The 56,079-nt window shown below is 45.8% G+C and carries 66 protein-coding genes, 3 tRNA genes, 1 pseudogene and 1 other annotated feature (1 of these 71 only partly in view); of the genes and pseudogenes, 60 read left to right on the forward strand and 10 right to left on the reverse strand.

What is annotated here, in order from left to right; genetic code table 11:
* A partial coding sequence (locus A7D23_RS03275; protein ID WP_242871490.1) for a glycosyltransferase occupies positions 1-743 on the forward strand: 743 nt, incomplete at its 5' end.
* Between the two features lie 23 nt (positions 744-766).
* Here A7D23_RS03275 and A7D23_RS03280 read toward each other — a convergent pair.
* Both A7D23_RS03280 and A7D23_RS03285 read right to left on the reverse strand, forming a co-directional pair.
* On the reverse strand, positions 767-1,396 hold the full coding sequence (locus tag A7D23_RS03280) for a class I SAM-dependent methyltransferase (RefSeq protein WP_025205099.1): 630 nt from the start codon (positions 1,394-1,396) through the stop codon (positions 767-769).
* Positions 1,397-1,548: 152 nt separating this feature from the next.
* Positions 1,549-2,094 carry a sigma 54-interacting transcriptional regulator gene (locus tag A7D23_RS03285; protein WP_025205101.1) on the reverse strand — a complete coding sequence of 182 codons (546 nt, stop codon included), beginning with the start codon at positions 2,092-2,094 and terminating at the stop codon, positions 1,549-1,551.
* 370 nt (positions 2,095-2,464) lie between these two features.
* On the opposite strand from A7D23_RS03285, the pseudogene A7D23_RS03295 reads away from it, so the two are divergent.
* The 5 genes and pseudogenes from A7D23_RS03295 to A7D23_RS03305 all read left to right on the forward strand — a co-directional run.
* A pseudogene (locus A7D23_RS03295) lies at positions 2,465-2,890 on the forward strand (hypothetical protein); the annotation flags it as partial.
* Between the two features lie 9 nt (positions 2,891-2,899).
* On the forward strand, positions 2,900-3,022 hold the full coding sequence (locus A7D23_RS16540) for a hypothetical protein (RefSeq protein WP_282432009.1): 123 nt from the start codon (positions 2,900-2,902) through the stop codon (positions 3,020-3,022).
* A gap of 139 nt (positions 3,023-3,161) precedes the next feature.
* Positions 3,162-3,665 carry a CarD family transcriptional regulator gene (locus tag A7D23_RS03300; RefSeq protein ID WP_025205105.1) on the forward strand — a complete coding sequence of 168 codons (504 nt, stop codon included), beginning with the start codon at positions 3,162-3,164 and terminating at the stop codon, positions 3,663-3,665.
* A gap of 170 nt (positions 3,666-3,835) precedes the next feature.
* Positions 3,836-3,997: a DUF255 domain-containing protein gene (locus A7D23_RS16545; RefSeq protein ID WP_038603480.1), complete on the forward strand. Its 162-nt coding sequence runs from the start codon at positions 3,836-3,838 to the stop codon at positions 3,995-3,997.
* A gap of 31 nt (positions 3,998-4,028) precedes the next feature.
* Positions 4,029-6,068, forward strand: coding sequence for a thioredoxin domain-containing protein (locus A7D23_RS03305; protein ID WP_038603066.1), 2,040 nt, complete (start codon positions 4,029-4,031; stop codon positions 6,066-6,068).
* Between the two features lie 43 nt (positions 6,069-6,111).
* Here A7D23_RS03305 and A7D23_RS03310 read toward each other — a convergent pair whose 3' ends face one another.
* On the reverse strand, positions 6,112-6,534 hold the full coding sequence (locus tag A7D23_RS03310) for a hypothetical protein (protein ID WP_025205195.1): 423 nt from the start codon (positions 6,532-6,534) through the stop codon (positions 6,112-6,114).
* Positions 6,535-6,625: 91 nt separating this feature from the next.
* Positions 6,626-7,228: an NUDIX hydrolase gene (locus tag A7D23_RS03315; RefSeq protein WP_019225182.1), complete on the reverse strand. Its 603-nt coding sequence runs from the start codon at positions 7,226-7,228 to the stop codon at positions 6,626-6,628.
* Positions 7,229-7,402: 174 nt separating this feature from the next.
* On the opposite strand from A7D23_RS03315, the gene A7D23_RS03320 reads away from it, so the two are divergent.
* The 6 genes from A7D23_RS03320 (at position 7,403) to radA (ending at position 14,298) form a co-directional block, all read left to right on the forward strand.
* A complete protein-coding gene (locus A7D23_RS03320) occupies positions 7,403-8,167 on the forward strand; it encodes a hypothetical protein (RefSeq protein WP_019225183.1) in 765 nt (254 codons plus the stop codon).
* A gap of 185 nt (positions 8,168-8,352) precedes the next feature.
* Positions 8,353-8,826 carry a CtsR family transcriptional regulator gene (locus tag A7D23_RS03325; protein WP_019225184.1) on the forward strand — a complete coding sequence of 158 codons (474 nt, stop codon included), beginning with the start codon at positions 8,353-8,355 and terminating at the stop codon, positions 8,824-8,826.
* 14 nt (positions 8,827-8,840) lie between these two features.
* Positions 8,841-9,365 carry a UvrB/UvrC motif-containing protein gene (locus tag A7D23_RS03330; RefSeq protein ID WP_019225185.1) on the forward strand — a complete coding sequence of 175 codons (525 nt, stop codon included), beginning with the start codon at positions 8,841-8,843 and terminating at the stop codon, positions 9,363-9,365.
* Positions 9,362-10,429 (forward strand): protein arginine kinase, encoded by a 1,068-nt coding sequence (locus tag A7D23_RS03335; RefSeq protein ID WP_019225186.1) that lies wholly within the window; start codon positions 9,362-9,364, stop codon positions 10,427-10,429. The genes A7D23_RS03330 and A7D23_RS03335 overlap by 4 nt, the downstream gene beginning before the upstream one ends.
* A 31-nt stretch (positions 10,430-10,460) precedes the next feature.
* On the forward strand, positions 10,461-12,944 hold the full coding sequence (locus tag A7D23_RS03340; RefSeq protein ID WP_019225187.1) for an ATP-dependent Clp protease ATP-binding subunit: 2,484 nt from the start codon (positions 10,461-10,463) through the stop codon (positions 12,942-12,944).
* Between the two features lie 13 nt (positions 12,945-12,957).
* Positions 12,958-14,298, forward strand: a complete 1,341-nt coding sequence (gene radA / locus A7D23_RS03345; protein WP_019225188.1) for a DNA repair protein RadA — start codon at positions 12,958-12,960, stop codon at positions 14,296-14,298.
* A gap of 153 nt (positions 14,299-14,451) precedes the next feature.
* Here radA and A7D23_RS03350 read toward each other — a convergent pair whose 3' ends face one another.
* Positions 14,452-14,844, reverse strand: a complete 393-nt coding sequence (locus A7D23_RS03350) for a DUF1573 domain-containing protein (RefSeq protein WP_068883191.1) — start codon at positions 14,842-14,844, stop codon at positions 14,452-14,454.
* A 270-nt stretch (positions 14,845-15,114) separates the two neighbouring features.
* Here A7D23_RS03350 and A7D23_RS03355 point away from each other — a divergent pair, with 270 nt between their 5' ends.
* The 12 genes from A7D23_RS03355 (at position 15,115) to A7D23_RS03410 (ending at position 24,917) form a co-directional block, all read left to right on the forward strand.
* Complete coding sequence (locus A7D23_RS03355) at positions 15,115-16,281, forward strand: PIN/TRAM domain-containing protein (RefSeq protein ID WP_019225190.1); 1,167 nt, start codon at positions 15,115-15,117, stop codon at positions 16,279-16,281.
* Positions 16,259-17,446, forward strand: a complete 1,188-nt coding sequence (ispD, locus tag A7D23_RS16550) for a 2-C-methyl-D-erythritol 4-phosphate cytidylyltransferase (RefSeq protein WP_019225191.1) — start codon at positions 16,259-16,261, stop codon at positions 17,444-17,446. Before A7D23_RS03355 ends, ispD begins: the two co-directional genes overlap by 23 nt.
* A gap of 107 nt (positions 17,447-17,553) precedes the next feature.
* The gene (gene gltX, locus A7D23_RS03365; protein ID WP_019225192.1) at positions 17,554-19,011 is read left to right on the forward strand and encodes a glutamate--tRNA ligase; all 1,458 of its coding nucleotides are present in this window, start codon (positions 17,554-17,556) and stop codon (positions 19,009-19,011) included.
* 19 nt (positions 19,012-19,030) lie between these two features.
* Positions 19,031-20,494 carry a cysteine--tRNA ligase gene (gene cysS / locus A7D23_RS03370; protein WP_019225193.1) on the forward strand — a complete coding sequence of 488 codons (1,464 nt, stop codon included), beginning with the start codon at positions 19,031-19,033 and terminating at the stop codon, positions 20,492-20,494.
* 17 nt (positions 20,495-20,511) lie between these two features.
* A complete protein-coding gene (locus tag A7D23_RS03375) occupies positions 20,512-21,030 on the forward strand; it encodes a ribonuclease III domain-containing protein (RefSeq protein WP_019225194.1) in 519 nt (172 codons plus the stop codon).
* Positions 21,027-22,361 carry an FAD-dependent thymidylate synthase gene (locus tag A7D23_RS03380; RefSeq protein ID WP_019225195.1) on the forward strand — a complete coding sequence of 445 codons (1,335 nt, stop codon included), beginning with the start codon at positions 21,027-21,029 and terminating at the stop codon, positions 22,359-22,361. The genes A7D23_RS03375 and A7D23_RS03380 overlap by 4 nt, the downstream gene beginning before the upstream one ends.
* An 81-nt stretch (positions 22,362-22,442) precedes the next feature.
* The gene (locus tag A7D23_RS03385; protein WP_019225196.1) at positions 22,443-22,931 is read left to right on the forward strand and encodes a dihydrofolate reductase; all 489 of its coding nucleotides are present in this window, start codon (positions 22,443-22,445) and stop codon (positions 22,929-22,931) included.
* Between the two features lie 67 nt (positions 22,932-22,998).
* Positions 22,999-23,736, forward strand: a complete 738-nt coding sequence (gene rlmB / locus A7D23_RS03390) for a 23S rRNA (guanosine(2251)-2'-O)-methyltransferase RlmB (RefSeq protein ID WP_019225197.1) — start codon at positions 22,999-23,001, stop codon at positions 23,734-23,736.
* A 125-nt stretch (positions 23,737-23,861) separates the two neighbouring features.
* Positions 23,862-24,515 carry an RNA polymerase sporulation sigma factor SigH gene (sigH, locus tag A7D23_RS03395; protein WP_025205203.1) on the forward strand — a complete coding sequence of 218 codons (654 nt, stop codon included), beginning with the start codon at positions 23,862-23,864 and terminating at the stop codon, positions 24,513-24,515.
* 118 nt (positions 24,516-24,633) lie between these two features.
* Positions 24,634-24,709: transfer RNA gene (locus A7D23_RS03400), tRNA-Thr, on the forward strand.
* Between the two features lie 8 nt (positions 24,710-24,717).
* Positions 24,718-24,801 (forward strand) — tRNA-Tyr (locus tag A7D23_RS03405).
* Positions 24,802-24,842: 41 nt separating this feature from the next.
* Positions 24,843-24,917, forward strand: a tRNA-Met gene (locus tag A7D23_RS03410).
* A gap of 107 nt (positions 24,918-25,024) precedes the next feature.
* On the opposite strand, the gene A7D23_RS03415 is transcribed toward A7D23_RS03410, so the two are convergent.
* The 4 genes from A7D23_RS03415 to A7D23_RS03430 all read right to left on the reverse strand — a co-directional run bounded on the left by A7D23_RS03415 (position 25,025) and on the right by A7D23_RS03430 (position 28,124).
* On the reverse strand, positions 25,025-25,492 hold the full coding sequence (locus tag A7D23_RS03415; protein ID WP_015043963.1) for a chemotaxis protein CheX: 468 nt from the start codon (positions 25,490-25,492) through the stop codon (positions 25,025-25,027).
* Positions 25,483-26,346, reverse strand: coding sequence for a response regulator (locus A7D23_RS03420; RefSeq protein ID WP_025205206.1), 864 nt, complete (start codon positions 26,344-26,346; stop codon positions 25,483-25,485). Before A7D23_RS03420 ends, A7D23_RS03415 begins: the two co-directional genes overlap by 10 nt.
* A gap of 181 nt (positions 26,347-26,527) precedes the next feature.
* Complete coding sequence (tlp, locus tag A7D23_RS03425; protein WP_019225200.1) at positions 26,528-26,755, reverse strand: small acid-soluble spore protein Tlp; 228 nt, start codon at positions 26,753-26,755, stop codon at positions 26,528-26,530.
* Positions 26,756-26,843: 88 nt separating this feature from the next.
* Positions 26,844-28,124 carry a LysM peptidoglycan-binding domain-containing protein gene (locus A7D23_RS03430; protein WP_019225201.1) on the reverse strand — a complete coding sequence of 427 codons (1,281 nt, stop codon included), beginning with the start codon at positions 28,122-28,124 and terminating at the stop codon, positions 26,844-26,846.
* Positions 28,125-28,256: 132 nt separating this feature from the next.
* On the opposite strand from A7D23_RS03430, the gene A7D23_RS03435 reads away from it, so the two are divergent.
* Entirely contained in the window at positions 28,257-29,342 is a 1,086-nt protein-coding gene (locus A7D23_RS03435; protein WP_019225202.1) for an aromatic acid exporter family protein, read from the forward strand.
* Between the two features lie 40 nt (positions 29,343-29,382).
* Here A7D23_RS03435 and A7D23_RS03440 read toward each other — a convergent pair whose 3' ends face one another.
* Positions 29,383-30,198, reverse strand: a complete 816-nt coding sequence (locus tag A7D23_RS03440; RefSeq protein WP_019225203.1) for an amidohydrolase family protein — start codon at positions 30,196-30,198, stop codon at positions 29,383-29,385.
* A 233-nt stretch (positions 30,199-30,431) separates the two neighbouring features.
* Between A7D23_RS03440 and rpmG the strand changes: the two genes are divergently transcribed.
* From rpmG to secY, 35 genes are all read left to right on the forward strand, one after another.
* Positions 30,432-30,581 carry a 50S ribosomal protein L33 gene (gene rpmG, locus A7D23_RS03445; protein WP_015043957.1) on the forward strand — a complete coding sequence of 50 codons (150 nt, stop codon included), beginning with the start codon at positions 30,432-30,434 and terminating at the stop codon, positions 30,579-30,581.
* A 38-nt stretch (positions 30,582-30,619) separates the two neighbouring features.
* Positions 30,620-30,871 carry a preprotein translocase subunit SecE gene (secE, locus tag A7D23_RS03450; protein WP_015043956.1) on the forward strand — a complete coding sequence of 84 codons (252 nt, stop codon included), beginning with the start codon at positions 30,620-30,622 and terminating at the stop codon, positions 30,869-30,871.
* 48 nt (positions 30,872-30,919) lie between these two features.
* Entirely contained in the window at positions 30,920-31,447 is a 528-nt protein-coding gene (gene nusG, locus A7D23_RS03455; RefSeq protein WP_019225204.1) for a transcription termination/antitermination protein NusG, read from the forward strand.
* Between the two features lie 30 nt (positions 31,448-31,477).
* Positions 31,478-31,900: a 50S ribosomal protein L11 gene (rplK, locus tag A7D23_RS03460; RefSeq protein WP_068883193.1), complete on the forward strand. Its 423-nt coding sequence runs from the start codon at positions 31,478-31,480 to the stop codon at positions 31,898-31,900.
* A 57-nt stretch (positions 31,901-31,957) separates the two neighbouring features.
* Positions 31,958-32,650, forward strand: a complete 693-nt coding sequence (gene rplA, locus A7D23_RS03465; RefSeq protein ID WP_015043953.1) for a 50S ribosomal protein L1 — start codon at positions 31,958-31,960, stop codon at positions 32,648-32,650.
* A 41-nt stretch (positions 32,651-32,691) separates the two neighbouring features.
* Positions 32,692-32,836 (forward strand) — a sequence feature (ribosomal protein L10 leader region).
* Positions 32,837-32,890: 54 nt separating this feature from the next.
* Positions 32,891-33,415 (forward strand): 50S ribosomal protein L10, encoded by a 525-nt coding sequence (gene rplJ / locus A7D23_RS03470; protein ID WP_068883195.1) that lies wholly within the window; start codon positions 32,891-32,893, stop codon positions 33,413-33,415.
* Between the two features lie 169 nt (positions 33,416-33,584).
* A complete protein-coding gene (rplL, locus tag A7D23_RS03475; RefSeq protein WP_019225206.1) occupies positions 33,585-33,962 on the forward strand; it encodes a 50S ribosomal protein L7/L12 in 378 nt (125 codons plus the stop codon).
* Between the two features lie 554 nt (positions 33,963-34,516).
* Positions 34,517-37,957, forward strand: coding sequence for a DNA-directed RNA polymerase subunit beta (rpoB, locus tag A7D23_RS03480; RefSeq protein WP_015043950.1), 3,441 nt, complete (start codon positions 34,517-34,519; stop codon positions 37,955-37,957).
* A 49-nt stretch (positions 37,958-38,006) separates the two neighbouring features.
* Positions 38,007-41,459, forward strand: a complete 3,453-nt coding sequence (gene rpoC, locus A7D23_RS03485; protein WP_068883197.1) for a DNA-directed RNA polymerase subunit beta' — start codon at positions 38,007-38,009, stop codon at positions 41,457-41,459.
* 83 nt (positions 41,460-41,542) lie between these two features.
* Complete coding sequence (locus A7D23_RS03490) at positions 41,543-41,794, forward strand: ribosomal L7Ae/L30e/S12e/Gadd45 family protein (RefSeq protein ID WP_015043948.1); 252 nt, start codon at positions 41,543-41,545, stop codon at positions 41,792-41,794.
* Positions 41,795-41,874: 80 nt separating this feature from the next.
* Positions 41,875-42,294, forward strand: a complete 420-nt coding sequence (gene rpsL, locus A7D23_RS03495; protein WP_015043947.1) for a 30S ribosomal protein S12 — start codon at positions 41,875-41,877, stop codon at positions 42,292-42,294.
* An 84-nt stretch (positions 42,295-42,378) separates the two neighbouring features.
* Positions 42,379-42,849: a 30S ribosomal protein S7 gene (rpsG, locus tag A7D23_RS03500; protein ID WP_015043946.1), complete on the forward strand. Its 471-nt coding sequence runs from the start codon at positions 42,379-42,381 to the stop codon at positions 42,847-42,849.
* A 63-nt stretch (positions 42,850-42,912) separates the two neighbouring features.
* Complete coding sequence (gene fusA / locus A7D23_RS03505) at positions 42,913-44,991, forward strand: elongation factor G (protein WP_068883199.1); 2,079 nt, start codon at positions 42,913-42,915, stop codon at positions 44,989-44,991.
* Positions 44,992-45,049: 58 nt separating this feature from the next.
* Positions 45,050-46,252, forward strand: a complete 1,203-nt coding sequence (gene tuf, locus A7D23_RS03510) for an elongation factor Tu (RefSeq protein ID WP_015043944.1) — start codon at positions 45,050-45,052, stop codon at positions 46,250-46,252.
* Between the two features lie 160 nt (positions 46,253-46,412).
* A complete protein-coding gene (gene rpsJ / locus A7D23_RS03515; RefSeq protein ID WP_015043943.1) occupies positions 46,413-46,718 on the forward strand; it encodes a 30S ribosomal protein S10 in 306 nt (101 codons plus the stop codon).
* A 179-nt stretch (positions 46,719-46,897) separates the two neighbouring features.
* Positions 46,898-47,527 (forward strand): 50S ribosomal protein L3, encoded by a 630-nt coding sequence (gene rplC / locus A7D23_RS03520; protein ID WP_015043942.1) that lies wholly within the window; start codon positions 46,898-46,900, stop codon positions 47,525-47,527.
* 25 nt (positions 47,528-47,552) lie between these two features.
* Positions 47,553-48,185, forward strand: a complete 633-nt coding sequence (rplD, locus tag A7D23_RS03525; RefSeq protein WP_015043941.1) for a 50S ribosomal protein L4 — start codon at positions 47,553-47,555, stop codon at positions 48,183-48,185.
* Positions 48,178-48,465 carry a 50S ribosomal protein L23 gene (gene rplW, locus A7D23_RS03530; RefSeq protein ID WP_015043940.1) on the forward strand — a complete coding sequence of 96 codons (288 nt, stop codon included), beginning with the start codon at positions 48,178-48,180 and terminating at the stop codon, positions 48,463-48,465. Before rplD ends, rplW begins: the two co-directional genes overlap by 8 nt.
* 26 nt (positions 48,466-48,491) lie before the next feature.
* Positions 48,492-49,322, forward strand: a complete 831-nt coding sequence (rplB, locus tag A7D23_RS03535) for a 50S ribosomal protein L2 (RefSeq protein WP_019225210.1) — start codon at positions 48,492-48,494, stop codon at positions 49,320-49,322.
* An 18-nt stretch (positions 49,323-49,340) separates the two neighbouring features.
* Positions 49,341-49,622, forward strand: a complete 282-nt coding sequence (gene rpsS / locus A7D23_RS03540; protein ID WP_015043938.1) for a 30S ribosomal protein S19 — start codon at positions 49,341-49,343, stop codon at positions 49,620-49,622.
* A gap of 20 nt (positions 49,623-49,642) precedes the next feature.
* Positions 49,643-49,984, forward strand: a complete 342-nt coding sequence (rplV, locus tag A7D23_RS03545) for a 50S ribosomal protein L22 (protein ID WP_019225211.1) — start codon at positions 49,643-49,645, stop codon at positions 49,982-49,984.
* Positions 49,985-49,991: 7 nt separating this feature from the next.
* Positions 49,992-50,651 (forward strand): 30S ribosomal protein S3, encoded by a 660-nt coding sequence (rpsC, locus tag A7D23_RS03550; protein ID WP_015043936.1) that lies wholly within the window; start codon positions 49,992-49,994, stop codon positions 50,649-50,651.
* 1 nt (position 50,652) lies between these two features.
* Positions 50,653-51,105, forward strand: coding sequence for a 50S ribosomal protein L16 (gene rplP, locus A7D23_RS03555; RefSeq protein ID WP_019225212.1), 453 nt, complete (start codon positions 50,653-50,655; stop codon positions 51,103-51,105).
* Positions 51,092-51,292 (forward strand): 50S ribosomal protein L29, encoded by a 201-nt coding sequence (gene rpmC, locus A7D23_RS03560; protein WP_015043934.1) that lies wholly within the window; start codon positions 51,092-51,094, stop codon positions 51,290-51,292. Before rplP ends, rpmC begins: the two co-directional genes overlap by 14 nt.
* Before the next feature lie 22 nt (positions 51,293-51,314).
* Entirely contained in the window at positions 51,315-51,575 is a 261-nt protein-coding gene (gene rpsQ / locus A7D23_RS03565; RefSeq protein ID WP_015043933.1) for a 30S ribosomal protein S17, read from the forward strand.
* A gap of 42 nt (positions 51,576-51,617) precedes the next feature.
* Positions 51,618-51,986 carry a 50S ribosomal protein L14 gene (gene rplN, locus A7D23_RS03570; protein WP_015043932.1) on the forward strand — a complete coding sequence of 123 codons (369 nt, stop codon included), beginning with the start codon at positions 51,618-51,620 and terminating at the stop codon, positions 51,984-51,986.
* 27 nt (positions 51,987-52,013) lie between these two features.
* Positions 52,014-52,358 carry a 50S ribosomal protein L24 gene (gene rplX / locus A7D23_RS03575; protein WP_015043931.1) on the forward strand — a complete coding sequence of 115 codons (345 nt, stop codon included), beginning with the start codon at positions 52,014-52,016 and terminating at the stop codon, positions 52,356-52,358.
* A gap of 21 nt (positions 52,359-52,379) precedes the next feature.
* Positions 52,380-52,919 carry a 50S ribosomal protein L5 gene (gene rplE / locus A7D23_RS03580; RefSeq protein WP_015043930.1) on the forward strand — a complete coding sequence of 180 codons (540 nt, stop codon included), beginning with the start codon at positions 52,380-52,382 and terminating at the stop codon, positions 52,917-52,919.
* 20 nt (positions 52,920-52,939) lie between these two features.
* Positions 52,940-53,119: a type Z 30S ribosomal protein S14 gene (locus tag A7D23_RS03585; RefSeq protein WP_015043929.1), complete on the forward strand. Its 180-nt coding sequence runs from the start codon at positions 52,940-52,942 to the stop codon at positions 53,117-53,119.
* 28 nt (positions 53,120-53,147) lie between these two features.
* Entirely contained in the window at positions 53,148-53,549 is a 402-nt protein-coding gene (gene rpsH / locus A7D23_RS03590; RefSeq protein WP_015043928.1) for a 30S ribosomal protein S8, read from the forward strand.
* Between the two features lie 18 nt (positions 53,550-53,567).
* Entirely contained in the window at positions 53,568-54,110 is a 543-nt protein-coding gene (gene rplF / locus A7D23_RS03595) for a 50S ribosomal protein L6 (protein WP_019225213.1), read from the forward strand.
* Positions 54,111-54,153: 43 nt separating this feature from the next.
* Complete coding sequence (rplR, locus tag A7D23_RS03600) at positions 54,154-54,522, forward strand: 50S ribosomal protein L18 (RefSeq protein WP_019225214.1); 369 nt, start codon at positions 54,154-54,156, stop codon at positions 54,520-54,522.
* Between the two features lie 24 nt (positions 54,523-54,546).
* Positions 54,547-55,044, forward strand: coding sequence for a 30S ribosomal protein S5 (gene rpsE, locus A7D23_RS03605; protein ID WP_015043925.1), 498 nt, complete (start codon positions 54,547-54,549; stop codon positions 55,042-55,044).
* Positions 55,045-55,082: 38 nt separating this feature from the next.
* A complete protein-coding gene (gene rplO / locus A7D23_RS03610; RefSeq protein WP_015043924.1) occupies positions 55,083-55,526 on the forward strand; it encodes a 50S ribosomal protein L15 in 444 nt (147 codons plus the stop codon).
* 1 nt (position 55,527) lies between these two features.
* A protein-coding gene (secY, locus tag A7D23_RS03615) for a preprotein translocase subunit SecY (protein ID WP_015043923.1) crosses the window boundary here: on the forward strand, positions 55,528-56,079 show its start. Its footprint extends 738 nt past the window's final position; the window shows 552 of its 1,290 coding nt (coding positions 1-552); it begins with the start codon at positions 55,528-55,530; its stop codon lies beyond the right edge, outside the window.

Here is a 56,079-nt window from a genome sequence, read left to right on the forward strand (position 1 = left end):
AGTATGGCTGTGGGTTCATTTACTGGAGTATTGAAGATCCGGTGGGTTTTGCTAGAACACTGCCTATAGCAAAAATGGCCGATATTGTATTTACGACCGCTTTGGAGTGTATCCGTGAATACCGGAATCAAGGAATTCAGGCCCATCTTCTTATGTTTGGCTGCAATCCTGAATTCCACCAAAGCGGGGTATATAGGCCCCAGTATGACCTGGATTTTGCTGTGCAGGCTAGTTGGTACAATTTTGCTTCCAGAATAGAGGGCTTTAACATTTTGTTAAAGCCTTTGCTGGGATTAGGTCATAAGTATCGCATTTGGGGATACAATTGGGACAGTGATCCACAGGCCCGCGCTTTTCTAGGAGATAATGGGGACCATTTCGCCGGGATTCTTCCCAATGAGAAGCTGCCGGATCTATGTGCTTCTGCCAGAATCATTCTAGGATTTCAGTGTGACTCCTCCAGTATTACGCAGACCAGTATGCGGAATTATGAGGTGCTTTCTTGCGGGGGATTCTATCTTTGTCAATATACCAAGGCCAGTGCCTATATTTTCCGTGAGGGAGCCCACCTTGAACTTGCCAGGGATAAAGAAGAGGCCGTGAGTAAAGTGTTATTTTACTTGGCCCATGACCAGGAACGTATCAGGGTTGCCCGGCTGGGGCAGGAGTATGTGCATAGAAGGCACTCATATGAGGTCAGGGTTAGTGAGGATGTTCTTCCTCACATTGAACGGAGAGCATAAGGGAAACCGCTAAGATCAGAGAACTACGGGTCTGAATTGTTTTGTGCGGCTGAAAGCCTTTTATAGATCATTAACATTTGCTGGCCGCACCAGCATCCTTTGTTTTGGGAATTTATGATTTTCAAAAAGCATCTCCCAAAGCCATTGATTTCTGAGGGAAAACTGTTTTCTGAAAGAATAATCTGATGTTCAGGACAAATCGGAGGCTTTTCATTATAAGGAACTAGAAGTATATAATATTGGCCGGTACTTAAGAGATGTTGAGCAAATACTTCAGCCGGGTTCGGAAAGTGCTCAAGACAGTTGCTGGAGATAATAACATTAAAGCGATCTTTTTGAGGATCGAGGATTTCTGAACGGAAGTTGCCGGACGGGTAATCAGCTTTGCATTTTTTGACAGCAGTCTCTGAAAAGTCCAGACCGGTTACATGAGCGTTTGAAAATCTTTTGCTAATCTCCTCAACTCCTTGTCCCAGAGCGCAGCCCCAATCCAGGATAAAGGGACTCCCATCCTTAATGTATTTACACACTTCTTCGGGCAGATTCTCCAACAGCATCCTCATGAAAAATCTTGTCTGATTCTTTCCTCCTGCCGTTTCCCAATTAACATCAAACCGGCTGTCCCAATACTCTTTAGAGTTTATCGTCGTCATATTTTTGTCTCCTCCTCATTCGTGTAATAACAGCATATTCATCGTACAAAGCATTGTTCACCAAAGGCCTATTATCATAGATTCTCAAGTATCCGGCAAAGAGGAGATGGAATTAAAGCGGGTCCATTTATTAAAATACGATATTAAAAAGTCTAAGGTTCTTGGGATTGCTCCACAATTGACGGCAATAAAAGGGCCATTTGGTCTGCTTTGATTATGGATAGCTTGGCAAACACTTCTTTACCCGTACCGTTTTCTCCTTGAAGGAGAAAATGAGCATCGAATTTGGCAAATTTTTGAGCCAGTTTGACGGAATTCACCATCGGCTCAGAACTGCCGATAATTTTATCAAACATAAATTTGGTTTCCGACATCACCGTATGGGATACATTTCTTCCGCTATGTTTTCGTATGGCTAATAGACATCCGAAATTTTGTCCAAACTTATTTGACATTGAATAAATAGAAGTCAGTTTCAATTTTTGATGTGCATAGGTAATGTCGATATCAACATCGTCTAAAGATTCTCCTGATTGAAGTACAGACTGGATCAGAGGCTGCTGCCCGAATACGGATTCAATTTGCTGACCGATTATTTCCTGACCCAGATTACTGACAATCTTTTCAGCATTTCCATTAACCTGAGTAATAATCCCTTTATTATTTATTTTACATAAATATTTGGGAAATTGGTCCATCACAGAATAGACTTGATCGCAGTCGTACCGTTGTTATCAAAATCAAAAATTAGTAAGAGTTAGAATTGTGTATCTGTTCCAAATACTTTACCAAGCCCCCGGAGGCTTGAATAATATTTTTCGAAATTTGCGCTTACATCAAAAAAAAATTTTATGATAAACTTAAACTACAGCGTGCGATTTGGTAAACGTAAGTCCATTTGCCATCACCGGGGCTGTATTTTTTACGGTTGGAGCCGAATATTTGATAGGGGCGGAGCATGGATAATTATATCAGCATCACAGGTGCAAGAGAAAATAATCTAAAAAATATAAGTCTAAAAATCCCCCGCAATAAGCTGACAGTATTTTCGGGTGTTAGCGGCTCGGGATCCCACGGTTGAAACGGAAAATAGGCGCTTTATGTCAGGTTGGCCTCGGCTATATTAAACTCGGTCAGGCGTCAACAACTTTATCAGGCGGTGAAGCGCAGCGTGTAAAGCTGGCAACCGAGCTGCTTAAACCAGCTACGGGATCGACCGTATATATATTTGACGAGCCGACGACGGGATTGCATATGGCTGATATTCAAATACTTATCGATATGATCCATAGACTTGTTGACGCCGGGAATACCGCAGTTATTATAGAACATAATCTCGATTTAATAAAGAATGCGGATTTTATTATCGACCTTGGGCCAGAAGGAGGGGTTGACGGAGGAAACGTCATATGCAGCGGCACACCCGAACAGGTTGCCGGGTGCGGCGAAAGCTATACAGGTCAGTACTTGAAAAAGTATTTAGGTATAGAATGAGGCAAATAAATGACATATACACGCTACTCAAATCTTGAATTGTTGAAACTGCCCGATTGTGACGGGCTTCTTGAAAACGGCAAATGCAAATATCTGGATGTTCCTGCTTGTCTGGGGGAAAACTGTTCGTAATATCATAACAGCCGGGAAAAGGTATTTGCGCGCCTGCGTTCGTTAGATAAAGAAAAGCAGGAGCATATCTCCCGGAAATATTATAGCAGTAAACGCCCTTGGGCGAAAACCGAAGTAAAACCAAGGAGGGAACATAGGTATGTACAAGATAAACGATCTTATAGTATATGGAAAAACGGGTGTTTGCAAAATCATGGATGTCACGATCCCCAAAGATAACAGCTTTGAAAGAGACCAGCTTTATTACGTCCTGCAACCGTTGTATGAGAATAGCGTAGTCTATACGTTGGTCAATACGAATGTATTCATGCGTCCTATCATATCCGCGGAGGAAGCCGAACGCCTTATTGATATGATCCCCAAAATTCAAGCCGAGCCGTATTACAACGATCGTATGCAGGAGCTTACGCAACACTATGAAGCTGCTATAAAAGCTTATAATTGCGCGGATTTAATTGAGCTTGTCATGTCTATCTATGCTAAAAAGCAGATTGTCAAACAGCAAAACCACAAATTCGGACAGATAGACCAGAAATTTATGAAACAGGCGGAAGAACTTCTATTCGGCGAGATTTCAGTCGCGCTCGGTATTCCACTAGACAAGGTGCAGAAGTATATTGCATCAAGAGTTGAAGAACAATAAATACTGTTAATTTTGTACAAAATCCCATGGCAGTTGATTGGTTGAAGGTAAAAAGTACCTGATTGGTTAAAAATAAATAGAAATTTTGTGAAGTACTGCCAAACGCAGTGCTTACTTATTTCCCAAAATGGTGATAATAAAACAAAGTTGAATAATGGGAGGTGATTGCCATGATGACGACAAAGATACCCAATAGGTTGGCTCAAGAAAAGTCTCCGTATCTCCTCCAGCATGCCTACAACTCGGTTGATTGGTTTCCTTGGGGTGAGGAAGCTTTTCAGAAAGCCAAAACGGAAGATAAGCCTATCTTCCTATCTATTGGGTATTCTTAAAGAAAAAGCTTGTTGTCATTGGTGTCATGTCATGGAACGGGAATCTTTTGAGGATGAAGAAGTCGCCGCAATACTGAACCGCAGTTATATTCCGATTAAGGTGGATCGCGAAGAAAGACCGGATATTGATCAGTTGTATATGACCTATTGTCAGATGATGACCGGAGCAGGCGGCTGGCCACTGACTGTGCTGATGACGCCGGATAAACAGCCTTTCTTTGCCGGAACGTATTTCCCGAAACACAGCCATTACGGACGTCCCGGCCTCATGGATATTCTGAGTCAGGTAGGTGAGCTGTGGCAGACAGAGAAAGATAAAGTCATCCAAACGGCAGCGGAACTTTACGAAACAGTTACCAGGCATTATCGTGGGGATAAAAACGCCACGTCTGCCGTGCCAAAGAACAAGCAGACCCTGCCATTTACAGAGAAAGAAAAAGACAGCGGTGATATAGCTGTCTGGGGTAAAAACGTACTGGACAAAGGATATGCACTGCAGGAAGACAAGTTTGATTCACGATACGGGGGATTCGGTAGTGCTCCGAAATTCCCGGCTCCCCATAACCTGGGTTTTTTATTGCGGTATTCAATGGAAGAGCCACAGAGCAAAGCACTGGTAATGGTTGAAAAAACATTGGACAGCATGGCTGACGGAGGGATCTTCGATCATATCGGGTTTGGCTTTGCACGCTATAGCACAGACCGTTACTGGCTGGTTCCCCATTTTGAAAAAATGCTTTATGACAACGCCGGTCTGGCCCTTGTGTATTTGGAAGCTTATCAGAAAACCAAAAAGGAAAAATACCGCCGGGTTGCACAAAATATATTTGGGTATGTTCTGCGCGATATGACTTCTCCGGAAGGAGGCTTTTATTGTGCAGAAGATGCAGACTCCGAGGGTGAAGAGGGCAAATACTATCTTTGGTCTAATGATGAAATCAGAAAAACGCTGCAGGAAGGGATCGAACTTCTTCAAAAAGCAAAAGATGCAAAAAATAAATTTGAACCTTTTCTAAATCAACCGGAAGAAATTGTGGAAATCTACTGTGATGCTTATGGAATTACGGAAGAAGGCAATTATGAAGGGAAAAACATTCCTTCACAAATCTTCAGTGGCAGAGACGATCTGGCTTTTCGCTGCAGTTTGACCGGAGATGAACTCGACGAATTGCTGAACCTCTGCAATGCTATTCTGTTTAAGGCGAGAGAAAAAAGGGCCCGTCCAGCAAAAGATGATAAGATCCTGGTTTCCTGGAACGGTTTGATGATCAGTGCTCTAGCCAAAGGAGTGCAGGTGCTCGCAGGCGATCTCTCCTGGAGAAGCGACAGAGTGAGCCTACTTCTGGCTGCAGAAAATGCCGCAGGCTTTATCATGGCCAGGATGTTTGATTCACGCGGCAGACTGCTCGCCCGGTACAGGAATGGTGAGGCAGGTATACCTGGTTATCTTGACGATTATGCTTTTCTGGTTGATGGGCTGCTGGAACTCTATATGGCGTGTGGAAAAACAGTATATCTGGAGCAGGCTATACATCTGCAGGAAGAACAGGAAAAACTATTCCGGGATGAAACAAACGGCGGATATTATTTTACCGGAAGAGATGCTGAAGAACTGCTATTCAGGCCCAAGGAGATCTATGACGGTGCGATGCCTTCCGGGAACTCGATGAGCGCCTGCAATCTAGTGAGGCTGTGGAGACTTACCGGCCTATCCAAATGGCAGGAACTGGCCGAAAGACAACTTAATTCGTTCCGAAACGCTGTTGAGGACTACCCTCCTGGATACACCGCTTTCCTTCAGGCAATCCAATACGCCTTAAGTCAGGGCGAGGAACTGGTATTGTCCGGATCGGCCGGTAATGAAGAATTAGAAAAAATGCAGGCCGTCATTTTTAAAGACTTTCATCCGCATGCTGTCGTGGCCTATAATGACGGTTCATTAGCGCAGGTGATCCCGAGAATGCAAGATTACCCTGTCAGTGAGACTCTTTGTGTTTATGTCTGCAGGGATTTTGCCTGCAGGGAGCCTGTAAATACCCCCGAAGAATTAGCAAAAATCTTGACGGAATAGTACTGCCTTGATGCGTCGTCGTACTTTATCTTTCCGATGCTTGTTACCTTTCCGTGTATCTATTTGTGAGTACGACAAAAGCATCAAGTTTCCGATGGACTCGCTCAAAGAGAAGACCGCCGGCAAACCACACCGGCGCAAAGCTCAGCGTAATAAGTCCGTTTATCGCCAGCGGATCCGTATACCGCCACGGATAGACCCCCAGAATTTTAAGCAGAAACAGACCGCTTGTATATTCTATCCCCCAGATTGCTGTGAGCCAAACGAGTCCCCTCAGCGGCCACCTCCACTCTGAAATCAAATCGTGCAAAGGTTCAAGAATAACAGCGGAACCATATATAAAGAACATCCAAAGGTTGGTAAAGCCCATCAGCCGGAAATCCCCGTGGACAAAAGAATCAAGTCCTGTCCAGATTATTTCGAGGCTCCAGCCCATCAGCCCGTAAAATAAATATCGTTTTAGCATGATCATAGTTTGTGACAGGGAGGGATATTTTACTTATTGTAAAATATCCCTTAATAATTAGTACCATGGTTAACCCTAATCTTAACTATTCTTAGATAAAAGTGAATAGTTCGGAAAGCGCACCGAATACGGGGACTCCTTCTTTGTGAATTAGTCCTGGGAAAGGATTCTCTTTTCCAGTGTGTTCGATTGCTTTTGTGATCACTTCAAGACTCATCGGGGCGATAGGTAAATTACGACAATCTTCGAGCGAGTAGAAACCGGCCTGGATTACCTCGACCGGATCATGTTTTAATTGACCGCCCAGACCGCGAAGAAAGAAGACAATATAAATATTGTGTTTCACGTTCGGGATATCTTCAGGGTAATCGCGGACTGCCAGAATGCTTACAGGCTTCGACAGGATGCCGGTTTCCTCGCGGACTTCCCTGACAACCGCTTGGGCAATTTTTTCATTCTGTTCTACATAGCCGCCGGGAATAGTCCATCTTCCTTTACCGGGGTTATGCGCTCTTTGGACGAGGAGTACTTTGTCGTCTTGAAGCAAAAGACCGCCTACGCCCAGGGAGTATTCCCCCCAGTGGATATAGTCACAGGCCGGGCAGCTTTGCCTCTTTTTGTCTTCAATTAGTTTATACTCCAGGGCGGCAGAACACACGGGACAAAACTTAAATTCCGGATAAAGAGACGGCATATGATTCCTTCTTTCTCTAATCAAAGTTATTAATCCTATTTTATCCTGAAAAAGAGAAGATGCAAATTTTATCTAAATTGGGAAATACGGCACGAAGGATAAATAATTTCTTTGTAGAACTACTAAATAATACTTTAATCGACTGAATTTTCAACCTGTGGGGGAAATATAAGAATGAAAAATGATAAGAAAAAAGAGATTTGGCTCGATCCTGAGGAACTCCGGCAGTTGTTGGAGGGAGGCTTGTATTGGAAAGATATAGAGCCCAAACTGTCCGAGGAAAATGCGGAAAGCATCAGAAGGCAGCTTAGTCTTGAAGATGAGGCTGATATTAATGACGGTGCTATTGACGAGTATGACCAGAACACCGGGGAATTTGACCAGACCAACGGAGAATATGGCCGGACGGCCGGGAAGTCTCCGGAAGAGGATCAAGCGGAAGCAGGGCCTGTTTTTGCCGGAGATTCGGATGAAGACAATGAGGAGATCAGAACGATTTTGCTTGGTGATCAAAATTCGGGGCAGGATGAACTGCAAAGACTGTTTATCTCCCAAGCGGCTTCCCTGGAAGATGACTTTAATGAAATGAAAAATCCGGCGGAAACAAGTCCGGACAGCTTCAGCCCGCTTGCTGATACTGAGGCAGCGGATGATTTGAATAAAGCTGATGAAGCCTACAACGCAGAAGATACCGCTATGAACCCGACAGATCTGGGTACTCTGGAGGAAACAGAAGTAGGGGCGGAAGAAAGAAGCCGCTTTTCTGATTTAAATAGTTATATCATGAACAGTAAAAATGACCCGAGTGCGGACGATGACGATGACTTAGATTTTGAGTTCGAACAGAAACGCGGCTTTGGTGGACTAAAGCTTGTTATTCTGGTTGTGATTGTTGCAGCGGTCACCTTCGGTTTGTGGTATTTCTTTATCAGCGATTGAGGACTTTTCGCTAAGTACAGCAATGTTGAATTTTTTATAGTCAGCGAGCAAAAAAACCTATCTTCGGATAGGTTTTTTTTAATAAAATAGTTTTCAAAATGATCAAAAAGGGTTAAAATAGTTACGAAGGTCAAAAAAGGTCATAAAGTCAGCAAAGGTCAACATTGAAATAAGGATGGATGACGATGAGTAATTTGGCGGACAGAATCGAGGAGTACCTCAAGAAGATTATAGAGCAGGCCGAAGTTGGGTATATTGTCCTGCAAAGAGGTTATCTTGCTGATTTCTTTTCATGTGCTCCTTCCCAGATTAACTATGTTCTTACAACGAGGTTTACTGCAGAACGCGGCTATCTTGTTGAAAGCAGAAGAGGCGGCGGCGGATATTTAAGGATTGTTAGGCTGGGACTTGATCCTGAGGGTAAATTCCAGAGACTCATGTCGGAACTCATTGGGGATGACCTTTCCCAGGATCGGGCTAACAATCTTGTGGACAGACTCAGAGAAGAAGAGCTGTTCACCAAAAGAGAAGCAATCCTGGTAAAAACGATTTTTTCCGACCGGCTTTTGGCTGGAGTGACGAATTTGCCTTCTACGCTTAGGGCCCGTATGATGAAAGAAATACTGGCGAATATGTGCCGGGACGATGTTAATGATTGATCGGGGGAATAGCAATGCTTTGTCAGAACTGTCAACAACGGGAGGCTGTGGTTCATCTGACCAAAATCATTAATGGACAGGCGGCGCAGCTTCATCTTTGCCAGGAATGTGCTCAGAAAGCGCCTGGTACCGGCTTCAATCTCTACCCTGGAATGGTATCGGATTTTTTACAGGCATTATTTGGGGTAAATCCGGCAGGACAGTATGATCAGACGATCGTAGACAGTCAGCCCGGAAAATGTCCCGGGTGCGGAAGAACTTTTTCCCAGATACAGCAAGCCGGGAAAATGGGCTGTAGCAAATGTTACGATGAATTTGAGCCCCAAATGGAAATGCTCCTGCGCCGGATCCATGGAAGAGGGATGCATGTCGGGAAAGTGCCGGTAAGACGAGGCGCTTCGTTCCGAAACAAACAGGAAATAGTCAAATCGAAAGAACAACTCTTGGAGCTAGTAAAAGCAGAAAAGTTTGAAGAGGCAGCTATATTAAGAGACCGGATTAAAGAAATGGAGAATACTGTCGGAGGTGAAAGCAAATGACTTATCGGGAACTGCTTGCCAAAGACAGCTTCTGGATGAAGGATACCCTGGACATTCCGATTGTACTGAGTTCCAGGATCAGACTGGCCAGAAATATCGCGGACAATCCTTTCCCTCACGTCATGTCCCATGATGATGCCGAAAAAATTGAAGCACAGATTTCCGGCGTCCTGGACGGTTTTACCGCTGAAGGGGAAAAGCTTGTTTATATTCCATTGAAAATGCTTATTCCGGTGGAGAAGAAGGTATTGATTGAAAAGCATCTGGTCAGCCCGGGTTTTAACGAGACTGAATATGCACGCGGTCTGGCCTTGTCCGAAAGCCATAAAATTGCAGTCATGGTCAATGAAGAAGATCACCTGAGAATTCAGGTGCTGATGCCGGGGAACAGCCTCAGGGAAGCTTGGCATCTTGCAGGATTGGTCGATGATCATCTGGAAGCGCATCTGGATATTGCTTATAAAGAAAAGCTTGGCTATTTGACGACTTGCCCCACCAATGTTGGAACCGGCCTGAGAGTATCCGTGATGGTTCACTTGCCAGCCCTGGTGCTGACCAATCAGGTCCAGCAGGTTCTGGGTGCCCTGACTTCGCTTGGGTTGGCAGTACGCGGTCTGTACGGTGAAGGCTCCAGGCCCTTCGGAAATATCTTTCAGATATCCAACCAGGTTACTTTAGGCAAGAGTGAAGAGGACACCTTAACGCATCTTGATGCGGTGACGCGGCAGCTGATGGAACGGGAAGTCCAGATGCGGGAAGTTATTCGCAAAGAATCTCCGCTTATCGTCGAAGACAAAGTATGGAGGGCCCGGGGGACTTTGGAAAATGTCAGGATCCTTGAAACGGAAGAGATCTATTCACTTCTATCGGAGGACCGGCTGGGCATTGATATGGGCATTTTATCTAGAGTTTCTGCAGGTTTCGTGTCTGTCTTGATTAACTCAATGCAGGGATGTCTGCAATATAATCTCAATAAGCAGCTGGATGCTTATCATATTAACGCAGAAAGAGCTAATTTTGTGCGTGGAATCTATCATCACAAAATGAGTGAGAATGTAAATTAAACGCCGATAGATTTGGAAAGGAAGGATCAAAATGTCAAGAAAATTTACGCAAAAGGCAGAAAAAGTATTTATGCTTGCTGAGGCGATTGCCAAACGCATGGGCCATAAGATTATAGGGACTGAGCATATTCTTTTGGCTTTGATTGAAGAAGGAGAAGGAGTTGCCGCGAAGGCGCTGACCGGGATTGGATTGGATCCTGACAAGGTAAGCGCAAAGATTACCCAGATCATTGGCGTAGGAACCCCTATCAGCGGAGAGGTCGGATTGTCTCCGCGAGTGAAGCGCGTGATTCAGCTTGCCACCGAAGAGGCTCAACGCCAGGGGGTCAATTATATCGGAACCGAGCACATTCTGCTTGGCATGATCATTGAGGGAGAAGGAATTGCTGCGAGAGTCCTGGCGGATCTTAAGATCAGCCCGGAAAAAATATGGGAGCAGGTTGTAGAGCTCCTGGGAGGAGAAACCGAAGGCACATCAATGCCCGGAAGTTCCGCCGCGAATAACAGCAAACCCGGACAGGCAGGTGGAACACCGACTTTAAACGAGTTCGGACGGGACTTGACGGTTATGGCCGCTGAAGGGAAGCTTGACCCCGTCGTCGGCCGGGGAAATGAGATTGAAAGAGTCATTCAGGTGCTGAGCCGCCGGACGAAGAATAACCCTGTATTGATTGGAGAACCCGGGGTCGGAAAAACGGCCATCGCCGAGGGTTTGGCCCAAAGGATTGTTAACAACCAAGTGCCGGAGATCCTTGTCGATAAACGGGTTGTAACACTCGATCTTTCTTCGATGGTAGCAGGGACAAAATATCGCGGTGAATTTGAAGAGAGAATGAAAAAAGTCATGGAAGAAATCCGGCTGGCGGGCAACGTGGTCGTCTTCATCGACGAACTCCATACCCTGATCGGAGCGGGGGCTGCCGAAGGAGCCATTGACGCAGCCAATATTCTGAAACCGGCTCTGGCCAGAGGAGAAATGCAATGTATCGGAGCAACGACACTCGATGAATACCGTAAGCATATTGAACGTGATCCAGCCTTGGAAAGACGTTTTCAACCGATTAAGGTAGGAGAGCCTACAGTTGAGGAAACCGTGGCCATTCTGAAGGGCTTAAGGGACAAGTATGAAGCCCATCACAGGGTGAAGATATCCGATGAGGCAATTGATATGGCAGCGCGCTTGTCCGACAGGTATATTTCCGACAGATTTTTGCCCGATAAAGCCATCGATTTAATTGATGAGGCTGCATCCAGAGTTCGCATTCACAGTTTTACGGCACCGTCGGATTTGAAAGAGCTGGAGGAAGAAATCGAAAATCTGAAGAAAGAAAAAGAAGCAGCCGTAAAAAGGCAGGAATTCGAAAAGGCTGCCGAAATCAGAGACGAAGAGCAAAAGAAACGCGAAAAGCTCAGCGAGATTCGTAAGAACTGGGAGGAAAGCCGAGAAAAGGACCGGATGGTCGTGGGGCCAGAGGATATCTCCAGAATCGTATCAAGTTGGACAGGAGTCCCACTGAATAAACTGGAAGAAGGAGAAAGCTTCAGACTCTTGAAATTGGAATCCCTTCTGCATGACAGCGTGATCGGACAGGACGAGGCAGTCACGGCTGTTGCCCGTTCGATCAGACGGGCCAGGGCGGGACTCAAAGACCCTAAGCGGCCCATTGGTTCGTTTATCTTCCTCGGACCGACAGGAGTCGGAAAAACCCAGCTGGCGAGGTCTTTGGCTGAATCTCTGTTTGGGGATGAAAATTCGTTGATCAGAGTTGATATGTCCGAATATATGGAAAAGCATGCCGTATCCAGGATGGTAGGTTCGCCTCCGGGATATGTCGGTCATGATGAAGGTGGTCAGCTTACGGAGGCGGTCCGCAGGAAACCATACAGCGTCATTCTGTTTGACGAAATAGAGAAGGCCCATCCTGAAGTGTTTAATATTCTGTTGCAGGTACTGGAAGACGGCAGGCTCACGGATTCTAAGGGAAGGCTTGTGGATTTCCGCAACTGCGTATTGATTATGACGTCCAACGTCGGAGCTTCTTTCCTCAAAAAAGAATCTCTGGGTTTTGTCTCCGGAAGAAACGAAGAAAGCGAATATAAATCCATGAGTTCCAGGATCATGGAGGAACTTAAGAAGACTTTTCGTCCGGAATTTTTGAACAGAGTGGATGAAATGGTGGTATTCCATCCGCTCAAGCAAGACGATCTTGTGAAGATTACCAAAATCCTGATCAAGGATGTCAGCAAACGACTAAAAGAGCAGGAACTTGAACTGGTCCTGGATGATGAGGTTCTGGAGCATCTGGCAGAAGAGGGTAATGATCCGACTTATGGGGCGCGTCCTTTACGGAGGGCTATCCAAAAAATGATTGAGGATCCTCTGTCTGAAAAGATTCTTGAAGGAACTTATAACGCAGGCGATATGATTAAGGTCGAACTTTCCGACAAAGAAGTCGTTTTTGTGAAACCCGCTGCCGTCAAGAAAAAGGGCGGAAAGAAACTGGAAAAGGTCTAAGGGGGAAGGGATTTTGGCAGGTCCGAAGACGAAGTTCTATTGCCGGGAATGCGGGCAGGAAAGCGCGAGATGGCTTGGAAGGTGTCCCGGATGCGGTGAATGGAATACACTGATTGAGGAGCGCGTAGAAAAATCCAAACCTACAGAACACAGAGGGATCGTTCAGGCGATCCCTCTGACTGAAATCCAAACGATGGAAGGGCAGAGACTTGATACCGGAAGTCCGGAACTTAACCGGGTTTTCGGGGGAGGGGTTGTCGAAGGGTCCTTTGTTCTATTAAGCGGGGAGCCCGGGATTGGCAAATCCACTTTGTTTCTGCAAATGGCAGAATATCTTTCCCGGAAGGAAAATGTGCTTTATGTGTCGGGAGAGGAATCTGCCCGGCAAATCAAACTCAGGGCTGACAGAATGGAGCTTTCTTCTTCCCGGGTACATATACTCGCCGATAATTCCCTGGAAGCAGTACGTTCGGAGGTGCTGAACAAAGGCTATAAAGTCGTTTTTATTGATTCGATCCAGACAATGCTGCTCGAAGACGTTCAGTCTGCACCCGGAAGCGTCAGCCAGGTAAGGGAAGGGGCTTCTTTTTTGCTGAAACTGGCCAAAGAAAATGAGATTACGGTTTTCCTGGCCGGCCATATTACAAAGGAGGGTGCGATTGCCGGACCCAGGGTTCTGGAGCACATGGTCGATACGGTCCTGTATTTTGAAGGAGATCAGCACCATATTTTCCGTCTGCTGCGGGCAGTTAAAAACCGTTTTGGTCCGGCCAACGAAATTGGGGTATTTGAGATGAGAGGCTGCGGTCTAGCTGATGTTACAAATCCCTCCATGTTTTTTATGGGCGATCATACACAGGTATCTGCTGGTTCCGGGGTGGCTGTCGTGATGGAAGGAACAAGGCCGCTCTTAGTGGAAGTCCAGGCTTTGGTAACATCGTCCATCTTTGCGCCGCCGAGAAGAACCGTAAACGGGATGGATTACCACCGCCTGCTGATGCTTCTGGCAGTCCTGGACAAACGAGCCGGGTACGCTTTTGGCACCCGGGATGTTTTTGTCAATATTGCCGGGGGTCTCGATGTGGATGAACCGGCAGCGGATCTTGCCGTTATTGCCTCTGTGATGTCGGGAATTAAAGATCAGCCGCTTGGAAATATGGCTTTAATCGGGGAACTCGGTTTGACCGGAGAAATTAGAGGGGTTTCTCATATTGAGCAGCGGATCAGAGAAGCGGAAAAATTTGGTTTCCAAAATTGCCTGGTACCAAAAGTCAATGCAGACAGTATCGGGAAGACCGATTGCCGAATCATTCCGGTTAAGAACATTGAGGAAGTACTGGATTTTCTTTTTTAGATGATTTTGATACCAAAATAAAAAAGGATGTCAAAAGACATCCGCGGCAGTCATTCCAAGGCATCACTGATTTGTAAACATTAGTAACTGATATACAAATATACAAAATGACAGAAAATATCTCCGCATCCTTTAATCTTCTTTTAAGCTCAGCTATCTAAAATTAAAAACAGTAAGTGTTTTGAGTCTGTTTTCTTCTTTTTCCAGGATTTCGTTTACAGACAAGCCCAGAATATTGGCAAGAGCTGAGATATAAAAAAGCTGATTTCCCAGTTCGGTTTCGACAACTTCACGGCAGTTGGAACAAAGGTTTCCTACCAGATGACTGTTCAGGAGAAACTTAAGATCTGAGATAGTAGCATTTTCTGGAATTGGGCTCTTGTGGGCATCCACTGAGACACAGCCGCAAGAAGTCACAGCCTTCGTGATAGCCCTGTTTACCCGGGAAGAAGCCTCTTGTCCTTTTGATAAAATATCCAAGATGCTTTGGTGTCGAATTAGCATAGCATCAACCGTTTCTTGAAAATCATTATTGATTGGACTCATAGAACATACACTTCCTTTCTGCCAATTTCATTATAGACAGCATCTGAAGCTGTTGTCAATTTCATCAAATCGGGAAATATTTCTTGAATTAAGATATATTGAAATAATTTGTCGTTTACTTTGAAAGAGAAATACAACCTGATATAATGATGAGATACAGGGGAAAATACCGCTAAACAATTTCATAGGGGACAGATCAGGGAAATTTCAGACTCCTGGTATAAACAAAATAGTTTTTAGCCAAAATATAGAAAAAGGGAGGTGAATTTGATGCTTAGCAAAATTGTTCGCGGCATCATTACGCTGCTGTTTGGTGCAGCAGGAATTTACGTAGATTACTTGATATTAAAGGTTGTTGATATTCGTCAACTTAGTCAGACATTAGGTTTCGAGATTCACTTATACTGGACTTATATTATTATTTTTATTGTGTTATCTGCTTTTGGTTTCTTTCTTGCCCCTGTATGCATGAAAGTTTTCATTGGCCTTGTCAAATGGCTGGAAAGCAGACTTATCCGCATGCCGATTCACGATTTGGTCGGAGGTTCACTTGGGGGTATTGTCGGTTTGCTGATTGCCCGTCTGGTTTGCATTACTTTTGTGGGTATTCCGTTTCTCGGTCCGATTCTGTCGGTCATCATCAGTTTGTTACTTGGCTACGTCGGCCTGATTATTGGGATCAATCGCAAGGATGATATTCTTGGATTTTTCAACTTTTTACCCAAGCTGAAAGGGGAACGTGCTGAAAAAGAAAAGAATAAGGATAAAGGACACGGGAAACAATCCGCTGCTGCAGGCTATAAAGTGCTTGATACCAGTGTGATTATTGACGGCAGAATTGCGGATATTGTCAAAACGAGCTTTTTAGATGGGGTTCTTCTGATTCCTGGTTTTGTTCTGGAAGAGCTCAGACATATTGCCGATTCTTCAGACGCCTTGAAAAGAAACCGGGGTCGGAGAGGACTTGATATCCTGAATCAGATTTCCAAGGAATCGATCATTAAGGTCGAGATCTACGAAGGTGATTTTGAAGACATCGCTGAAGTGGACAGTAAGCTTGTCAAACTGGCGAATATTCTGGACGCGCCGATATTGACCAATGATTATAACCTAAACAAAGTGGCCGAGCTTCAGGGGATAAAAGTCTTAAATATCAATGAATTGGCCAATGCTGTGAAACCAGTCGTCCTTCCGGGCGAAGAGATGTATATTCAGATAATGAAGGAAGGAAAAGAGGCTGGACAGGGCGTAGCTTATCTGGATGACGGAACGATGGTTGTCGTTGACGGAGGACGCAGGTACATTGGGCAACAGACCACCGTGCTGGTTACGACTGTTCTGCAAACTGCTGCAGGTAGGATGATCTTTGCTAAACCCAAAGGGATGCAGGAAAAATCATCTGAGGAGTTTTCCCATGAGTTTAATGCATTCGGCTGATATTGCGGCTATTGTACCTGCTGCTGGGCAGGGAAAAAGGATGGGGGGTCAAGGCAACAAGCTTCTGCTTGAACTTGCCGGGACCCCTATCCTTGTTTTTACTCTAAAAACACTGGAACTTTGTCCGCTAATTAAAGAGATCATTATTCCTGCGGCAAGGGCAGATATTTTGACAATTAAAAAGTTGGTGGCGAAATACAGTCTAAATAAGGTAACGGCAGTGGTTGAGGGAGGTGCTGAAAGGCAGGAATCCGTTTACCGGGCGCTTCAGTCCTTAAGTACTGAGGTGGACAGCGTGATCGTCCATGACGGTGCCAGACCTTTATTAACACTGGATAATCTGAACCGTTTTGTTGAAGAAACGGCGGACTTCGAAGCGGCCGTCATGGCTGTACCTTTGAAAGATACTGTGAAAAAGGTTGATGCTCAGGGCCGGGTTGTGGAAACACCCCCGCGGGAACAGCTTCGGGCGATTCAAACACCGCAGATTTTTAACCGGAACCTTTTAGAAAAAGTACACAAACTCGCCTTTGAACAGCAGTACCTGGCCACGGACGATGCTTCTCTATTTGAGTGGCAGGGCTTACCGGTCAGGGTTGTTGAAGGTAGTTACGAGAATATCAAAGTGACCACGCCTGAAGATATGCTTTGGGCGGAGTCCATCCTGTGCAGAAGAAGAGAGGTGCCTCAAATGAAGATAGGACTGGGCTACGATGTCCATGCACTGGTTGAGGGACGGATGTTGATTCTGGGCGGAGTAGAAATTCCCCATGACAAAGGACTTTTGGGGCATTCTGATGCGGATGTTCTGACGCATGCCGTAATGGATGCGATGCTCGGGGCTTGTGCGCTTGGTGATATCGGCAAACATTTTCCCGACAGCGATGCCCGGTACAAAGGCATTTCCAGTCTGGCATTGCTGGCTGAAGTTGTAAAGCTTGCGCAAGGTGAAGGCTACAGGCTTGGGAATCTGGATAGTGTGATTGTCGCTCAGAAACCGAAAGTATTGCCTTATATCGCGCAGATGAGAAAGAATCTGGCAGAGATTCTGAACGCAAGTCCGGACTGTATATCGATCAAAGCAACGACGACGGAATATCTGGGCTTCGAAGGCAGAGAAGAAGGAATCAGTTCCCAGGCAATCGTTTGTCTTTTGCCTGTATGACCTGATATAATATTAAACGCAATTATTCTTATATTTTTAATATCTTGTATTTTATTAATACCTGCTGAAGACAAGCAGTACGAAGTAGAAATGAGGTTATGTCGGTTATGACGGTGAAAGTAAGGTTTGCTCCAAGCCCGACCGGGCCCCTGCATATCGGAGGAGCCAGGTCAGCTCTTTTTAATTATTTGTTTGCAGCAGGCAGAGGCGGGACCTTCGTCTTTAGGATAGAGGATACCGACCTGGAACGGTCGAGCCGGGAATCAGAGCAGGATATCATGAAAGCGCTGCACTGGCTGGGGATCACCTGGGATGAGGGAATAGACGCCGGCGGAGATTCCGGCCCTTACAGGCAGACGGAAAGGCTCGATACATACCGTGAATACACGGATAAGCTTCTTCAGAACGGACATGCTTACCTGTGCTACTGTTCAGAAGAAGAACTGGAACAGGAGCGTCAGGAGCTGAGTTCCCGTGGGGAGACCCCGCGCTATCTCGGAAAATGCCGGACGCTGACCGCAGAACAGCGCCAGGTTTATGAAGCGGAAGGGAGGAAACCTGTTGTCCGCTTCCGAGTGCCGGAAGACCAGGATATCGTGATCAATGACCTGGTCAGAGGGAAAGTCATTTTTGAAAGTAATGGAATCGGGGATTATATCATTGTCAAATCAGATGGAATCCCCACATACAATTATGCCGTGGTCATCGACGATGTCCTGATGGGCATCACGCATGTCGTCAGAGGAGAAGAACATCTATCCAATACGCCGCGTCAGGTCTTAATTTATGAGGCCCTTGGAATGAAAGTACCGGATTTTGCCCATATCTCCTTGATTTTGAATACTGAAGGGCGGAAGATGAGCAAACGGGACGGGGATACTGCTGTCATGGATTATTTCCATAAAGGGTATTTGCCGGAGGCCGTCGTGAACTTTATCGCGCTTTTAGGCTGGTCGCCTTCCGGTGAGCAGGAATTTTTTACGATCGAAGAACTCAAGAAAGAATTTTCATTGGAAAAAGTATCAAAGAGCCCGGCAGTTTTTGATTTGAATAAACTGAACTACATTAATGCGCACTACCTGAAACAGACTGCTTCGGCAGACCTTGCCCGGTTGGTGCTGCCGTTTTTGAGAGAAAAAGGACTTTTTCCGAATGAGCTTTCTTTGGCTGAACAGCAGTGGGTGACCGGCTTTATTGACGCCGTCAAGGAAAAAATCAACTGCTTAAGCGAGGTTAAGTCCTATATTCATTATTTTATTGGAACAGAAATTGATGTGCTGACGGAGGAAGCTGAAGCGATTATGAAGGCAGATACCGTACCGGTAGTGCTGCAGCTTTTTGCAGCCAAGGTCCGGGAAGCTGCGCTGCTTGACGCACCGGCAGCCAAGAGCATATTAAAAGAGATCACCAAAGAACTTAACCTGAAAGGCAAGGATGTATTTATGCCGGTTAGGATTGCGCTTACGGGGCAGATGCATGGCCCTGACCTCGACCGGATCATGGAGCTGCTCGGCAAAGAAAATATTTACGGGCGATTGGAGAAAACGGCTGCTTATCCGAAGTAAGTACAAGGAGGAAATCGTGATGGCGATCAGACTGTATAATACACTCACGCGCCGCAAAGAGGAGTTTGTGCCGAGGGAACCGGGAAAGGCTTCAATGTACGCCTGCGGCCCCACGACGTATAATTATTTTCATTTGGGAAATGCCCGGATGCTGGTAGTATTCGATATGATCAGGCGCTACCTGATCCATAAAGGATTTGACGTTACGTATATCCAGAATTTTACCGACGTCGATGATAAGATTATTAAACGGGCGGCTGAAGAAGACTGTGACCCGATAGCGCTGGCCGGCAAATATATTAATGAGTACTTTACGGATGCCAAGGCTTTGAATATTCTTCCTGCCGATATCCACCCGAGAGCCACGGAACATATCCCGGAGATGATTGACATTATCCGCAGGTTGGAGGAAAAGGGCTTAGCCTATAATATTGACGGGGATGTCTATTTCGCTGTCGACAAATTCCCGGGATACGGCAAGCTGTCCGGCCGGACTCTTGAAGATATGCAGGCCGGAGCACGTGTAGAGGTGGACGATAAGAAGCATAACCCGATGGATTTTGCGCTATGGAAAAAAGCCAAAGCGGGAGAACCTTTCTGGGAGAGTCCCTGGGGTAAGGGAAGGCCCGGCTGGCATATTGAATGTTCAGCGATGTCCTTGAAATACCTCGGGCCTGGGTTTGATATTCATGGGGGCGGAGGCGACCTGGTTTTTCCGCATCATGAGAATGAAATTGCGCAGTCCGAAGGCTGTCTGGAGGGTCAGCAGTTTGCGCGGTACTGGATGCATAATGCGTTTATTACCATTAATCAGGAGAAAATGTCCAAATCGCTGGGGAACTTCTTTTTGGTCAGAGATGTTACAGGAAAATTCCCGGGAGATGTTATCCGTTTTTATCTGCTCGGAACACACTACCGCAGTCCGCTGGATTTTGATGATGAGAAGCTGGTCATGGCCTCTAAAGGACTGGACCGCCTGAAAAACAGCGTGCGTCTGGCCAAAGAGGCCTTGGGCAAAGCGCTGGGTAAAGAGGGTATGACGTTCGGTATCATTGCTGCGAACCGAGACCAGAAGGCGGATAATGAAATGGCTGAGGCCAGTCTGGAGGCCAGGAATGCTTTCGAACAGGCTATGGACGATGATTTTAATTCGGCCCAGGCTTATGCAGCCTTATTCGAGCTGGCCAAAGGAATCAATACGTACCTTGCCAAAGTTTCTATAAAGACTGAATCTCTGGCTGAAGCAGCACAGACTTTGATAGAGCTGGCTGGGATACTTGGATTTGATCTGGAAGCCGAGGCTGAAGTTTTACAGGGGGATTCCGGAAAACTGGCCCAGGTTATGGAGCTTGTGATGGAGATCAGAGCCAATGCCCGTAAGAACAAGGACTGGACGACTGCGGATCTCATCAGGGACAGGATTAAAGAAATCGGGATTGTGATTGAAGATACCCCTGAGGGTGCCCGCTGGTATTTGAAATAGTTAAGGGATGATAACATTTGCCTAAGCAAAACGAACCTAAACAGGATAACGGCATGCCGGATATTTGGTCGGTACAAATCAATAAACGGTGGCAGGATATTAATATCCTGCTGCTTGCCTATATAGGTGACGCCGTTTACGAATTATGGGTACGCAAGCATCTTCTGGAGCAGGACATTGCCAAGGTACAACTCATGCATAAGCGGGCTATTTTCTATGTACAGGCCAAAACGCAAGCAGGTATTCTGAGGCATCTCATGAACGAACTGGATGAAACGGAAACAGAGGTTGTTCTGAGGGGTCGGAATGCGAAGGGCCACTATCCGCGTAGTGTTGATGTTGTCACCTACAGGCATTCTACAGCCTTCGAAGCGCTTATCGGTTACTGGCATATTACTGGCCAAAATACTCGGATGGGCGCGGTTCTAAACAACATAGACGGGATTCTTGAGACAATGGCGATAGAAAATAGCAAGAAAACAGAAAGAGGTACTTTACCCGAAGAAACCGGAAAACGGGGGGGAGTCGGAACATGAAGATCACAAACTTTGAACATACCGGACTGGACCGAGTCGCAGCCTGGATTAAACGGAATCATTTAAGCGGGATATCCGCCACGGAACTAAAGAAAGTTCTGAAAACGGTCAATATATTCTTTGTTGCAGAAGGTATCAACCGGGTTCAGAGCATGCTGCTCTGTGAGCTGAAAGCATCCTATGTACAACAAAGTCAAAGATACGTGGCGCTTGATCAGGACGCGTTTGCTTTTCCCGACCTGCCGCCAGAAGATTACCACAGAGCCTTGGAGCTCGGGCAGCAAGCATTGGATCTGTATACCAGAATGTGTGCACTGAAGGAAGGCGGGTTTAAAGGGAGACCTAAGCCTGAGCATTACCTTTACGCGATTCCGATTGAAGATGCCCGCTATATACTGCCGCTCGCGGCAAAGACGAATCTATCCGTTTCGATGTCCGGGGACAAACTGTGGGAGTTCTTTCTTTTATTCAATGACAGGAAATATGAAGGGATATTCGAGACCCTGAAAAATGAGCTGGAAGCCTTCCTTCCGGCTGAATTACGCGCGCTGTTCCCCGATGACTATGACAGTACGGCAGAATTAACAATCATTGAGGACTTCTATCGGACAGATTTGGCGAGAATTAATTCCGAAGATGACCTCATCTTATTATCCAGTTGTCAGGATCCGGACATTAAGGCTGGTCTAGGCGCTCTGACCAGCACCCAAAGCAGGGCGTCTTCCGAGGTTTTGCTGTCCTGGGGGGAGGAAGCTCCAGTTAAGGCGAAAGAAATTGTCCAGAGAGTGCTTGGTTACGGTCATGAAAGTATTGCCGAACAGGTCCGGACCACTTTTGGGATGATGTGTTCCTTGGTGACGTATCACCAGCAGGTCCGTCATCGTCTGCCGGAAATGTTCCGGGAAGACTTCAGTAACCTTTTCAGCGACACAGAAAGACCGGTAATCGTTCCGGATAGCATTCGCAATTCTCCGTTTTTGGAGGAGTTCTTAAATCTGACGGAAGCCTATCGGACATTTTCCAGGGAGATTTATCAAAAATTGGGGCTGGGCAAAGCTATGCCGTTTATCCTGAACTGCCAGCTTTTAAAAATGATTATGTCCACAAATGCGAGGATAGACAATCAGATGCTCTCGGAAAGGACCTGCCTGAACGCCCAGTGGGAAATCAGAAAGCTCGCAGTCAAGAAACTGAAGATCCTCAGAGAATTATCCGGTGTACTCTATGAAAAAGCACTGCCGCCCTGTCTGGTCAGCAAATGCCATGAAGGGAAGATGACCTGCGGCAAACAGCAGGAAGTAAGAGATCTGTTCTATTTCAGGCAAAAGTAACGGCTGCGCACTACATGCAGCATTTTATTATCTTCAGAGGATTTGCCGCGTTGTTCTGAAAATTTTTTAGGGGGCTAATGAATGAAAGCAATCGTTTCGGTAGATCAAAACTGGGGTATTGGCTATAAAGGAGACCTGCTGCTGAAAATTCCGGAAGATATGAAGTTTTTTAAGCAGATGACTGTTGGCAAGGTCGTGGTCATGGGCAGAGGAACCTATGAATCATTGCCGGGAAAAGAGCCCTTAAAGGGCAGAACGAATATTATCCTGAGCACAAACAAGGATTTTCAGGATGAAAGATTTATTATCTGTCATTCTCTGGAGGACCTGCTTCAGGAGCTGAAAAAATACCCTTCGGACGATATCTGTGTGATTGGCGGAGAATCACTTTTTCAGCTGCTCATGCCCTATCTGAATGAACTGTATGTAACAAAAATCAGGCACACATTCCCTGCGGATAAGCATCTTAGGAATGTCGATGAAGATGACAACTGGAAAGTCGAGTCTGAAGGTGAATTGCAAACTTATAATGACATTCAGTACAGTGTTGTAAAATATATAAGAAAGTGAACGTCGTAATATACAAATTTTAAAGGTTAGTATGCTTACAATAAACTTTCGGAAGGGGAAACCGGCATTGGAAGAAAATATTGTGTGCGGGCGCAACGCTGTGACCGAACTGATCAAATCCGGGAATCCGGTGAATAAAGTGCTGATCAAAAATGAAAAGGGGCAGGGAAGAAATTCGGACATACTGCATCTACTTAAAGCGCGCGGCATACCGTACCAATTTGTGGAGAATACTGTCCTGGACAAATATACTGCCGGAGAAAAGCATCAGGGAGTGGTGGCATTTGCTGCTGCCAAAGAATATGCAGAACCATCCGATATTTTGGAGATAGCAAGGCAAAGAGGGGAAGATCCATTTATCCTTGTTCTGGATGAGATCGAGGATCCGCATAATTTAGGGGCTCTTCTTCGAACTGCCGATGCAGCGGGTGTTCATGGGGTGATCATTCCCAAAAGAAGAAGTGCCGCACTCACGCCAGCTGTCGGCAGAACGTCGGCCGGAGCTGTGGAATATGTGCCTGTGGCCAGAGTAAGCAACCTTGTCCAGACACTTAAATATCTCAAAGAAGAGGGCTGCTGGGTATCCGGTGCGGAAGCAGGCGGCAAAGATATCTATCAGGCGGAACTGAAAGGGCCAAGGGTCGTCGTCATTGGCGGAGAGGATAAGGGACTCGGGAGACTGATCCGGGAAACCTGCGATGAAATTATATCCTTGCCAATGTATGGCAGAATTTCATCTTTGAATGCCAGCGTAGCCGGATCCATTATCATGTATGAGGTCCGGAGACAGAGAAATCAGACTTAATCTGCCATATCCCGCCAATCTTCATCTTGACGCTATTTGTGCATTTCAGGTATAATTGTTTTGTTATAAGCATATAATGGAGGCTTCAGCGTTACCTTCGTGAATCGGTTTCGGGAGGGATGGACTTGACTTACAGTATCCAGACAGAGATTCCAGAAGAATTCGAGGCTAATGAATACATAGCGGATGAGGAACTAGTTGAGTTAGCAAAGATCGGTGACGCAGAAGCTCAGGAGTACTTAATCAATAAGTACAAGAATTTTGTCAGGGCAAAAGCCAGATCGTATTTCTTGATCGGCGCGGATAGGGAAGATATCATTCAAGAAGGCATGATTGGACTGTATAAAGCAATTCGTGACTTCCGTGGGGACAAGCTCTCCTCTTTCAGAGCATTTGCCGAGTTATGCATAACTCGGCAGATCATTACAGCAATCAAGACGGCTACCAGACAAAAGCATATTCCGCTCAATTCGTACGTATCACTGAACAAACCTATTTACGATGAGGATTCCGACAGGACGCTCTTGGATGTTATTTCTGGAAATAAGATCACGGATCCCGAGGAACTAATCATCAGCAGGGAAGAATTTGACGATATTGAAGAAAAAATGGGCGAGATTTTAAGTTCGCTCGAATGGGAAGTGCTGATGTCCTATCTTGAAGGCAAATCTTATCAGGAGATTGCCGTTGATCTCGACAGGCATGTCAAATCCATTGACAATGCACTGCAGCGGGTCAAGCGAAAGTTGGAAAGGTATCTGGAGCACAGAGGGGCCTAAAATTCCATACAATATGAATAGAATCACACACTCTGTTTTGTAAATTATTCCAGAAAAAAAACACTTTTTTTTGTTGACAAGTGGCCGTAATCTTTGATACAATACGTTGGTGTCCAATGCCGATGTAGCTCAATTGGTAGAGCAGCTGATTTGTAATCAGCAGGTTGCGGGTTCGAGTCCCATCGTCGGCTCCAATTGAAATGGGTAGGTGGCCGAGTGGTTAAAGGCGGCAGACTGTAAATCTGTTCCGAAAGGTACGGTGGTTCGAATCCATCCCTGCCCACCATTCTATAATTGGAGATATCGAGCTGGAACTTTATTTAACATCGCGGGGTGGAGCAGTGGTAGCTCGTCGGGCTCATAACCCGAAGGTCGTCGGTTCAAATCCGGCCCCCGCAACCAAAGAAAATTAAAGCCTTAGACAAATGTCTAAGGCTTTTGTATTGTATCCTAGTGATTCCTACAAACTGAATTTTTAAACCACAAAAACCCATTTTCTTGTTCCTCCTTTATTTATTCATCAGACTTACATAGGCACTCAGTTCAATATCATCAATCAGGAAATTTACGACAATCGATTTTGGCACGGGTAGGGTCGCCTCACCGTTCTCGCTGATCATAAGGGTCGGAGGCGAGATATCCAGATCAGTGATACCAATTTTTGTGAACTGCGTGCACGTATTAGCACAGACCATATTTCCCATTTCAGAAATTGCGCTTCTGGCCATAGCATCCAGTTCAGCCACCGGCATACCCATCATCATTTTAGAGGCAAACTTTTTGGCAGCTTCAATATCCATCCCGAATAGGATCGCGCCTTTCACTGTTCCGAAAAGTGAGATATTCAGAAGAATACCGTTGTACTGAAAGGCCGCTTCTATTTTGGATACCTTGCGCCGTTCGACCGACTGGAAGCCGAGCTGCGGCAGAACTTCTGTAAAAGCAGTCAGAAGAGGATTAATGATACTTACATCCATATACTCGACCCCTTCTTAAAACCAACACCTAGGAAAATATTCCCGAAGTTGGTTCCTGCCGTCACGGCATCCATTTTAAGATTCGGACTCATAATTTCGGTCCCGGTACCGTAAAACAGACTGGGTGGAGAAACGCTCAGACTATAAGTTTTATCGGACTTATTCAGCATCGAGCAGGCAACTCCGGCAATAATATTGGCCAATTCGGCAACCATGGACAATACCTCTTCACGGTTTCTATGAGCGCGTTTCAGGAGCATCTCAACAATTCTTTCCGCTGTCTCCATCGACATATCTAAGATCATAGATCCGGAGTGGCGGCCGATCAGCCCGATAACAGCTGTAATTCCCTGGGATAAGTAATGGTCTCCAAAATTTTCGTATGAAGCAAAAGAAACGGGTGATTTGGTCATCCGGGCAATATTCTGGGTTAGAGATTCCTTAAAGGTTTCCAGACCATAGGCAAGCAGATGGTCATAATGAATATCCGGTGCCATAACGTTGTTGATCATCTGGACCAGGTAGTCGCTGTCAACAGGTTTTTGAATGTATCCGGAAATCCCGATGCGGCGCGCTTCAACTTCCGATTCTTCATCTTTCATCGAGCTGACAAGAATAATCTTTGCATTGGGGTCTTTTACAAAAAGGGCACGGCTGCACTCAAATCCGTCCATATCCGGCATAACAATATCCATCGTTACGACATCGGGTCTGCACCGTTCATATGTTTCGATTAAGCTGTCGTAGGAATCGGCTTCCCCGACGACTTCCAAGCCGCTGTCGCGAAGTATTTCCACAATGAGTGTTCTTGAAAACAGAGAGTCGTCAACGACCATTACTTTTATTGCACTCACTTTTTCGGATTACCCCCATTCAATGCCAGTACTAAGGTACTAGTCAATATGCACTCTAAATTATAGCAAGTAATTTTTGGGATTGCTATCATTGATATGGGGTTATCAATAAATAGAACAAATTTAACCGGTCTAATTCAAAAACAAAGCCAGGCTGTTGCCTGGCTGCTATTTTTTGGATCTATTCATACTCTCTTTTTTTATCCAGGGCTTCGTCCCGGATTTCCGCCCTCATTCCGTTTAGCGCATCACGCCTCCGTTCGTTCTTCTCTTTCAGATCTTTCTTACTTTTAGGATCATCAGTTTTCGCAATCATTTCATCAGCAAGCTCCATATTCTGGATCGTGTGATTAATATTTTTTTGGATTCTGTCGGCATTATCCCTGCGGTCATCCGGATTGTGTTTCATTAATACTGTTCCTCCTTTGGTCTGCACTTAAAAAAATTTGTTGCAAGTATATTGTTTGAGGAGTGAACAAGTCTTATACCATAAAATTTTAAAGCAGTTTCTTTACATTGTATAAAGATCTTAAAACCAGCCAGTTCTGGGGAAAATATCTTCCGATCGTCCAGTAGCTTATGCCCCCGATCCGAAATTCTTTGGCCAGGGTCAGTTTGGCATAGATGCTTCGGGCATCTTCAAACCATACTTCGTGCTTTTTGCTGGCATCGTCGTAGTAGGTAAAATACGGAGACTGCGCTGTTGAATCATAATGGATTGCTATCTTTTCAGTTCTGGCCAGATCTACCGCCCCGCTGTTGGAGACTGTTCTGGCGGCAGTACCGGAAACGTATGGAAGGGTCCAGTCATAGCCATAATTGGGGATACCCATAAAGATTTTCTGTCTCGGAATAGCCGACACCGCATAGGTCAATACTTTGCGCACTTCATTTACAGGAGCGACTGCTTTGGGTGGGCTGTAGGTGTAGCCCCATTCATAGGTCATTAGGATGACGTGGTTGGCCAGAGCCCCGTGAACAGGATAGTCATGGGCTTCGTATAGCAGACCTTTTTGATCGGCAGTCAGCTTAGGAGCGAGAGCTGTCGTCACAGGATAGCCTAAAGGGCGGAGCGTATTAACGATCCTTCGGAGAAAGTTGTTATAGTTTTCCCGGTCGGATGGATAGATATATTCAAAATCAATATCGAGGCCGTAATAGTTTTTTTCTCTCAGCGTTCTGATAACCTGACTGATTAAAGTATTCTGAGCAGTCTGGTTCGTCAGGATGGATCTGGCCAGCGTACTGTTGAAGCTTCCGCCCTGCTGGATATTCGTAATGACCATTAGTGGAGCTGTCTGGGCTTCTCTTGCTGCCTGAATCAGCGGTTCATCCGGAATCGTATTCAGGGTGCCGTCCGCGTTGACCTGATAACTGAAGATACTAAGATATGTAAGATGGCGAAGGCTTTTTCGGAGAATGTCTCTGTTAATATTCGGAAAGGCATACCCGTTCACTTCTATCGTTCCATAGCTGGCAGCTGCTGCCGGAATCGCAATAGTCTGACCGGCATAGATACGGCTCGGATCTGTTATCCGTGGATTGGCGGCGAGTAAAGCATTCACCGTTACTCCGTGTTTTTGGGCAATCAGATAAAGCGACTCACCGGCGGTAACCGTATGTGTCCCGCTACTTTCCAGAATGACCAGCGTCTGCCCGACAACCAGCTGATTTGGATTGGTCAGTTCATTATCCGCAATTATTTTCTGGGGTGAGACCCCGTATTTGCGGGCAATGGAATAGATGCTCTGTCCTGAGCTTACAACATGAATTTTCAAGAAACACACTTCCTTTTTCATACTGTATGCTTCAGAGAAAAAAGAAGTGTTTGGGTGCGGGTTTATTATTCGGGACAGGTTGTGTTATCATAAGACAATAAACACAAGGAATAAACCTTAAGGAGCTGTGGAATGAATATCGGAGCCAGGACGTTAAAGACAAGTCTCGCTGTGGCAGTCAGTGTTTATATCTGTATCCTTTTGGATATTGAGCCATCTTTGTTTGCTGCGACATCGGCAGTGGTTTGTATGCAGCAATCACTCGGAAGAAGTTTTCGAAATGCGCTCGAAGAAATTATGGTAAACATCATTGCAATTATTGTGGCTGTGGCGATCGGACTGGCCATACCGCTGCAGTTTCTGAGTATGGCACTTGCAACGATCGTTCTGATCATCATATTTACGACAGTGATTAAAGTGCCAAACCAGATCGTACTGGCGGTCATTTCAGCTATTTTTATCCTGGCTTCTCCACAGGAGCAGTTTTTGTCCCATGCCGTTTCAAGGTCGCTGGCCATCCTTATCGGACTGGTGACAGCCAATGTGATCAATTTGACGATCGTACCTCCGCGTTACCAAAAAGTGCTTGAGGATAAACTGATTGAACTAAATAATTTTGCTGTCCGGATGTTTGTCGATGCAGTGAACCGGTATCTATACCTGAACCTGGCTTCCGAAGAAGAAATGCATAAAAATAAAGCGGAATTCAACAGCTTGTTTCAGGAAGCTGAGAATTTGTATGATTTATACCGCAAAGAGTGGAACGTCTTGTGGTTCGGTAAAAACAAGAAAGATCCCAAGGCCCGTAAACCATTATATAAGGAATATTTAAATTACAGCCGGGGCCTCTGGCAAAGATCACAGGACTTGCTTTTTCTTGCCGCAGAACGAAAAACCCGCCGGGAGGAAGCCAATGATCCGGCGGTGAGTGCTGAATTTGAACATGTTTTTGAAATGCTGCACAATGTGATGTTCAGTGCAACAAGCTACAATCTGCAGCTTCAGAAGAAGGTCAAGGGAGAAGAGGCAGCTCAGTTTCCCGAATTACGTGTCTGGAGCAAACTGCACGCTATTTTGAATGAATGGCAGGAGAATACACCCTCGACAAGCTTTTACTATCATGCACTGATTGAATTGTCTGTTGTTACCTACAGCATTCGCTGGTTTGCGAAGGAGTCCTCCCGGCTGCTGAATCTGGAGATGGAAATGAGTGTCTGAAGAAGACTAGATGCAGCTTGATTTGATAGTATTGTAGGGTTTACAGCTGCAGGCCAAACAGTTTTCTGCCGTTTTCCCAGAGAATTTTCTGGTTTTCCTCTTTCGTCAGGCCAAGAGATAGGAAACGCTCAAGTTCGGCTTCGGGAGACCACATCGGGTAATCCGTGCCAAACAGGACTTTGTCAACACCATGGGAGCGGATAATTTCAACGGCTGTTTCTTTTTCTGTTAACATCAGGGAACTGGACGTATCGATGTAGACATTTCGTTTGAACAGGCTGTGGTCAAAATCATCCCACATACTCCAGCCACCCAGATGGGCTGCAATCACCACCAAATTAGGAAATATTTTCAGAATGTGGGCAAGTCTGTGCGGATTGGAGTAATCCGTGCGCGTATCTCCGACATGAAAAAGGATCGGCAATTTGCTTTCTGCTGCCTCGTATATAGGAAACAAAGATGGATTATCAATGTTATATTCCTGAAAATCCGGGTGAAGCTTTAAACCTTTTAAACCGAGTGAAAGTACCCGCTCGATTTCCAGTTGAGGATTAGGAAATTCAGGATGCATGGTGCCGAAGCCGACGAACCGCGAATCGGTGCAAACACCGGCAATGAAATCGTTGATTGACTCGACTTGTTCTGTTCTCGTAGCGGTGGAGGAAATCAAAAAGCGGTTGATCCCGACGCCTGCGCCGGAAGCGATCAGATCGGAGGCGGTTCCTTTTCCAGGCTCCATATCTTGAATAAGTTCGTCGTAGAAGGACAAGATGGAATTGACTGCCCTGGGAGCTACTTTTTGCGGAAAAATATGGGCATGGGCATCAAAAATGTTTGGATAATCTGGATTGGACATAAGACAGACCTCTAATTCTTTTTTTATTTTCTAAGCACAGTTATGATATAATGAATAAATATCGACAATAATACAATCCTAATTCGTTCTGCCTATTTTGGCAAGAGAATTTCACAGTTTATTTGCGGCATACAAAGGAATCTTCCTTGACAAAGACTTTATTATTGTGTTAAATTATTCTGTGCGACTTGTAAAATATGCAGTTTAATGCCATTGCCGGGGGGGTGTTCCGAATGCGTGTTGCAATTACATTGGCTTGTACTGAGTGCAAAAACAGAAATTATCAGTCCAATAAGAATAAGAAAAATGACCCAGATCGTATAGAGATCAAAAAATATTGCAGAACTTGCAAAGCTCATACTGTTCATAAGGAAACAAAATAGTACGAACCGGAAGAATATTCCGTTAAGGATGTGAAAATATGGCAGTGGCAAAGAAAGCAGATACCACAGGTGCAAAAGGCGGCTTTCTTAATAGGTTTAAGAACCCCGGAAAACGGTTTGCTTTTTTTCGTGAGGTTGGGCTTGAGCTGAAAAAAGTACATTGGCCGACTCGTCAGACGTTGCTGACGTATACCGGTGTCGTGCTTGTTTCTGTGGCAATTGTTGCTTTGTTGATTTGGATTGTAGACAGTGGCTTGACTTACGCAATGACCAACTTGCTTGGTATTTAACAATTCATTTGACAATTGGATGAATCTTTCTTAGGAGGCTTTCGGTTAATGACGAAGAACTGGTATGTTATTCACACTTATTCCGGATATGAGAACAAGGTGAAAACAAATCTGGAAAAACGCGTGGAATCCATGAATATGGAGGATAAAATTTTTCGCGTTTTAGTTCCTATGGAAGACGAGATCGAAATAAAGAACGGCAAGAAAAAAATCTCCAAACGCAAGGTGTTTCCAGGTTACGTTTTAGTGGAGATGGACATGACTGACGACTCTTGGTATGTGGTCCGCAATACACCTGGGGTGACCGGGTTTGTAGGAAGCGGCAGCAAACCGATTCCGCTTCTGGATCCAGAGGTCGCTGTTATTTTACGCCAAATGGGACTCGAGAAAATCCGCACCAAGATTGACGTTGTTGTCGGGCAGTCTGTCCGGGTCATTTCCGGTCCGTTCAAAGACTTTATTGGTGTTGTGAAAGAGGTCCTCGAAGAAAAGCAAAAAGTCAGGGTCTCGGTTTCCATGTTTGGGAGAGAGACGCCGGTCGAACTCGAGTTTGGGCAAGTGGAAAAGCTTGACTAAATAGATATTCCACAGCAAGGAGGTGTAATTATGGCAAAGAAAGTTATTGGGCTGGTAAAATTGGCAATCACCGCAGGTAAGGCAAATCCGGCACCTCCGGTTGGTCCTGCTTTGGGTCAGCACGGTGTTAATATCATGGGCTTCTGCAAAGAATACAATGAAAGAACGAAGGATCAGGCTGGACTGATCATTCCTGCAGAGATTACGATTTATGAAGACCGTTCCTTTACTTTTGTTCTGAAGACTCCGCCGGCATCCGTATTGCTTAAGAAGGCAGCCAACATTCCGTCTGGTTCCGCTGTTCCGAACAAGCAAAAGGTTGCGAAAGTGACCAAAGATCAGGTTAGGGAAATTGCTGAACAAAAGATGAAAGACTTAAATGCAGCAAGCATTGAAGCTGCAATGCGTATGGTCGAAGGTACTGCGCGCAGTATGGGAATCGATATTGATTGATTCCGTTGAACAATGTGGGAGGGTTTGGCCCGAAGACCACAAGGAGGTTAAAGAAAGATGCCAAAAAGAGGTAAGAAATACCTTGATGCTTTAAAAGCATTTGATAATCAGGCTGTGTTTGAGCCGGCCGAAGCAATTGGTGTTGTAAAAACCAATGCCAAAGCAAAATTTGATGAGACAGTTGAAGTTGCTTTCAAATTAGGAATCGATACCCGCCATGCTGATCAGCAGATCCGCGGAGCGGTTGTTCTTCCACATGGAACAGGCAAAACTTTAAGTGTACTTGTTTTTGCCAAGGGAGACAAAGCCAAGGAAGCCGAAGCTGCCGGCGCTGATTTTGTCGGAGCTGAAGAAATGGTTGAGAAAATTCAACAAGGCTGGTTTGGTTTTGACGTTGCTGTAGCGACACCGGATATGATGGGTACTGTCGGTAAGCTGGGTAAGCTTTTGGGACCTAAGGGCCTCATGCCGAACCCGAAGACCGGAACTGTATCGTTTGATGTCGAAAGAGCAGTTAAAGAAATTAAAGCCGGTAAAGTGGAATACAGGGCTGATAAAGCCGGTATTATCCATGTACCGATCGGCAAGGTTTCTTTTGATCAGGATAAGCTGATGGACAACTACAAAACCATTGCCGAAGTTGTCACAAAAGCAAAACCTGCAGCTGCCAAAGGACAGTATGTCCGTAGCGTAACGGTATCTTCCACCATGGGACCAGGAGTGAAAATCAATCCTTTGAAAATTGTCTAAAGACTTTTTAAGGGCTGAGATATACCGACTAGACTGAAAAAAATTAATAACATTTTCCGCTGTAGAAAGCAGGCGCTTTATTAAGCTTAATATCCTGCCGAGGTGGAGACAAGATCGTCTTTTGAAGACATGAAAGACATTAATAATCTTGCCTCTGCGCCCAGCAGAGGCTTGTTTATTGACAGCCATGGATGGCAACGAAACGCATACGACAGTATGCGTTCGGAAGGAGGTGTGTGTATGCCAAATTTTGAAGAGAAGCAAAAAGTTGTTGAAGATATCAAACAGAAGTTTGAAGGTGCAAACGGAGTGATTCTGGCAGACTACAGAGGTCTGACGGTATCGCAGGTGACCAATTTGAGAGTGGAACTGCGCCAGGCCGGTATTGAATACCGCGTATTGAAAAATACAATGGTTCGCCGGGCTGCAGATGAAATCGGGATTACCGGTTTGGATGAATTTCTGGAAGGTCCCACTGCTTTAGCCTTTTCTGCAGATCCTGTTGCTCCTGCGAAGATTCTCAGTGAATTCAGCAAGAAAAACAAGAGCCTGACCATTAAGGCCGGGGTTCTTGACGGCAAGGTCATTAACGCTGAAAAAGTAAAAGATCTCGCAAATCTTCCGTCCAGAGAAGTTCTTCTTTCCCAAGTACTTGCTGGAATGCAAGGCCCGCTTCAAGGAATGGTCAATGTTCTGCAAGGGCCTATCCGCAAATTTGGTTATGCTTTGGAAGAAGTTCGTAAACTTAAAGAAGCCCAGGCATAGTCGAGGCACGGGATTCGATGCCCGAGGCCCGATGCATGCGCAGACTCTGGGACTATCCAACATCTGACACGAAGGTTTGGACGGTACCGGGTACCGGATGTTAACAGATCTAATGACTGGTCAAAACAAAAATGAAAAATATGTGAATTATTTTAAGGAGGATATTCTAATGTCCAAAACTGCTGAAATTTTAGAAGCCGTAAAAGGTATGACCGTTCTTGAGCTTGCTGAGCTCGTTAAAGCTTTCGAAGAAGAGTTTGGTGTAAGCGCTGCTGCTCCCGCAGCTGTTATGGCTGCCCCGGCAGCTGGTGCTGCTGCTCCTGTTGCTGAAGAGCAAACAGAATTTGATGTTATCCTGACCAGCGCCGGCGCTGCAAAGATCAACGTCATCAAAGTTGTCCGTGAAATCACTGGTCTGGGTTTAAAAGAAGCTAAAGATCTTGTTGACGGTGCACCGAAACCTGTCAAAGAAAAAATTGCCAAAGAAGAAGCTGAAGCCATCAAAGCTAAACTTGTTGAAGCTGGTGCCGGCGTAGACGTAAAATAATCTGAAACGAAAAGTGTACCGCAGACTGAACCGGCCATGCTTAAGCCGGTTCAGTTTTTATTTGACGCCGGGTGCTCATGGATGCCAAATGTGTTCTGAACCAGACTAATGGAATGTAGAAACAGGCAAAAAATATCTAAATGCCTTTAACTTTTTGGAATTTAATATATAATAATAGATATTTAACCTATAATGCCAGAAAAATGTTGCAGGAATGATGATTAGTAAATAAAATATACTTGACAAATATCGGTATACTTGTTAGGATTAATAACTGTCACTGTGATCTTAAGCTAAGACAAACCAATAAAGTTGGGAGATAATAGTGTGGATGTATTGCATCTCATGTGAGGCAGCTCCATAAGCATTGAAGCGAGGTTTTTTCCCAAAAAGCCTTGCTTTTGGTTGTTTATGCCTATCTGCTCTTTACTTTTTGGTGTTTGGATAGTAATGGATATTTGTATTAAGGTATTCGCAAACAATTATAATTATTTCTTGATTATCTAGTTTTCTGTTGGAACGATCAGGAAAAAACACTGGAAGGGTGAAACGGCATGGTGAATCCTATCAAAGTTGGAACAAGAGAACGGGCAAGTTATGCGAGGCTTCGGGAAGTTCTGGATATGCCCAACTTAATCGAAATTCAACAGAATTCCTACGAGTGGTTTCTGAAGGAAGGGCTTCGCGAAATGTTTCGCGACATTTCCCCGATTCAGGATTTTACCGGAAATCTGGTTTTGGAATTCATAGACTACAGCCTCGGCGATCCAAAATATGAGGTCGAGGAATGCAAAGAACGTGACGTTACGTTTGCAGCGCCTCTCAGAGTCAAAGTACGCCTTATTAATAAGGAAACAGGAGAGGTTAAGGAGCAGGAAGTGTTCATGGGGGACTTTCCCCTGATGACCGATAAAGGCACCTTCATTATTAATGGTGCGGAACGTGTTATTGTCAGTCAGTTGGTAAGATCGCCCGGTGTTTATTATTCTGAAACAATCGACACCAGCGGTAAAAAGCTTTACGGCGCAACAATTATTCCGAACCGTGGTGCCTGGCTGGAATTTGAGACAGATATTAATGATAATATTTTTGTCCGGGTTGACAGAACCCGTAAACTACCGGCTACTGTACTGGTCAGAGCCCTTGGCTATTCAACCAATGGCCGGATCCTCGAAGCGTTCGATGACAATGAGAACGTTAAAATTACGCTGGAAAGAGACAATACGGAATCAACGGAAGAAGCGCTGGTTGAGATTTATAAACGTCTTCGTCCTGGAGAACCGCCTACGGTGGAGAGTGCCCGCAGTCTTCTGGAATCCTTGTTCTTTGATCCCAGAAGATATGACCTGGCAAAAGTAGGCCGTTATAAGCTGAACAACAAACTGGGTCTGGATATTCCCAAGAACATACGGCATTTAACATCTGAGGACATCATCGCATCGATTTCTCGGATGCTTAAAATAATTAATGGTGAAGGACATATTGATGATATTGATCACCTTGGCAACAGACGTTTGCGTTCGGTTGGCGAGCTTCTTCAGAATCAGTTCAGAATCGGTCTCTCCCGTATGGAGAGAGTGGTAAGAGAGAGAATGACGATTCAGGACATTGAGGGGATTACACCTCAGGTGCTGATCAATATACGTCCAGTCGTGGCCGCAATTAAAGAGTTTTTTGGAAGCAGCCAGTTATCACAGTTTATGGACCAGACCAATCCGCTGGCCGAGCTTACACATAAACGCCGTCTCAGCGCGCTGGGACCTGGTGGTTTAAGCAGAGAGAGAGCCGGATTTGAAGTGCGCGACGTGCATCATTCCCACTATGGCCGGATGTGCCCGATTGAAACGCCTGAGGGTCCGAACATTGGCTTGATTGGTTCACTCAGCACATATGGACGCATTAATGAGTATGGCTTTATTGAGGCACCTTACCGCAAAGTAGAAAATGGCAAAGTGACGGATGAGATCCATTACTTAACAGCTGATGAAGAGGAAAAATATATTATTGCCCAGGCCAATGCCGCTGTTGGTGAAAATGGGGAGTTTTTAAGCGAAAAGATCGAAGCGCGCCACGGCGAAGATTTCGTCCTGGTTCCGCCGGTAAACATTCAGTATATGGACGTTTCGCCGAAGCAGATGGTATCGATTGCGACCGCCTTGATTCCATTCCTCGAGCATGACGATGCTAACCGTGCTCTGATGGGTTCCAACATGCAGCGTCAAGCTGTGCCTCTACTCAGAACAGATGCGCCGTATATTGGCACCGGCATGGAGTATAAGGCTGCTGTTGATTCCGGTGTTTGTCTGGTTTCTCCAAAAGAAGGAACTGCTTTACGGGTTACTTCCGATGAGATCATCATTCAAAACAATGACGGTACAACAACCCGGAATAGACTTTTGAAATACACGCGCAGCAACCAGGGAACCTGTATCAATCAGAAACCGATTGTTGTCAAAGGCCAGAGAATCGATGCTGGTCAGGTAATTGCCGACGGCCCGTCAACAGATAACGGAGAACTTGCCCTCGGGCGAAACGTTCTGGTAGCGTTTATGCCCTGGGAAGGATACAACTATGAGGATGCTATTCTGATCAGCGAGAAGCTGGTGAAAGAAGATTATTTTACGTCCATTCATATTGAGGAATACGAAGCAGATGCCCGGGATACCAAACTTGGGCCTGAAGAGATTACCAGAGATATTCCAAACGTCGGAGAAGATGTTTTGAAAGATCTTGACGAACGTGGTATTATCCGGATCGGTGCCGAAGTGCGCCCTGGAGATATCTTAGTGGGCAAGGTTACTCCGAAAGGGGAAACGGAGCTTACGGCTGAAGAGCGCCTGCTAAGAGCAATCTTTGGTGAGAAAGCCAGAGAAGTCAGGGATACTTCTTTACGTGTTCCGCATGGCGAGGCCGGAAAAGTTGTTGATGTTAAAGTATTTAAGCGTGAGAACGGCGATGAACTGGCCCCTGGGGTCAACCAGCTTGTAAGAGTCTATATTGCCCAGAAACGTAAGATATCCGTCGGCGATAAAATGGCTGGAAGACACGGAAACAAAGGGGTTATTTCCAGAATTATGCGCCAGGAGGATATGCCTTTCATGCCGGACGGCACGCCGATTGAAATCGTTCTGAATCCGCTCGGTGTTCCATCTCGTATGAATATCGGACAGGTTCTGGAAACCCATCTTGGTTGGGCGGCGAAAGCACTGGGCATGTATATTGCCACACCGGTTTTTGACGGAGCCAGAGAAGATGATGTCTTTGATACCTTGAGAAAGGCCGGACTTCCCGGACATGGAAAATCCGTTCTTTATGACGGCCGTACCGGTGAGCCTTTTGATAATGAAGTTACTGTTGGCTACATGTATATGCTGAAACTTCACCATCTTGTTGATGACAAGATCCATGCCCGTTCTACAGGGCCGTACTCGCTGGTCACCCAGCAGCCGCTCGGCGGGAAAGCGCAGTTCGGTGGTCAGCGCTTCGGTGAGATGGAAGTTTGGGCACTTGAAGCTTATGGCGCATCGTTTACGCTGCAGGAGATACTTACCGTTAAGTCCGATGATGTGGTAGGTAGGGTCAAGACCTACGAAGCAATTGTCAAAGGTGAGAATATTCCTGAGCCGGGTGTGCCAGAATCGTTTAAGGTACTCATCAAGGAATTGCAGAGCCTTGGACTTGATGTTTCCGTACTTTCGGAAGAAGATCAGGAAATTGAAATTAAGGATCTGGATGATGATGTCACAGAAGTTGCCCATGAACTGGGAATGGATGATCAGTATTCCGTGATTGATGCCAATGACGAAAGCGGCATTGGCTATGATAATGAAGATGAGACTCTTGATGAAGATTTGGATGGCGATTTGAATGACAAAACTGAAGATTTCCCTGTCCTGAGTGTTCCCGAGTCTGACCTTGGTAATGATCTTGTTAATGATCTGGACAATGATTTCAGCGACAACATGGATGATGATTTTGATCCGGATTACAAGTAAAGTGTGCGTTTAGATCGAGAAAGCTTGATGGGCGAAAGGAGAGAATACCGTGCTTGATGTGAATAATTTTGAGAGGATGCGTATCGGGTTGGCTTCTCCGGAGATGATCCGCAAATGGTCCTATGGGGAAGTAAAAAAACCTGAAACCATTAATTACCGCACCTTAAAGCCCGAAAGAGAAGGCCTTTTCTGTGAAAAAATATTTGGCCCTACCCGTGACTGGGAGTGCCACTGCGGTAAATATAAGAGAGTCCGTTATAAAGGCATTATTTGTGACCGATGCGGTGTTGAAGTAACGAGGTCTAAAGTCCGCCGCGAGAGAATGGGACATATTGAGCTGGCTGCGCCGGTTTCCCATATCTGGTACTTCAAAGGGATTCCGAGCAGAATGGGGCTTCTGCTGGACATGTCACCACGTTCCCTGGAAAAAGTTCTATATTTTGTCGCGTATATCGTTGTTGATCCAAAGGATACCTCCCTGATGAAAAAACAGCTTCTTACCGAGACAGAATACAGGGAGGCCAGGGAAAAATACGGCAGTGGCTTCAAGGCAGAGATGGGTGCTGAGGCCATCAAGGCGTTATTGGCCGAGATTGATCTAGATAAACTGAACGAAGAACTTCGCACCGAGCTTAAGGAAGTGTCCGGTCAGCGAAAAATCAGGGCGATCAGACGTCTGGAAGTTGTCGAAGCATTTAAACAGTCCGGAAACAGTCCGGAATGGATGGTTCTTGATGCGATCCCGGTTATTCCACCAGAACTGCGGCCGATGGTTCAGCTGGACGGCGGAAGGTTTGCAACCTCCGACCTGAATGATCTGTACCGCAGGGTTATTAATAGAAATAACAGGCTGAAAAAGCTTCTTGACCTTGGCGCTCCGGATATTATTGTCCGGAACGAAAAAAGAATGCTTCAAGAAGCTGTTGACGCACTGATTGACAATGGCCGTCGCGGACGGCCTGTTACCGGACCCGGCAACAGGCCGCTAAAATCGTTGAGTGATATGCTGAAAGGTAAGCAGGGAAGATTCCGTCAGAACCTTTTAGGAAAACGTGTTGACTATTCCGGTCGTTCTGTTATCGTTGTAGGGCCGACACTGAAGCTTTCCCAGTGCGGGTTGCCGAAAGAGATGGCGATTGAGCTGTTTAAGCCTTTCGTGATGAAAAACTTAGTTAATGAGGGTTATGCTCATAATATTAAAAGCGCCAAGAGAATGGTGGAAAGGGTAAGACCGGAAGTATGGGATGTCCTGGAAAAAGTCATTGCTGAGCATCCAGTGCTCCTGAACCGTGCCCCAACGCTGCACAGACTTGGAATTCAGGCTTTTGAGCCTATCCTTGTCGAAGGTAAGGCTCTGCAGATTCACCCGCTCGTTTGTACGGCTTACAATGCCGACTTCGATGGGGACCAGATGGCGGTTCACGTGCCGCTTTCCGCTGAGGCTCAGTCTGAAGCTCGGCTGCTGATGCTGTCTGCGCACAATATCCTGAACCCGAAAGACGGACGCCCGGTAGCTTCACCAACCAAAGATATGGTTCTGGGCTGCTACTATCTGACAATGGAAAGACCTGGAGCCCTTGGTGAAGGCAAGATCTTCAAGGATCTGGATGAAGCGGTTCTGGCGTACAATTCCAAAGCTGTCCATCTTCAAGCCTTGATCAAGGTGCGCAAGGATGGAAAACTTCTGGAGACAACGACAGGAAGACTCATTTTCAATACCGTTATTCCTGAAGAAGCCGGTTATATAAACGAAATGGTCACTAAGAAGTCTTTAGATAAAATTGTTGCCAAGACTTACCGTTTTTGCGGTTACGAGAAGACAGCCTTATTGCTGGACGGAATAAAAAATCTAGGCTTTAAGTTTTCGACACGAGCCGGAGTCACGGTCGGTATTGACGATATCCAGGTTCCCGAAGTCAAGAGAACGATTCTGGCCGAGGCGGATATTGCTGTTGCTAAGACCGAACAGCAGTACCGACGCGGTCTCATTACCGATGAAGAGCGCAAGATCCTTGTTATCGAAATCTGGACTAAAGCCAATGATTCCGTAACGAAAGCTTTGATGGAATCACTGGATAAGTTTAATCCGGTTTATATGATGGCCAATTCCGGAGCGCGTGGTAATATTCAGCAGCTGCGTCAGCTGGCAGGGATGCGCGGACTGATGGCAGACCCGTCAGGCCGAACGATTGAACTGCCTATTAAAGCCAACTTCCGTGAAGGCCTGACTGTGTTGGAGTACTTTATCTCTTCGCACGGTGCGCGTAAAGGTTTGGCTGACACCGCACTCAGAACTGCCGACTCCGGGTATCTGACCCGCAGACTCGTCGATGTATCCCAGGACGTCATTGTCCGGGAGGATGATTGCGGCTCCGATAAAGGCATTATGGTCGAAGACATCAAGGAAGGCAGTGAAATGATCGAAAAACTGGAAGAACGTCTGGTAGGACGCTTCCTGGTAAGAGAGATCCGTCATCCTGAAACAGGCGAACTGCTAGCTTCTCCCGATTACGAAATCAGTGAAGAACAAGCTAAAGCGATTGCTGATGTATATGATAAAGTTGAGATAAGGTCCGTGCTGAACTGTAAGACCCGTTACGGCGTTTGCAAGAAATGCTACGGCAGAAACCTTGCCACCGGACGTCAGGTTGAAATCGGCGAAGCAGTCGGCATTATCGCTGCCCAATCTATCGGTGAACCTGGAACCCAGCTTACGATGCGTACTTTCCACACCGGTGGTGTTGCTGGAGACGACATTACTCAGGGTCTGCCGAGGGTAGAGGAACTGTTTGAAGCACGCAAGCCCAAAGGCCAGGCGATTATCTCCGAAATCAGTGGCACAATTACGATCAGAGAAGTCAAAGGCCGCAGAGAAGTGGAAGTCACGAGCGAAACCGGGGAACAAGGAATCTATACCATACCGTTTGGTTCCCGCCTCAAAGTCAAGAATGGCCAGGTCATTTCCCCTGGTGACGAATTGACCGAAGGCAGCATTAATCCTCATGATACGCTGAAGATCAAGGGAATAATCGGTGTACAGGTCTATCTGCTCGGAGAAGTTCAGCGGGTATACCGTCTGCAGGGCGTTGATATCAATGACAAGCATATCGAGGTGATGGTTCGGCAGATGCTCAGAAAAGTTAAGATAGAAGAAGCCGGAGACACCAGCCTTCTACCCGGCGGACTGATCGATATCTTCGAGTTTGAGGAGGAAAACGCGAAAGTCTTGCAGGAAGGCGGAGAACCTGCTGAATGCCGTCCGGTTCTGCTCGGAATTACCAAGGCTTCTCTCGCTACCGATTCCTTCCTCTCGGCAGCATCCTTCCAGGAGACAACCAGAGTACTCACGGAAGCTGCTATTAAAGGAAAAGTCGATCCGTTGATTGGCCTGAAAGAGAATGTCATCATCGGAAAACTAATCCCTGCCGGTACCGGGATGTCCAAATACCGCACCCTGAAGGTCACAGACAGCGGGGTCCTTCAGTCGAGGACTGAAGTCTAGAGCAATTGTGTTCTTGACATGGAAATAGGCTACTGCTAAAATAGTATAGTCTGATTTTAGAATAGGGGAGGAGAGCATTTTAAATGCTTGATGAATCTATAAAAAAAACGCAAAGAGTTGTGGTTGGTTTTAAACAAACCAGCCGGGCGCTGGAGAAAGGCGAAGTCGGCAGTATTTATCTTGCCAAGGATGCAGATCAAAAGCTTCTTCGCCCGATCCTGGAGATGTGTGCTGTCAGACAAATTGAAATCAAGGAAGTTCCTACGATGACTGAATTGGGTAAAGCCTGTGGTATTAAAGTGGGTGCTGCAGTCGCAGCCATTCTGAATGACTAGGGTTCCTATAAACAGCTTTCTTGGTTGCCAAAAACCATCTGATTTTTGTAGAATAATTATTACAGGAAGGAGGTGCAGTTATGCCGACAATTCATCAGCTTATCCGCAAAGGGAGAGAAAAGGTTATTGCAAAATCGACCGCTCCTGCTCTGCAATGGGGACATAATTCACTGAAACGCAAGGATTTTCCTTCGGGTGGTTCTCCGCAAAAGAGAGGGGTATGTACGAGAGTGTATACCACAACACCTAAAAAACCGAATTCTGCTCTGAGAAAGGTAGCCCGTGTCCGCCTGACCAATGGCATTGAAATAACCACGTATATTCCTGGAATCGGCCATAACCTTCAGGAACACTCCGTAGTTCTGGTTCGTGGAGGCCGTGTTAAGGATCTTCCGGGCGTACGTTATCATATCGTTCGTGGGGCATTGGATACAACCGGTGTTCAAAACCGTAGTCAGGCTCGTTCCAAGTATGGAGCCAAGAGACCTAAGAAAAAATAATGTATAAGTATCGTAGCCTAAAATATGTTATATTTTGGCTGCACTCTAATTTTATTGCAGTGTTTTTAGAAAGGAGGAATACAGTTGCCCAGAAAAGGTTATATTGCGAAAAGAGAGATCCTGCCGGATCCAATCTATAAGAATAAGACCGTCACAAAATTTATTAACCAGATTATGCTTGACGGCAAAAAAGGTGTTGCTGAATCGAATTGCTATAATGCCTTTCAGATTATTCAAGATAAGACCGGTAAAGATCCGATCGAAGTATTTGAGACAGCATTAAAAAATGTTATGCCTGTATTAGAGGTCAAAGCACGCAGAGTTGGTGGTGCCAACTATCAGGTGCCGATTGAAGTACGTGTGGACCGTCGTCTGACCCTAGGCCTGCGCTGGCTGGTTGAGTATGCCCGTAAAAGGGGAGAAAAAACCATGCAGGAAAAACTGGCCGGAGAGCTAATGGATGCTGCCAACAATACTGGCGGTTCTTATAAGAAAAAAGAAGATACCCATAAAATGGCCGAAGCAAACAAGGCTTTTGCCCATTATCGCTGGTAATCACAATGATTAGCTTGGGGTTACTTTAGAGTTTATTTATCTGGATAGAAAGGCTGATAATAAGTGGCAAGGCAAGTTCCCTTGGAGAAAACTCGGAATATCGGCATCATGGCGCATATTGATGCTGGAAAGACCACAACTACAGAGCGCATCTTATTTTACACTGGCCGTGTTCATAAAATCGGTGAAGTGCATGATGGTGCTGCCACGATGGATTGGATGGTTCAGGAGCAGGAGCGTGGGATTACCATTACTTCTGCAGCTACCACCTGTCAATGGAAAGGGCACAATGTTAATATCATTGACACACCCGGGCACGTTGATTTTACTGTTGAGGTCGAGCGCTCTCTGCGTGTACTGGACGGTGCTGTAGCGGTGTTTTGTTCAGTTGGTGGTGTTGAGCCTCAGTCGGAAACAGTTTGGCGCCAGGCCGACAAATACGGGGTACCCCGTATCGCTTATATAAATAAGATGGACAGAGTCGGTGCGGATTTTTTCCGTGGAGTTTCCATGATTGTTGACCGCCTGGGATCAAATCCTGTTCCTATTCAGCTTCCGATTGGAACTGAAGATAAATTTAGCGGATTTGTTGATTTGGTTACCATGAAAGCAACGGTGTACACGGATGACCTCGGGACAGCAAGTGATGTATCCGAAATCCCTGAAGACATGGTTTCACTGGCAATGGAGTACCGTGAAAAATTACTGGAAGCGGTTTCCGATGTCGATGAAGAATTGATGTTAAAGTATCTTGAGGGCGGAGATATTACTGAACAAGAAATTAAGAACGCAATTCGCATAGGTACAATTGGATTGAAATTTATCCCGGTTTTATGCGGATCATCTTTCAAGAACAAAGGGGTTCAACCTTTGCTTGACGCTGTTGTCGATTATATGCCGTCACCACTCGATGTGCCTGCTATTAAAGGTGTCGATCCGGATACCGGTGAGGAAGACGTGCGTCATTCCGATGATAACGCACCTTTTTCAGCATTGGCATTTAAAATTATGTCGGATCCTTATGTCGGAAAATTGACGTTCTTCCGCGTTTATTCCGGAACGCTCAGCGCGGGTTCTTATATCACGAACTCGACGAAGGGTAAGAAGGAAAGAATTGGCCGAATTCTGAGAATGCACGCCAATCACCGGGAGGATGTTGATGAAGTCCGCGCTGGGGATATCGCTGCAGCTGTCGGCATCAAAGATGTCAGCACAGGGGATACGTTATGCGATGAAAAGAACCGCGTTATTCTCGAATCGATGGTATTCCCCGAACCAGTTATTCATATTGCAATTGAACCTAAAACAAAGGCTGACCAGGAAAAGCTTGGCGGATCACTCGCAAAGCTTGCTGAAGAAGATCCTACCTTTAAGATGCGTACGGATGAAGAAACCGGACAAACCATTATTTCAGGGATGGGAGAACTTCACCTGGAAATCATTGTTGACAGACTGATGAGAGAGTTTAAAGTTGACTGTAATGTGGGTCGTCCACAGGTAGCCTATAAGGAAACGATCCGCAAGCATGTCAAAGCAGAAGGAAAATATGTTCGGCAGTCTGGTGGACGTGGACAGTATGGTCACTGCTGGGTTGAATTCGAACCGCTAGAACAGGGCACTGGCTTTGTATTTGAAAGCAAGATTGTCGGTGGCGTTATTCCTAAAGAATATATATCGCCGATCGGTGCTGGTATAGAAGAAGCCCTTCAAAATGGTATCTTGGCCGGGTATCCGGTTCTGGATATCAAGGCGACCGTCGTTGACGGATCCTACCATGATGTCGACTCCTCTGAAATGGCCTTCAAAATTGCCGGTTCAATGGCTTTCAAAGCAGCGGCTGCCAAAGCAGACCCCGCAATTCTGGAGCCAATGATGAAGGTGGAAGTCACCGTGCCGGAAGAATATATGGGCGATGTCATCGGAGATTTGAACTCGCGCCGAGGCAGAATCGAAGGTATGGAAGCTCGTTCGGGTGCCCAGATTATTCGTGGTTATGTGCCGCTTTCGGAGATGTTCGGTTATGCGACAGAGCTCCGTTCCCGTACTCAGGGCAGGGGCGTATATTCAATGCAGTTTGATCACTATGAGGAAGTGCCCAAAAATATTGCCGAAGGTATTATTGCCAAGCGGCAGGGGGCTTAATATAGAAATTAACTGCAAAAAAATAACATTTTAAATTTATTTAAGGAGTGAAACTTAAATGGGTAAACAAAAATTTGACCGTTCCAAGCCGCACGTTAACGTAGGTACAATTGGCCACGTTGACCATGGTAAAACGACAACGACTGCTGCGATTACATTTGTTTTGTCCAAGGTCGGCGGTGCTGTTGCAACTGCATTTGATCAGATCGACAAAGCGCCTGAAGAGCGTGAACGCGGAATTACGATTTCTACCGCTCATGTTGAGTATGAAACGGCAAACCGTCACTATGCTCACGTTGACTGCCCGGGCCATGCTGACTATGTTAAAAACATGATCACCGGTGCTGCTCAGATGGACGGTGCCATCCTGGTTGTATCCGCTGCTGACGGCCCGATGCCTCAGACGCGTGAACACATCCTTCTTGCCCGTCAGGTAGGTGTGCCTTACATCGTTGTATGGCTGAACAAAGTTGACATGGTTGATGATCCTGAACTTCTCGAACTGGTTGAAATGGAAGTTCGTGAGCTGTTAAGTGAATATGAATTTCCCGGTGATGATATTCCTGTTATTCCCGGTTCCGGACTCAAAGCTCTGGAGTGCGGATGCGGACAGAGAGACTGCGAATGGTGCGGCAAAATCTGGAATCTGATGGATGCTGTTGACAGCTATATTCCTCAACCGGAACGTGCTGTAGACAAACCATTCCTGATGCCTGTAGAAGATGTCTTCACGATCACTGGTCGTGGTACTGTTGCTACCGGCCGTGTAGAGCGTGGTGTCCTTAAAGTCGGCGATGAAATTGAAATCGTTGGTCTTTCTGAAAAACCGCGTAAGAGTGTTTGCACAGGCGTTGAAATGTTCCGAAAACTGCTCGATCAGGCTCAGGCCGGTGACAATATCGGCGCTCTGCTGCGTGGTGTCGAGCGTAAAGACATTGAGCGCGGACAGGTTCTGGCTAAACCAGGAAGTATTAAACCGCATACGAAGTTTAGCGGTGAAGTTTACATTCTGAGTAAAGAAGAAGGCGGACGTCATACGCCGTTCTTCAACAACTATCGTCCTCAGTTCTACTTCAGAACAACCGACGTTACTGGTGTAATCAAACTCCCAGAAGGCACAGAAATGATTATGCCTGGTGACCGTGTATCCATCGAGTGCGAATTGATCACCCCCATTGCTATGGAAGAGGGACTCCGCTTCGCTATCCGTGAAGGCGGACGTACTGTTGGGTCCGGCGTTGTAGCCAAAGTTGTCGAATAATTAGCTGCTGATATTAAGGGAAGCTGCCAGAAATTGTCTGCACAGCTTCCCTGATGCTCTCTACGCAAAAGGTTGCTGTCTTCGGTGACTCCGCCGTAAGGCAGGGAATTTTTGCGCCAATAGTCCTGTTTAACAGGCGATATATTTAGGAGGTAAAGAAATGAACCAAAAGATTAGAATTCGGCTGAAGGCCTTTGACCACAAAACGCTTGATCAGTCGGCAGAAAGAATTGTTGATACCGCGAAAAGAACCGGTGCGAGCGTCAATGGGCCAATACCCCTTCCGACCGAAAAGAGTATTTACACTATTTTACGTTCTCCGCATGTCAACAAGGATTCCCGTGAACAGTTTGAAATGAGAACACACAAGAGATTGATCGATATTATTGATCCTACCTCGAAAACAGTGGATGCACTGATGAGACTGGATCTGCCTTCCGGTGTAGATATCGAAATTAAATTATAATTAGAGTCTGGCGTTTTTTTAGAATATGTGGTAGAATAGATATGTTTGTGACACGAAACACCCGGAGGTGTGGAACACCTTTGGGGTAAGTGTTGCTAAACGCATATAATATATTAATTGATTACACTCTCGTGCCCCGTTTCAGACGGTGCACTTCAAAGTGTACAGGAGGTGGCGTCGTGTCTAGAGGAATTCTGGGTAAAAAAGTGGGTATGACCCAAATTTTTGCAGAAGACGGAAAAGTGATTCCGGTGACTGTTGTTCAGGCCGGTCCTTGTTATGTCCTGCAGAAAAAAACTGAAGCTTCAGACGGTTATAATGCAATTCAGGTTGGTTTTGATGAGAAAAGAGAAAATCTTGCAACTAAACCTGAAAAAGGTCATTTCAAAAAATCCGGTGTCAAATTCATGCGCTTCATCAAGGAATTCAGAACTGCTGAGGCAGATTCCTTCGAAGTTGGTCAGGAAATCAAAGCAGATATCTTCGCAGCCGGTGACAAAGTTGATGTAGTCGGAACTTCCAAAGGTAAGGGCTTTGCTGGTATGCATAAGCGTCATGGAGCCCGCCGCGGACCCATGGGTCATGGATCAAAATATCATCACCGTACAGGTTCCATGGGCGCGAAAGGGCCAGCTCGTGTTTTCAAGGGAAGAAATTTACCTGGACGGATGGGTGGAGAAAGAGTTACGGTTCAAAACCTTGAAGTTGTAAGGGTTGATACTGATAAAAACTACATCCTTATTCGAGGATGCGTACCTGGTGCTAAAAAAAGCCTGCTGATACTGAAAGAATCGGTTAAAGCGAAATAATCCGTAAGGAAAGGAGGATAAAGCAATGCCTAAGGTACAGGTTGTAAATATGCAAGGATCTCCGGTTGGAGAAATGGAATTAAATGAAACGATATTTGGAATAGAGCCCAATACCCATGTTATGCATTCCGCTGTTGTAGCCCAGCTGGCCAACGCCAGAGTCGGCACCCATTCTACATTAGGTCGGAGCGAAGTCAGAGGCGGCGGTCGCAAGCCTTGGAAACAAAAAGGAACAGGTCGGGCCAGAGCCGGCACGATCCGTTCACCGCTCTGGAGAGGCGGCGGCATCGTATTTGGACCAAAACCGAGAGACTATAGTAAAAAGCTTCCTAAGAAAGTGAAGAGACTGGCTCTGTGCTCTGCGCTTTCCAGCAAAGTGATTGACAACAGCCTGATCGTGGTTGATCAAATCAGCTTTGAGCAGCCAAAAACCAAAGAAATGGTTAAACTTTTGGAAGCTCTGAAAATTGATAAAAAAGCGCTTCTCGTTGTCGAGAACAATGACGATAATAACGTTCTGGTCTCTGCGCGCAACATTCAGGGAGTGCTTACCTCAAGAGCAGATGCCTTAAATGTTATAGATCTTTTGAAATATGATTTTGTGGTATTTACCAAGGCGGCTGTGATGAGGACTGAGGAGGTGCTGAGCAATGCGTGATGCTCGTGACGTACTGATTCGACCGGTCATTTCTGAAAAATCGGTCGGATTGGTAGAGGAAAACAAATACTCCTTCTGGGTTAGCACTGCAGCTAATAAGATTGAAATCAAATCAGCTGTAGAGAAAATGTTCAAAGTTAAAGTTGATGACGTTCGCACCATGAAGGTTAAAGGAAAAGAAAAACGTCAGGGCCGTTATTCGGGCATGACACCTACCAGGAAGAAAGCTATCGTAACCCTGAAGGCCGGCGACAAAATTGAAGGATTTGCAGGTCTGTAGTTTTAAGGCAAAGGAGGTAGAAAAAAATGCCAATTAGATCGTACAAACCAACATCTCCGGGACGCAGACAGATGACTGTACTGAATTTCGATGAGATTACCAGGAATGAGCCTGAACGTTCCCTTATCGCCCCCCTGCGCAAGAAGGCTGGAAGGAATAATACAGGACGTTTGACAGTCCGTCACCAAGGCGGCGGTCATAAGAGACGTTATCGTCTGATAGATTTTAAAAGAATCAAAGATGGCGTTCCTGCCAAAGTTGCTAGCATTGAATATGATCCGAACCGTTCTGCTAACATCGCTCTTCTGAACTATGCTGACGGCTTTAAAAGTTACATTATTGCTCCCAATGGACTTAAGGTGGGCCAGGAAATTGTAAGCGGCGAACAGGCCGATATTAAAGCCGGCAATACGTTAAAGCTTAAGAATATTCCGGTCGGAACACTGATTCATAATATTGAGATGAAACCCGGCAAAGGCGGCCAGTTAGTCCGTTCAGCCGGTGGATCAGCTCAGTTGATGGCCAAAGAAGGCAGTTATGCAACACTCAGACTCCCGTCGGGAGAAATGAGAATGATCCACATCGAGTGCCGGGCCACGATTGGCCAGGTCGGGAACTTGGATTATGAAAACGTGACGATCGGTAAAGCCGGAAGATCCCGTTGGCTTGGGATTCGTCCGACAGTCCGTGGTTCAGTCATGAACCCGTGTGATCACCCCCACGGCGGTGGTGAAGGACGTAACCCGATTGGACGTAATCCTGTCACTCCTTGGGGTAAACCCGCCCTTGGCGCCAAGACCAGGAAAAAGAAGAACCAAAGCAATAAGTTCATTGTCAAGCGTAGAGATAAGAAGTAAGCGAAAGGAGACCTCATAATGGGCAGATCTCTAAAAAAGGGACCTTATGTCAGCGCTCGTTTGTTAGAACGGGTGGAAGATATGAATAAAAACGGCGAGAAGAGAGTATTGAAGACTTGGTCCAGACGATCCACCATTTTCCCGCAGATGATTGGTCATACGATTGCCGTCCATGACGGACGCAAGCATGTACCTGTTTATATTACAGAAGATATGGTTGGGCATAAACTTGGTGAATTTGCACTGACCCGGACTTTCAAAGGACATGCCGGAAGTGAAAAATCGAGCGGCTTACGCTAGTTGAGAGGAGGTAAAGAAAAATGGAAACAAAAGCAGTTGCTAAATTTATCCGTATCTCTCCTCGCAAGGTGCGCCTGGTTGTAGATCTGATTCGCGGTAAGAAAGTTGAAGAAGCGATGGCGATCTTGAAATTTACGCCGAATATATCTGCTGAACCGGTTGGCAAGGTGCTGAAGTCAGCAGTAGCAAACGCGGAACACAACCTGGAAATGAGTCCGGATGATCTGTATGTTACCAAAGTATTCGTTGATCAAGGACCAACCTTAAAGCGTATCATGCCTCGGGCGCAGGGAAGAGCTGACAGGATCCGCAAACGGACCAGTCACATTACCGTTGTCGTCGGGGATAAGAAGGAGGAATAGGCAAAGCATGGGTCAAAAAGTTAACCCCAAAGGTCTTCGTATTGGCATTATCCGTTCGTGGGAAGGCCGCTGGTATGCTGATAAGAACTACAGGGAGCTCCTCCACGAAGACTTAAAAATCCGTAAATTTGTAACCAACAAACTCCAACAAGCAGGAGTTCCTAAAGTTGAAATAGAGCGCGCTGCAAACCGGGTCAAAGTATCTGTTCATGCCGCAAAACCCGGGATCGTAATTGGCCGCGGTGGCGCTGAAGTCGAGAACCTGCGCAAGGCATTAGAAACAATGACCGGCAAACAGGTTGCAGTTAATATTGTTGAAATTAAAAAGCCTGAACTGGATGCCAAGCTGGTGGCTGACAGTGTCGCTCAGCAACTTGAAAAACGTATTTCTTTCCGGAGGGCGATGAAACAGACCGTAGGTCGCACCATGCGTGCAGGCGCTCAAGGGATCAAGATTTCATGCAGCGGACGTCTGGGTGGAGCTGAAATTGCCCGTACAGAATGGTATAACGAGGGAAAAGTCCCCCTTCATACGCTGCGCGCAGACATTGACTACGGATTTTCCGAAGCCAATACAACGTATGGCAAAATCGGCGTAAAAGTATGGATTTACCGTGGAGAAGTTCTTCCGACCAAGAAGTCCGTTCAGGAGGAAGGAGGATTATAAAATGTTAGTACCAACCAGAGTAAAGCATCGTAAACAACATCGTCCGAGCCTTAAAGGAAAGGCTCAGAGAGGTACTAAAGTAGTTTACGGTGAATATGGACTTATGGCGCTCGAGAATGCCTGGGTTACCAACCGGCAGATTGAGGCAGCTCGTATTGCAATGACCCGTTACATTAAGCGTGGCGGTAAAGTATGGATAAATATCTTTCCTGACAGGCCGATAACTGCAAAACCGGCTGAGACCAGAATGGGTAGTGGTAAAGGTACTCCGGAATACTGGATTGCTGTTATCAAACCCAACAGAGTCATGTTTGAACTGGCCGGTGTTTCTGAGGAAGTTGCCCGTGAAGCGTTAAGGCTCGCAGCTCATAAACTTCCGATTAAATGCAAGTTTGTCCGCAAAGAGGATCAGGCTGAAGAACAGGTTGGAGGTGGCGCAGATGGCGAAGAATAAGAATTTCCCTGATATGACCGATGAAGAGCTCCTGAAACAGATTGACGGGCTCAAAACGGAATTATTCAATTTGCGTTTCCAATTAGCTACCGGACAACTTGATAACCCGATGCGGATCAAAGAGGTCCGTAAAGGGATCGCGAGAGGCAAAACCATTCTCCGTGAGCGCGAGCTCAAACGTGCTTAAGGTAGGAAAGGAGGCAAAAACATTGGAAAGAACAATGCGCAAAACGCAATATGGCAAAGTTGTCAGCGATAAAATGGATAAAACGATTGTTGTTGCAATTGAAACCAGAAAAAAACATCCAATCTATCATAAAACAGTAAAGGTTACCAAAAAATATAAGGCGCATGATGAGAATAACGAGGCTAGACTAGGGGATACCGTCCTGATTATGGAGACCAGACCGTTAAGCAAAGAAAAGAACTGGAGACTGGTCAAAGTTGTTGAAAAAGCGGTTATTCTCTAAGCCAAGGAAATATCAAGCAGCTAAGAAAGGAGGTTCCGCCCAATGATTCAGGCTGAATCAACCCTTAAAGTGGGAGATAATACCGGAGCAAAAAAACTTTTATGTATCCGTGTGTTGGGTGGTTCTAAACGTCGTTACGCATCAATTGGTGATATCATCGTTGCTGCGGTTAAAGAAGCAACACCAGGCGGCGTTGTCAAAAAAGGTGATGTTGTCAAAGCTGTTGTTGTCCGTACTACCAAAGAAATTAAAAGACCAGACGGTTCATATATTCGATTCTCCGAAAATGCAGCAGTTATTATCAAAGATGACAAGAGTCCGAAAGGAACGCGTATTTTTGGACCTGTTGCCCGTGAACTCAGAGAAAAAGATTACATGAAAATCGTTTCGCTGGCACCGGAAGTACTATAGAAAAAACCGGACGGAGGTGAATAAATAATGTCCGCCGAAAGAACAAAAGTAAACGTCAGAAAAGGCGATATGGTCATGGTGATAACCGGCAAGGACGCCGGAAAAAAAGGCAAGGTTCTTGAAGTTCTAACCCAGAAGGGCAGAGTTGTGGTCGAGAAGGTCAACGTTGTAAAGAAACATCAGAAACCGACCAAAGATATGCCCCAAGGTGGAATTGTCGATAAAGAAGCTCCGATTCACAGCTCCAATGTGATGCTGTTTTGCACAGAATGTAATTCTGTCACCAGGAAGAGTGTTAAGATTACTGGAGAAGGTAAAGTGAGAGTCTGCAAGAATTGCGGACACAATTTGCCGGAAGAAAATAAGAAGTAATTCTGGAAGGGAGGTACTCTGGTGGCTCGCTTAAGAGATTATTATAAAAATGAGATAACCCCGGCTCTGCAGAAAAAATTTGATTATAAGAATATCATGCAAACACCGCGTTTGGAAAAAGTGGTTATCAATATAGGTTTGGGAGAAGCGATTCAAAATCCGAAAGCCATAGATTCCGCTGTAGATGATCTCATGACGATTACGGGTCAGAAACCGGTCGTAACACGGGCGAAGAAGTCGATCGCAGCATTTAAGCTTCGTGCAGGCATGCCGATTGGCGTGAAGGTTACTTTAAGAGGTGACCGGATGTATGAGTTTGTTGACAGGCTGCTGAACGTAGCGCTTCCTCGTGTCAGAGATTTTCAGGGAGTATCCGCCAAGGCATTTGACGGCAGAGGCAATTATACCCTCGGCATTAAAGAGCAGCTCATTTTCCCGGAAATTAATTTTGACAAAATTGATAAAATTAGAGGTATGGATATCGTCTTTGTAACAACGGCCAATACGGATGAAGAAGCAAAAGAGCTGCTTAAAGCATTCAGAATGCCGTTTAAGGACTAGATATGAAGGAGGCTTAAGATATGGCCAAGACGTCGATGATTGTTCGTCACCAACCAAAATATTCTGTACGTGTGCATAACCGCTGCAAAATATGTGGCCGCCCGCATGCTTATATGAGGAAATTTGGAATATGCAGGATATGCTTCAGAGAACTGGCTTATAAAGGCGAACTGCCTGGTGTAACGAAGGCTAGTTGGTAAGCATTATTGGAGAAAGGGGGAAATAAAAGTGTCAACAACATCAGATCCTATTGCCGATTTCCTGACACGGATCCGGAATGCCGGGATGGTTTACCACGATAAAGTAGAAATTCCTGCTTCAAGTATCAAGAAGGCTCTGGCCGAACTGCTGAAACAGGAAGGCTTTATCAAGGATTATGAATATATTGATGACAATAAACAGGGGGTCTTGAGATTATACCTCAAGTACGGCCCTAACCGGGAAAGAGTCATTACCGGTTTGAAACGTATCAGTCGTCCCGGTTTAAGAGTTTATGCAAAAAAAGACCAGATTCCTAAGGTTTTAGGAGGTTTGGGCGTTGCTGTGATATCTACCTCCAAAGGCATCATGCCTGACAGACAAGCACGCAGTGAAGGTTTGGGTGGAGAAGTTATCTGCTATATTTGGTAAAGGATGGAGGTGTAGAATATGTCTCGAATTGGTAGAAAAGCAATCACCATTCCAGGCGGGGTGGAAGTTAAACAAGAAGGTCAGGTCGTTACCGTTAAAGGCCCCAAAGGAACGCTTACCAGAGAATTCCGGCCTGAAATCGGTATTCAAGTAGAAGAAAATACAATCAGCGTTACCCGTCCCAACGACGAACCTTTCTACCGTTCGCTTCACGGACTGACCCGCACCCTTCTTGCCAATATGGTGGAAGGTGTATCGAACGGGTTTAGCAAGAATTTGGACCTTGTCGGAGTAGGCTATCGTGCTGCTCTTTCAGGTAAAAAACTTGTGCTTACTGTCGGCAAATCTCATCCGGTTGAAATGGAACCCTATGAAGGGATTGAAATCGAAGTTCCTGCACCGAACAAGGTGATCATTAAAGGAATCGATAAGGAACAAGTCGGTAATTTTGCTGCAGATGTTCGTAAGCAACGTGAACCGGAACCGTATAAAGGTAAAGGGATTAAATACGAAAAAGAAGTCATCCGCCGCAAGGAAGGTAAAACCGGCGGTAAGAAATAAGGTAAGGGCAAAATCTCTTGCCGCGTAGAAAGGATGAAAAAGCTTGATTAAAAAGAGTGACCGCAGAAAAATTTTGAAACATAAGCATAAAAGTGTCCGTAAAAGAATCCAGGGCACAGCTGAAAGACCGCGTATGGCAGTATTTAGAAGCTTAAACCATATTTATGCCCAGGTTATCAACGATGACCTTGGAATCACCCTGGCTGCAGCTTCTTCTCTCGATGCTGAGTTTAAAGCAGCAGAGCTGTCCGGAGGAAACGTTGAGGGAGCTAAAAAAGTTGGCGAACTCATTGCGAAAAAAGTGCTGGATAAAGGAATCACCAAAGTGGTCTATGACCGCGGCGGCAGCCTATATCACGGTAGAGTTGCAGCTCTGGCCGAAGCCGCTAGAGAAGCAGGACTTGACTTCTAATCTTTAGAAAAGGAGGGAAAATCATTGTCAAATATCGATCCTAGTAAACTGGAGCTCACCGAGAAAATTGTACACATTGCCCGTGTTGCTAAAGTTGTCAAAGGCGGAAGACGTTTCAGCTTCAGTGCTCTGGTTGTCGTCGGCGACGGCAATGGTATTGTCGGCGCAGGACTCGGAAAAGCAACCGAAGTTCCGGAGGCTATTCGTAAAGGCGTAGAAGATGCTAAAAAGAATCTGATTGCTGTACCTTTAAAAGGAACATCGATCCCGCATCCGATTCTCGGCCAATTTGGTGCCGGCGAGGTTCTGCTGAAACCCGCTGCCAAAGGTACTGGAGTTATTGCCGGTGGTCCGGTGCGTGCTGTACTCGAAGTAGCAGGGGTTAAAGATATACTCACAAAATCACTGGGATCTTCCAATGCTCATAACGTTGTCAATGCAACGATGGCTGGCCTCAAGGCGCTGAAGCGCGACGTCGACGTTGCCAAAGCCCGCGGCAAGGCAGTGGAAGAAATACTCTAAAATAATGTATCGCAGCACCAAGTAAGGAGGTGTCCATATTGAAACTCCATGAACTCAAACCTGCAGAAGGTTCGACAAAATCACGTAAACGTGTTGGAAGAGGCAATGGCTCAGGACTTGGAAATACAGCCGGCCGTGGCAGCAAGGGTCAGAAAGCCCGTTCCGGCGGCGGTGTCCGTCCCGGATTCGAAGGTGGCCAAATGCCCATTACCCGCAGACTCCCGAAACGCGGTTTTACAAATAATTTTAGAAAAGAATATGAGGTCATCAATGTATCCGATCTTGAAGAAAGATTTGAAAATGGTGAAGAAGTTACCATTGAAGCTTTATTTGAGACTGGACTCATCAATAAAGTCAAGGATGGTGTCAAAGTACTCGGAGACGGGGAATTGACCAAATCATTAACCGTAAAAGTTCATAAGGTAAGCAAAACAGCAGCAGAGAAGATTACTGCTGCCGGAGGAAAAGTAGAGGTGGAATAAATTGATACTTGAAACCCTGAAGGATGCCTGGAAAGTTCCGAGCATTAGAAAGAAAATAGGGTTCACCTTGCTTATGCTTCTGATCTTTAGGATTGGGTCTCACATCCCGATTCCGTTTATGGATCGTGAAGTGCTTCAAAACATGATGGGCAGTGGAGGATTGTTTGATTTCTTCAACACATTCTCTGGTGGCTCCCTGAAACGCTTCTCTGTATTCTCATTAAGTATCATGCCCTATATCACTGCCTCGATCATTATTCAGCTCTTAACGGTCGTCATTCCTTATTTGGAAAGACTATCAAAAGAGGGCGATCAGGGCAGAAAAAAGATTGTTCAGTATACCCGCTATGGTACGGTTGTACTTGGCTTCATCAACGGTTTTGGACTGACCATCGGCTTAAGAGGTGCGCTTACGATTCCTCAAGAGTCGCTTAGGATTCTAATTTACATTATGATTGCAATCGTACTGACCGCAGGTACAGCTTTTCTGATGTGGCTGGGCGAACAGATCACCGAAAAAGGCATTGGCAATGGCATCTCACTCATTATCTTT

The sequence above is a fragment of the Dehalobacter sp. TeCB1 genome (assembly GCF_001707455.1).
Taxonomy (GTDB): Bacteria; Bacillota; Desulfitobacteriia; order Desulfitobacteriales; family Syntrophobotulaceae; genus Dehalobacter; species Dehalobacter restrictus.

Bases quoted from the DNA above. Each gene is read 5' to 3' on its own strand.
- A7D23_RS03280 (WP_025205099.1), bottom strand. From the start codon at position 1,396: ATGACGACGATAAACTCTAAAGAGTATTGGGACAGCCGGTTTGATGTT.
- A7D23_RS03285 (WP_025205101.1), bottom strand. From the start codon at position 2,094: ATGGACCAATTTCCCAAATATTTATGTAAAATAAATAATAAAGGGATT.
- A7D23_RS16540 (WP_282432009.1), top strand. From the start codon at position 2,900: ATGACATATACACGCTACTCAAATCTTGAATTGTTGAAACTGCCCGAT.
- A7D23_RS03300 (WP_025205105.1), top strand. From the start codon at position 3,162: ATGTACAAGATAAACGATCTTATAGTATATGGAAAAACGGGTGTTTGC.
- A7D23_RS16545 (WP_038603480.1), top strand. From the start codon at position 3,836: ATGATGACGACAAAGATACCCAATAGGTTGGCTCAAGAAAAGTCTCCG.
- A7D23_RS03305 (WP_038603066.1), top strand. From the start codon at position 4,029: ATGGAACGGGAATCTTTTGAGGATGAAGAAGTCGCCGCAATACTGAAC.
- A7D23_RS03310 (WP_025205195.1), bottom strand. From the start codon at position 6,534: ATGCTAAAACGATATTTATTTTACGGGCTGATGGGCTGGAGCCTCGAA.
- A7D23_RS03315 (WP_019225182.1), bottom strand. From the start codon at position 7,228: ATGCCGTCTCTTTATCCGGAATTTAAGTTTTGTCCCGTGTGTTCTGCC.
- A7D23_RS03320 (WP_019225183.1), top strand. From the start codon at position 7,403: ATGAAAAATGATAAGAAAAAAGAGATTTGGCTCGATCCTGAGGAACTC.
- A7D23_RS03325 (WP_019225184.1), top strand. From the start codon at position 8,353: ATGAGTAATTTGGCGGACAGAATCGAGGAGTACCTCAAGAAGATTATA.
- A7D23_RS03330 (WP_019225185.1), top strand. From the start codon at position 8,841: ATGCTTTGTCAGAACTGTCAACAACGGGAGGCTGTGGTTCATCTGACC.
- A7D23_RS03335 (WP_019225186.1), top strand. From the start codon at position 9,362: ATGACTTATCGGGAACTGCTTGCCAAAGACAGCTTCTGGATGAAGGAT.
- A7D23_RS03340 (WP_019225187.1), top strand. From the start codon at position 10,461: ATGTCAAGAAAATTTACGCAAAAGGCAGAAAAAGTATTTATGCTTGCT.
- A7D23_RS03350 (WP_068883191.1), bottom strand. From the start codon at position 14,844: ATGAGTCCAATCAATAATGATTTTCAAGAAACGGTTGATGCTATGCTA.
- A7D23_RS03355 (WP_019225190.1), top strand. From the start codon at position 15,115: ATGCTTAGCAAAATTGTTCGCGGCATCATTACGCTGCTGTTTGGTGCA.
- ispD (WP_019225191.1), top strand. From the start codon at position 16,259: ATGAGTTTAATGCATTCGGCTGATATTGCGGCTATTGTACCTGCTGCT.
- gltX (WP_019225192.1), top strand. From the start codon at position 17,554: ATGACGGTGAAAGTAAGGTTTGCTCCAAGCCCGACCGGGCCCCTGCAT.
- cysS (WP_019225193.1), top strand. From the start codon at position 19,031: ATGGCGATCAGACTGTATAATACACTCACGCGCCGCAAAGAGGAGTTT.
- A7D23_RS03380 (WP_019225195.1), top strand. From the start codon at position 21,027: ATGAAGATCACAAACTTTGAACATACCGGACTGGACCGAGTCGCAGCC.
- A7D23_RS03385 (WP_019225196.1), top strand. From the start codon at position 22,443: ATGAAAGCAATCGTTTCGGTAGATCAAAACTGGGGTATTGGCTATAAA.
- A7D23_RS03415 (WP_015043963.1), bottom strand. From the start codon at position 25,492: ATGGATGTAAGTATCATTAATCCTCTTCTGACTGCTTTTACAGAAGTT.
- tlp (WP_019225200.1), bottom strand. From the start codon at position 26,755: ATGAAACACAATCCGGATGACCGCAGGGATAATGCCGACAGAATCCAA.
- A7D23_RS03435 (WP_019225202.1), top strand. From the start codon at position 28,257: ATGAATATCGGAGCCAGGACGTTAAAGACAAGTCTCGCTGTGGCAGTC.
- A7D23_RS03440 (WP_019225203.1), bottom strand. From the start codon at position 30,198: ATGTCCAATCCAGATTATCCAAACATTTTTGATGCCCATGCCCATATT.
- rpmG (WP_015043957.1), top strand. From the start codon at position 30,432: ATGCGTGTTGCAATTACATTGGCTTGTACTGAGTGCAAAAACAGAAAT.
- secE (WP_015043956.1), top strand. From the start codon at position 30,620: ATGGCAGTGGCAAAGAAAGCAGATACCACAGGTGCAAAAGGCGGCTTT.
- nusG (WP_019225204.1), top strand. From the start codon at position 30,920: ATGACGAAGAACTGGTATGTTATTCACACTTATTCCGGATATGAGAAC.
- rplK (WP_068883193.1), top strand. From the start codon at position 31,478: ATGGCAAAGAAAGTTATTGGGCTGGTAAAATTGGCAATCACCGCAGGT.
- rplA (WP_015043953.1), top strand. From the start codon at position 31,958: ATGCCAAAAAGAGGTAAGAAATACCTTGATGCTTTAAAAGCATTTGAT.
- rplJ (WP_068883195.1), top strand. From the start codon at position 32,891: ATGCCAAATTTTGAAGAGAAGCAAAAAGTTGTTGAAGATATCAAACAG.
- rplL (WP_019225206.1), top strand. From the start codon at position 33,585: ATGTCCAAAACTGCTGAAATTTTAGAAGCCGTAAAAGGTATGACCGTT.
- rpoB (WP_015043950.1), top strand. From the start codon at position 34,517: ATGGTGAATCCTATCAAAGTTGGAACAAGAGAACGGGCAAGTTATGCG.
- A7D23_RS03490 (WP_015043948.1), top strand. From the start codon at position 41,543: ATGCTTGATGAATCTATAAAAAAAACGCAAAGAGTTGTGGTTGGTTTT.
- rpsL (WP_015043947.1), top strand. From the start codon at position 41,875: ATGCCGACAATTCATCAGCTTATCCGCAAAGGGAGAGAAAAGGTTATT.
- tuf (WP_015043944.1), top strand. From the start codon at position 45,050: ATGGGTAAACAAAAATTTGACCGTTCCAAGCCGCACGTTAACGTAGGT.
- rpsJ (WP_015043943.1), top strand. From the start codon at position 46,413: ATGAACCAAAAGATTAGAATTCGGCTGAAGGCCTTTGACCACAAAACG.
- rplD (WP_015043941.1), top strand. From the start codon at position 47,553: ATGCCTAAGGTACAGGTTGTAAATATGCAAGGATCTCCGGTTGGAGAA.
- rplW (WP_015043940.1), top strand. From the start codon at position 48,178: ATGCGTGATGCTCGTGACGTACTGATTCGACCGGTCATTTCTGAAAAA.
- rplB (WP_019225210.1), top strand. From the start codon at position 48,492: ATGCCAATTAGATCGTACAAACCAACATCTCCGGGACGCAGACAGATG.
- rpsS (WP_015043938.1), top strand. From the start codon at position 49,341: ATGGGCAGATCTCTAAAAAAGGGACCTTATGTCAGCGCTCGTTTGTTA.
- rplV (WP_019225211.1), top strand. From the start codon at position 49,643: ATGGAAACAAAAGCAGTTGCTAAATTTATCCGTATCTCTCCTCGCAAG.
- rpsC (WP_015043936.1), top strand. From the start codon at position 49,992: ATGGGTCAAAAAGTTAACCCCAAAGGTCTTCGTATTGGCATTATCCGT.
- rplP (WP_019225212.1), top strand. From the start codon at position 50,653: ATGTTAGTACCAACCAGAGTAAAGCATCGTAAACAACATCGTCCGAGC.
- rpmC (WP_015043934.1), top strand. From the start codon at position 51,092: ATGGCGAAGAATAAGAATTTCCCTGATATGACCGATGAAGAGCTCCTG.
- rplN (WP_015043932.1), top strand. From the start codon at position 51,618: ATGATTCAGGCTGAATCAACCCTTAAAGTGGGAGATAATACCGGAGCA.
- rplX (WP_015043931.1), top strand. From the start codon at position 52,014: ATGTCCGCCGAAAGAACAAAAGTAAACGTCAGAAAAGGCGATATGGTC.
- A7D23_RS03585 (WP_015043929.1), top strand. From the start codon at position 52,940: ATGGCCAAGACGTCGATGATTGTTCGTCACCAACCAAAATATTCTGTA.
- rplF (WP_019225213.1), top strand. From the start codon at position 53,568: ATGTCTCGAATTGGTAGAAAAGCAATCACCATTCCAGGCGGGGTGGAA.